Source organism: Pseudoduganella sp. GCM10020061 (genome assembly GCF_042683405.1).
Lineage (GTDB): Bacteria > Pseudomonadota > Gammaproteobacteria > Burkholderiales > Burkholderiaceae_D > Telluria.
Genome location: NZ_JBHUJS010000002.1, coordinates 565,859 through 622,783 on the forward strand (window position 1 = coordinate 565,859; position 56,925 = coordinate 622,783).

Below are 56,925 nucleotides of genomic sequence, written 5' to 3' on the forward strand. Positions count from 1 at the left end.
GTGCGCTCATCTGCTCGGACAGGCCCATCGCCTCCAGCGTCAGGTGCAGGTGCGCTTCCGGGTCGTTCGGGCCGGTGGCCGGCATGTGGACGCGGCGGAAGTGGATGTTGTCGCCCTGGCGCTTGGCCCAGCCGGCGATCAGCGGCTCGAGCGAGTTACATGCCGGGCAGTGGTACATGAAGAATTCGATCACTTCGACCTTCTTGCCGACGGTCTGCGCAGGCACCGGCTGCGCCAGTTCGACGTATTCGACGCCGACCTTCGGGGAGGTGGGCGAGGCGAAAGCGGTGGCGACGGCCATGCCGGCTGCGGCGACTACAAAACGAAGGGAACGCATTATTGAATCCTTTTCTGAACGGTTAAGCGAACGATCGCGAGATTACCATTTTTTCGGCGCCTGTCGGGCTCGGGCGGCCGATTTTTGCAATTGCTTACCTCTTTAACGGATGGTTTGCGCGGCGCGAGCGGGCCATCTCGATCGCCTGGCACAGCGCCTGGGCGCCATCGGCGATGCGCGGGCTGGCCCGCGTCAGCAGTTCGGCCTGGACTTCGAACAGGTTGCCCTGCCTTGCCGCCAGCAGGCCGGGATAGCGCTTCCACATCGCGACGCCGGTGTCGTCCGGCTCGAACTTCTGGCTGCCGACCACCGCTTCCGGGTTCGCCTTGAGCACCGCCTCCAGCCCCACTTCCGGCGCCAGCGTGGGAAGCGCCGCGAACACGTTGACGCCGCCGCACAGGCGGATCGCGTCGCTGACGATGTGGCCGCCCGACAGCGTGTACAGGGGGCGGTCCCATACCTGGTAGAACACGCGCACCGGCGGCCTGCTGCCGTAGCGCGCCCGGAGTCCGGCGATCCGCGCGCGGTAGCTGCGCGCGGCCGCGTCGGCCGCCGGCCGCGTTCCCATCAGCGTGCCGAGGCGCTCCATGCTGGTGGCGACGTCCTCCAGCGCGCGCGGTTCGCTGTAGAAGACCGGGATGCCGAGCCGGGACAGCTCTTCCAGCTGGCGCGCGGTGTTCCCGCTGCGCCAGGCGACCAGCAGGTCCGGCTTGAGCGCCAGTACGCGCTCGATGTCGATGCCGCTGTTCGAGCCGACCAGCGGCAGCTTCGCGGCAGCGGCCGGATGGTCGCTGAAGTTCATCGCGCCTGCCACGTGCGCGCCGCCGCCGGCGGCGAACAGCAGTTCCGTGATGTGGGGCGCCAGCGAGATCACCCGGCCGGCCGGGCGGGCCAGGGTAACGGTGCGCCCTTCGTCGTCCACGACGCTCACGCCGGCATGGACCAGCAGCGGTAACGCGGCGGCCAGCAGCGCCAGCGCGTGGTGAAAGAATCGCATCTCACTCCTCCATATTGATGAAGATGGTGCGGCCGCGATGCGCGATCGCCTCCACCGGATGGCCGAGGCAATCGGACAGCAGCGGCGCGCGCATCACCTCGCCGACGGGGCCGGCGCTCCAGCGTCCGTCGCCGTGCAGCAGCAGCGCATGGGTGGCCGCGCCATGGATCATGTTCAGGTCGTGCGACACCATGACGACGGTACGGCCGCGCTCGCGGCACAACCCGGCCATGAGCCGCATGACCGAGACCTGGTGCGCAAGATCGAGCGCGCTGGCCGGTTCGTCCAGCAGCATCAGCTGCGTGTCCTGCGCCAGAAGCGCGGCGATGGCGACACGCTGGCGCTCGCCGCCCGACAGGGTGCGCACGTCGCGCGCTTCCAGGTCCAGCACATCGAGCGCACGCAGCGCCTCGCGCGCCGCACGGTGGTCGGCGCTGTCTTCCCAGTAGCTGTCGGCCTGCCAGGGGTGGCGCGCCATGAGCACGGTTTCGATCACGCGGTAGGCGAACGGGTCGCTGCGCGATTGGGCCAGGTAGGCGCGCTCGCGCGCCAGTTCCGGCAGCGGCCAGTCGCCGACCGGGCGCCCACCGACCAGCACGGTCCCGCGATCGGGGACGCGCAGGCCGGCCAGCGCGCCCAGCAGCGTGCTCTTGCCGGCGCCGTTGCGGCCGATGATGGCCCAGCACTCGCCGCGGCCGGCCTGCCAGTCGAGCCCATCGACCAGCGCGCGCCCGCCGGCATACAGGGAAAGGTTGGCGGTGGCGATCATCGCTTGCGCATCCTCAGCTGGTGCAGCTGGAACAGGAATACCGGCACGCCGATCAGCGAGGTCAGGACCCCGACGGGCAGCTGCTGCGGCGCCAGCACCGTGCGCGCCAGCGTGTCGGCCAGCACCAGGAACGCGCCCCCGCCCAGCGCGGCGGCGGGCAGCAGGATGCGGTGGTCGGCGCCGAAGGCCTGGCGGCAGGCGTGCGGCACCACCAGGCCGACAAAGCCGATCGCGCCGGCGGTAGTGACGGCTGCTGCGGTCAGGATGCCGGCCAGCGCAAACAGCATGCGGCGCAGGCCGGCGACATTGACGCCGAGCGCAGCGGCGCCTTCGGCGTGCAAGGCCAGCACGTTCAGCGCCCGCGCGCGCGCGCGCAGCACGCCGAAGGCGATGCACAGTGCGACCCACGGCATCCAGCGCCAGCCCGTCCCGGACAGGTCGCCGACCATCCAGAACACCATGCCGCGCAGGCGCGACTCGGGCGCGATCGACAGCATCAGCGTGACCACGGCCATGCAGGCCGCCGACAGAATCACGCCGGTCAGCAGCAGCGTGGACGAGTCGCCCGACAGCTCGCGCTGCAGGTGGCCGTCGAGGTCGCGCCGCGCCAGCAGGTACAGCACCAGCGAGATCGCCAGGGCCCCGCCCAGCGCGGCCAGGTCCACCATCCAGAGCGCGCCGCCGACCAGCAGCGCGCCCAGCGCGCCCACCGCCGCGCCGCTGGAAATGCCAAGCACATACGGGTCCGCCAGCGGGTTGCGCAGCAGGGACTGCATCATCACGCCGGCCAGCGACAGCGCGGCGCCGACCGCGAAGGCGCTGGCGGCGCGCCCCAGGCGCAGGTCGAGCAGGCTCGCGGCCAGCCCGGCGGGTTCGCCCGTCACGACCGATTGCAGCGCGTCCACGAACTCGCCCGGCGCGATCGGCACGGAGCCGACCAGCGTCGAGCCAAGCAGCACGGCCAGCGCCAGCAGCGCCATCGCCAGGGCGATCCTGCGCTGGCGTGCCGCACTGCCGGTGTGCGCGCTGCGCTCCATCAGAAGTCCACCCTTGCCGACAGCTTCAGCTGGCGTCCGTCAGCCGGGTAGATGCCGGCGCGGCAGCCGAAGGCCTGGCTGAAGTACTTCCTGTCGCCCAGGTTGAGGGCGGCCAGCGCGAACTCCCAGCGGCCAATGCTGCGGGCATAGCGCGCATCGACCGTGGTGAACGACGGCATGCGCGTGCTGCAGCTGTTGGAGAAGTCGCTGCCATACCTCTGGCGGTCGGTCCACTGCACGCCGACATCGAAGCTCTGCGCATCGTCCGGCACCCAGGCAAGGCGCGCGGTCGCCGTGTTCTCGGGCACCAGCACCATGTCGCGGCCCGCGTTCGGGCCTTCCGTGAATTCCGCATCCACGTGCTGCGCGTTGGCGCTCACGGTCCAGCTGCGCGCAAAGCGCAGGCGTGCCGCCAGCTCCACGCCCTGGCGGCGGGTCGGGTCGAGGTTGGTGTTGGCGCCCCAGCCGATGGTGGGGTCGAAGAAGATCTCGTTGCGCAGGCGGTGGCGGAATGCGCGCACGGTCAGTTCGCGCGCCGGCACGCCAAAGGTGGCGCCGAGTTCCAGGTCGCGCGAGGTCTGCACGTCCAGCACGCCAGTCGAATCGCGGTAGCTGTTCTCGTCCGCGTTTGCCACGCGGTAGCTGCGCCCTGCCTTGGCATACACGGACAGCATGGGACTCAACGCGTGGCTGCCCTGCAGCTCCCACGCGCTGTGAGTCTGGCGGGTCGATTCGGCGCCGGGGTTGAACGCGAGCGGATCCACGTAGTCCTTGTCGAAGCGCTCGCGGCGCATGCCGGCCGAGACGCGGGTGCCGTCCCGGCGCAGCTCGTCGCGCAGGTACAGCGCGCGCGATACCTGGCGCGCATCGGCCTTCGAGAAGTCGGCCTGGGTCTGGCGCTGCCATTGCATCCAGTCGAAGCCGGCCACCAGCTCATTGCGCGCCGCGCCCCACTGCGAGACATGGCGCACGCGCGGGGAAAACTGGTCCTGGTCGGTGTCGTAGCGCATCTTCGATTCGAACGGTCCGCTGCCGAAGTCGCTGACGTAAACCGAGCGCACCGTCTTGCTGCGGTGCGAGAGTTCGGCCGCGAGGTCGAACGCGCCGAGGCGGTATTCCGCGAACGCGGTGGCGCGGTCGGAATCGAGCGAGCCGAAGTCGCGCGGGGTCGATGCCTGCCGCGGGTCGCTTGCGAACTCCTCGAGCTTCAGCGAGCCTGGCAGCTCCGAGTCCTGGCGCGCGCTGTCGATGCGCAGGCCGATGCGTCCGCTTTCGAAGGCCCACTGGGCGCCGCCCGAGAAGGCGTCCAACTCGAAGCGGTTGTGGCGGCGGTAGTTATCGGTGCGCAGGCCGGTGACCGCCGCGTCGAGCGCGAAGCCATCCCAGCTGGCCGCGCCCGACAGGCGCAGGTCGCGGTAGCCGAAGCTGCCCAGCTCCGCGCGCGCGCTGGCGCGGCGGCTGTCCTTGCCGGGTCGCCGGGTGACGATCTGGATCACGCCGCCGGTCGCGCCTTCGCCGTACAGCACGCTGGCGCCGCCGCGGATGATCTCGATGCGCTCGATGGTCTCGATGGGAATGTTGGCCAGGTTGGCGTTACCGAGTTCGGCGTCGGACATGCGCACGCCGTCCACCATCACGACCATGTTCTGGACGCTGTTGGCGCCGAAGCCGCGCAGGTCGAGCGCGAAGTCGGGCGAGCCGTCCAGGCTCTGGCGGCCGGTGACGGCGCCGAGCTTGCGGATCGCTTCGTTGGCGTCGGCGACGCCCGCGCGGCGGATCTCGTCGGCGCTGATGACGGTGGCGCCGGGCGGCGCAAAGCCCGGGTCGGCGGCAAAGCGCGCGCCGCTCACGGTCACGGTCTGGAGGATGGAATCGGCGCTGGCGAACGGGGTCGCGCCAAAGGCGATGGCGAGGGCGAGCACCGGGCGGCGCAAGGCAAAAGCTGGAGTCATTTGTTTAACAGGATCGAGTGTGCACCCAGCCTGCGTCCCCGCAGGCCGGATTCAACGGAAGGCGCGCATGGCGCTTCCACCTGTCCTGGCCGGTATCCGGGCTCCAAGCATCGCCGCTCCACCTTCCTGCGCGAACGCAGTGGCTGTCGGAGCGGCCTGCCGCCATCAGGGATGGCGGCGCTTGTTTACCGTTGCGGGGGCAGCACACGTTGGCCGCGGCGTTGGCGCGCGCGGCGTTGTGTTTCCCGTTTAACTGCCCGCGTGGTCACGCGGGCGGGCACCAGAACAGTGAGATTATAGCAAGCCTTGGGGACTGTCCCTCCGGGACCGTTCCCCTTCCTTACGAGCCGCGCTTGCCGCGCGCCGCTTCCTCGGCCTTGGCGGCGGCGATGGCAGCCGCGCGCTCGGCCTTCTCCTGCATCTCGGCGGCGTGGCGCGCGAGGCGCTCGGCGCGCGACTGCGGCGTCTCCAGGCTGATGCGTCCCAGCGCGCCGCTGCGGTAGTCGTGCAGCAGCACGTGCGCCGATTTCTCGAAATCCAGGTCGCCGCCCTTGACGCGGAAGCCCCGCTTCATGCCCACGCCCTCCACCACCGCCACGCCGTCCATGCCTTCGGTCTTGAGTCCGTAGCGCGCGGCCAGCAGGTTCGGATAGCGTTCCAGCAGCACTTCGGCCAGGAACACGGCGACTTCTTCCTCGATCAGCGCATTCGATCCGATCGCGTGGCTGGCGGCCAGCATCAGGCCATCGCTGTCCATGTCGATCTTGGGCCACATCAGGCCGGGGGTATCGATCAGCACCGTGTGCTGGTCCAGGTAGATGCGCTGCTGGGTCTTGGTGACGGCCGGCTCGTCGCCCACCTTGGCGACGCGGCGCTTGAGCAGCGCGTTCATCAGGGTCGACTTGCCGACGTTGGGAATCCCCATGATCATGATGCGCAGCGGCTTGGTCGGCACGCCGCGGTGCGGGGCCAGCTGCTTGCACAGCGTGACGATGCGCGCGACGTCGGACGGCTTCTTGGTCGTCATCGGGTAGGCGGTGACGTTGTCCTGCGCGTTGTAGTAGCTGGCCCACAGCGCGGTCGCCACCGGATCGGCCAGGTCGCTCTTGTTGAGGATCTTCAGGCACGGCCGCTGGCGGAACACGCGCATGCGCTCGACCAGTGGATTGCAGCTGGCTTCGGGCAGGCGGGCGTCGAGCACCTCGATCACCACGTCGGTGTCGGCCATCGACTCCTCCGCCTTCTTCTTGGCGGCGTTCATGTGGCCGGGGAACCATTGTATCGACATGCTGTGACTTTCTGGGAGAACTGGGGATGAGCCGCTATTTTAACTGGGCGACGGCCGGAAGGCGTGCGCCATGGCCGCGTCAGTCCAGCCCGGCCAGCGCCTTGACGTGCGCGACCACGCTGCGCCCGAGCGCGGACAGGGCGTAGCCGCCCTCCAGCGAGCTGACGATGCGGCCGTTGCCGTACAGCCGCGCGACTTCCATGACCTCGCGCGTCAGCCAGGCGTAGTCTGCCTCGACCAGCGCCAGCCCGCCCATGTCGTCCTCGCGGTGGGCGTCGAAACCGGCCGAGATGAAGACCATCTGCGGGCGGTGCGCATGCAGCGCGGGCAGCCAGTATTCGCGCACCAGCTGGCGGATCTCCTCGCCGTCGGCCGCCACCCTGACCGGCACGTTCACGAAATGCCGATCGATCGGTTCCGGCTCCGTGTACGGATAGAAGGGATGGCGGTAGAAGCTGGCCATCAGCACGCGCGGATCGGCCGCGAACGATTCCGCGGTGCCGTTCCCGTGATGGACGTCGAAATCGACGACCGCCACCCGCTCCAGCCCGTGCACCTCGAGCGCGCGGCGCGCCGCGATCGCGATGTTATTAAAGAAGCAGAAGCCCATCGGCGTGCCGGGGGTGGCATGGTGGCCGGGCGGGCGGACCAGGCAGAACGCGTTCGCGATCTCGCCCCGGATCACCGCATCGGTGGCCGCGACCGCGGCGCCTGCCGCGCGCAGCGCCGCGCGCCAGGTATGGCAGTTCATGATGGTGTCGGGGTCGATCGGATAGTACTCGCCCGGCTGGGTCGGCGTGTGGTCGCGCACCAGCGCAATCGCGCCCTGCGAATGGTTGCGGGCGATATCGGCCAGGTCCGCCAGCGGCGCCTCGCGCCGTTCGATCAGGCCGTCGAGGCGCGCCAGGATCAGCTGGTCCTCGATCGCCTGCAAGCGCTGCGGCGATTCCGGGTGCCAGTCCCCCATCTCATGCTTGCTGCAGTCAGGGTGGGAATAGATTGCTGTGTTCATCTCTGTGGTGCTTAACGGGGCTGGCGTTCTCGCATAGAATCGTAACACGACGCACTACGCCCGAATACCAAGCCAACGAGAATCCATGTTTACCAAACTTCATACTGTAGCGCGCCAGGTCAGCCAAATTGTCGTCGGCAAGGACACCCAGGTGCGGCAGGCCCTCACCTGCCTGCTCGCCGGCGGCCACTTGCTGGTCGAAGACGTGCCGGGCGTGGGCAAGACCACGCTGGCGCATGCGCTGGCGATCTCGCTCGGCATGAAGTTCAACCGGGTCCAGTTCACCAGCGACCTGCTGCCGGCCGACGTGGCCGGGATTTCGGTGTACGAGCGCGAACGCAACGGCTTCGTGTTCCATCCCGGCCCCATCTTCACGCAAGTGCTGCTGGCCGACGAGATCAACCGCGCCACGCCCAAGACGCAGTCGGGACTGCTCGAAGCGATGGAGGAGCGCCAGGTCACCACCGATGGCGTGACGCGCGCGCTGCCGGAGCCGTTCTTTGTGATCGCCACACAGAACCCGGCCAACCAGGTCGGCACCTTCCCGCTGCCGGAGTCCCAGCTGGACCGCTTCCTCATGTGCCTGTCGCTGGGCTATCCGGATGCGGCCGCCGAACGCGCGCTGCTATTGGGCGAGGACCGGCGCAGCATGCTGCAGTCGCTGCCGGCCGCGATGCTGCCCGAAGAACTGGTGAGCGCGCAGCGCGCCCTGCGCGAGATCCACACCTCCGCCGCGCTGGTCGACTATGTGCAGTCGCTGGCGCAGGCATCGCGCCAGAACGGCATGTTCGCGGAAGGCCTGTCGCCGCGCGCCTCGATCGCCCTGCTGCAGGCCGCGCGCGCCTGGGCCGCGCTGGAAGGGCGCAACCACGTAATCCCGGAAGACGTGCAGGCGGTGCTGGTGCCCGTGTGCGCGCACCGCCTGCGCCCGCTCAAGTCGGCGCATGGCGTGGCGCTGGCGAGCACCGACCTGGTGCTGCAGCTGCAGGCATCCGTGCCGGTCTAGCGCAGGATGCCATCCGCGCTCACATCGCTGGTGCGCCGCAAGGCCGACAGCTGGCTGTTCCAGCTGGACGCGCCCGACACCGGCGCGGTCACGCTGACCCGGCGCCGCGTCTTCATCGTCCCGGCCCGCGCCGGCATCGGTTTTCTCGCCCTGCTCGGGGTCCTGCTGATCGGCTCCATCAATTATTCGCTCGGCCTGGGCTATGCGCTCACCTTTACCATCGGCGCGTGTGCGGTGGTCGACATGGTCTTCACCAACCGCAACCTGGTCGGGCTGCGCCTGTCGCCCGGCCGCGCCGCGCCCGTGTTCGCGGGCGAGGAAGCGCGCTTTGAACTGAACCTGTCGAATCCGACCCCGCTCGACCGCTATGCCGTATGGCTGGACTGTACCGATACGCCTGTGCCGCGCCAGGTGGCCGACGTGCCCGCGCAGGGCAAGGCGAGCGTGGTGCTGGCCATGCGCACGTCCGAGCGCGGCTGGCTGCCAGCGCCACGCGTGCGCCTGTCGACCCGCTTCCCGCTGGGGCTGTTCCGCGCCTGGGCGTACTGGCGCGCCGACGCGCGTGTGCTGGTCTACCCGTTCCCCGAGACGGTGGCGCCTGCGCTGCCGATGGCAGGGCGCGACGGCAACGACGGCGGAGGCGGCGCGGGCCAGGAAGACTTTGCCGGCATCCGCAGCTACCAGCCCGGCGACCCGCTGCGCCGTCTGGCGTGGAGGCAGATCGCGCGCCTCGACCCCGAGCTGGGCGGGCAGCTGGTCACCAAGAATTTCGAGGGCGGATCGGTCGAGGAACTGGTGCTCGACTTCGACCAGCTGCCGCGCAGCATGGGCGTGGAGCAGCGCCTGTCGCGCATGACGCGCTGGGTGCTCGAAGCCGAGCTGCGCGCCCTGCCCTATGCCTTCCGCCTCGGCAGCATCGAGTTCGCCCCGGCCGTGGGCGAGGCGCACCGCGCGGCCTGCCTGCGCGCGCTGGCGCTGTACGGCCGCGATGGGGACCCGGCATGATTGCCGCGCTCCGGCGTACCGCCGCCCGCCTGACGCGCGACAAGGCCGACACGCTGCTGCTCGTGGCCGGCACCCTGCTGGTCCTGCTGCCGCACTTCGGCCACCTGCCGCTGTGGATTTCGGGCGTGTGCGTGGCCACGCTGCTGTGGCGCGCGCTGATCACCGTGCGCGGCACGCGCCAGCCGCCGGTGCTCCTGCTGCTGCCGATCGCGCTCGGCGCGATGGCCGGGATCTACGCCAGCTTCCACACCCTGCTCGGCCGCGATGCCGGCGTGGCGATGCTGGTGCTGCTGGTCGCATTCAAGATGCTGGAGATGCACGCGCGGCGCGACGTGTTCGTGGTGGTGTTCCTGTGCCTGTTCCTGGTGCTGGCGAACTTCTTCTATTCGCAGAGCATTCCGACGGCGCTCATGATGGTGGCCTCGGTCATCGTGCTGCTCACCGCGCTCATGTCGTTCCAGTTTGCCGGCACCCAGCCGCCTCTGAGGCGCCGCCTGCGCGCTGCCGCCACCATGTTCGCGCTGGCCGCGCCTGCGGCGGTCATCCTGTTCGTCGTGTTCCCCCGCATCCAGGGTCCGCTGTGGGGCATGCCCGGCGACGCCACCTCCGGCACCACCGGCCTGTCCGACGAGATGACACCGGGCGATATCGCCAGCCTGGCACAATCGGGCGAAGTGGCGTTCCGCGTGCGCTTCGCAAGCCGCGCGCCGCAGCGCCGGCAGCTGTACTGGCGCGCTTTCGTGCTCAGCGAATTCGACGGACGCACATGGTCGCGCCAGCGCCGTTTCGGCGTGGGAGCCGAAACGCCGGCCGCGCGCGTGCGCGGCAATCCGGTGGCCTACGAGCTGACGCTGGAACCGGGCAATGGCCGCCGCATCTTCGCGCTCGACCTGGCGCCGCGCCCGCCCCAGCTGCGCGGCAATCCGGTACGCATGACGCCCGATGCGGAACTGCTGTCGACCTACCCGGTGTACGACCGCGTGCGCTACACCGCCCTGTCCTACCCCAACTACACGCTCGGCGTGGCAGGCGGCCTGCTCGACTCTGCGCGCTGGCTGCGGCTGCCCCAGGGCGGCAACCCGCGCGCGCGCGGCTGGGCCGCGCAACTGGCGAAGCTGCCGGCGGAGCAGCGCGTGAACCGCGTGCTGCGCACCTTCCGCGAACAGCCGTTCAGCTACACGCTCGAGCCGCCGCTGCTGGGACGCGACACGATCGACGAATTCCTCTTCACCACCCGCGCCGGCTTTTGCGAACACTACGCCGGCTCCTTCGTATACCTGATGCGCGCGGCGGGCGTCCCCGCGCGCGTGGTCACCGGCTACCAGGGCGGCGAGCCCAATCCGGTGGACGACTACTTCACCGTGCGGCAGTCCGATGCGCACGCGTGGGCCGAAGTGTGGCTGGGCGGGCGCGGCTGGGTGCGCGTCGATCCCACCGCCGCGGTGGCGCCCGAGCGCGTGCAGCGCGGGATTGCCGCCGCGCTGCCGCAGCCAGCTCCGTTCGGCATTGAAGGACTCGGGCCGCTGCTCGACATCAACGACAACACGTCGCTGTTCTCGCAGCTGCGCTTCCGGCTCGCGGCCATCAACAACGGCTGGAACCAGTGGGTGCTCAACTACACGCCGGCGCGCCAGCGCGGCTTCATGGATAACCTGTCTACGATGTTTGGCAACCTGCATGCGCCGGCCGCGCTGGCAGCAGTGCTCATGCTGTTGTACGCAGCGCGCGAATTGCGCCGCAGGCGCGCGGCCGATCCGGGCGATGCGCTATACTTGATCCTGACCCGCCAGCTGGCGCGGCGCGGCTTTCCGCGCCAGCCGCACGAAGGTCCTTCCGCTTACGCCGCGCGCCTGCGCGACAGTGCGGGGGCCAAGGCTGGCAACATCGATGCGGTCGTCCGATTCCTCTCCCTGTACAGCGAGTACAAATATGGCCCGGACGGGCGCAACGCGGCTTCGGTCGCGGCCATGAAACGCATGTTGAACGAATCACGATGAAATTCAGGCAGCACGTCCTCCTCCCGCTATTCGCCTCCTCCCTGATGCTGCTGCCGTTTGCCGCTTCGACCGCGGCCGCCGCGTCCACCGCCTCGGCGCAAAAGGCTGCGCCGAAAAAGAAGGCGAAGAAAGCAGCCGTCCGCAAGCCGGTCAGGAAGAGCGCCGCCGCGCCGAAGATCGACTACCAGGGCAAGCAGGTCGACCTGGCGCAGTGGGAGAGCGTGTCCCTGTTCGCCGACGACATGGTGCGGCGCCACGGCTACGGGCGCGAAGAGATCGACGCCCTGATTGCGAAAGTGCGCTTCATCGAGTCCGCAGTCCAGCTGGTCAAGCCCATGCCCGCCGGTAAACCGAAAAACTGGCAGGTGTACCAGAGCCGCTTCGTCGAGCCGATCCGCATCAATGCGGGGGTGCGCTTCTGGAATGCGAATGCAGACCTGCTGGCGCGCGCCGAAAGCGAGTACGGGGTCCCGGCCGAGATCATCGTCGGCATCATCGGCGTGGAGACCATCTATGGCCGCGACACCGGCCGCTTCCGCGTCATGGACGTGCTGGCGACGCTGGCGTTCGCGTATCCGGAGACGCCGAACCGCGAAGCGCGCATGGCCTTCTTCCGCAGCGAGCTGGAAAACACGCTGCTGCTCGCCCGGAAATTCAATACCGATCCGTTCTCGCTGCAAGGCTCGTTCGCGGGCGCGATCGGCATGCCGCAGTTCATGCCTGGGAATATCCTGAAGCTCGGCGTGGACTTCGACCGCGACGGCGCGGTCGACGTGCGCGATTCCGCCGCCGACGCCATTGGCAGCGTGGCCAACTTCCTGGTCGAACATGGCTGGCGCCGCGACCAGCCGGGCGAGCTTGCCTATCCGGCAAGGGTCCGCGCGGAAGGCGGTTGGGAAAAGTTCATCAATGCGGGGCTGTCGGCATCGAACACGCAGGAAGAACTCGCGCAGGCCGGAATCACCACCCAGGCCCCGCTCCCTGCGGGCGAAAAGTTCGGCCTGGTCGACCTGCAGAACGGTTTCGAACCGACCGAATACTGGCTCGGGTCGAACAACTTCTTCGCCATCACGCAGTACAACCGAAGCTTCTTCTACGCCATGTCCGTGATTAACCTCGGGCGTGCGGTCAAACTGGCGCGCGGCGCCTAGCCTTGCCTCTCGCCGCGATGCCCGGCTTTCCGGGCCGTCGCGGCGAATTCCCCTTCCAAAGACGCATGGCGCAAGGCGGCTACGCGCTTGCGCACCTGTACGCCGGAATCGGCCGGAGTATGCAAAGATGGCATCTCTGCTAACATCGTTTGCTTATTGGCCATGGTGTCGGCGACGATTTTGTAAGGGTATGTAACGACGTTTCCCACAAGCCATCATTTTGCGGTGTGATACCCCTACAGTACGTGGTCATTTTGCTCTGGGAAATTGAACGCATACCCCCTGAAAAGTTTCCGAAAGGCATAACACGTTATACCCGCTGCAAGCATTAATGCAGTATTGTTATGCAAATGTTTTCTTAAAAAACAACGATTTATTCAGTGGTTTTGTGAGAGAATTGCATCGAGGCTATGTTGCGGCTAGACAACAATGTTTCACACGCTATCCATGCGGTGTTGCTTTCAGGTATCCGGCCGGAAAAAGCTTGTACAATTGAGTATATATTTTAAAAAGAAAATCACCCGGAAAACCCCATCGCCTGAAAGCCAGTACAAGAAGGTCCTGCATCAAAGCTGATGCTCCGTGTATTTGACTTAAGCAAGACAACTGACAAAGGAAATGACATGACGAACCAAGTCGGCATTGATATGAACAACGATTCGGAAGGCGATGACCTGTTGCAATACAATCCGAACCGTCTGCTGGACACGCTGATCGAGAACCTGCGCCTGAAAAACGACGCTGCCCTGTCGCGCGCGCTGGAAGTGGCTCCGCCCGTGATCTCGAAGATCCGCCACCACCGCCTGCCGGTCGGCGCATCGCTGCTGATCCGCATGCACGAAGTGTCGGACCTGTCGATCCGCGACCTGCGCTACCTGATGGGCGACCGCCGCAACAAGTTCCGCATCAGCGACAAGCAATTCAAGCCAAAGGACACTGGCGACCAGGCCAAGACCGAGCAGAAGTAATCAGCCCGGACAGCGCTCCCCTCGCGGGAGCGTTTTTCATGGCGGGACCGGATCGGATCCGGATGGCGCTCCCCTTGCGGGAGCGCTTTTGTTTGCAGCGGCGCCGGTCAGGCGGGGAACACGCCGGTGGACAGGTAGCGGTCGCCGCGGTCGCACACCACGAACACGATCGTCGCATTCTCCACCGTCTGCGACACGCGCAGCGCGATCTCGCAGGCGCCCGCGGCCGAAATGCCGCAGAAGATGCCTTCCTCGCGCGCCAGCTGGCGCGCCATGTTCTCGGCCGCCGCCTGGCTCACGCTTTCCACCTGGTCCACGCGCGAACGGTCGAAGATCTTCGGCAGGTACGCTTCCGGCCACTTGCGGATGCCCGGGATCTGCGAGCCCTCTTCCGGCTGCGCGCCGACGATGCGGACCTCCGGGTTCTGCTCCTTCAGGTACTTCGATACGCCCATGATGGTGCCGGTCGTGCCCATCGCGCTGACGAAGTGCGTGATGCGGCCTTCCGTATCGCGCCAGATCTCCGGGCCGGTGCCCTCGTAGTGCGCCATCGGATTGTCCGGGTTCGCGAACTGGTCGAGGATCTTGCCCTTGCCGTCGCGCTGCATCTGCTCGGCCATGTCGCGCGCGTACTCCATGCCGCCGGTCTTCGGGGTCAGGATGATCTGCGCGCCGTAGGCGGCCATGCTCTGGCGGCGCTCCACGGTCAGGTTATCGGGCATCAGCAGCACCATCTTGTAGCCGCGGACCGCCGCAGCCATCGCCAGCGCGATGCCGGTGTTGCCGGAGGTCGCCTCGATCAGCGTATCGCCGGGGCGGATCTCGCCGCGCTCCTCCGCGCGGCGCAGCATCGAGATCGCAGCGCGGTCCTTGACCGACCCGGCCGGATTGTCGCCTTCCATCTTGGCCAGGATGATGTTGTTGCGCGCGGCCGCGTCGGCGCCCGGAATGCGCATCAGGCGCACCAGCGGCGTATTCCCGATGGTGTCCTCGATGGTCTTGTAAGCCATGTGTTCGTGTGGGGGGTGTGCGAAAACGTTCATTCTAAACCCTTCCCGGCGTACGCGTGCGGGGCTCCCTGTTGGCGGAATCGGCCATGTTTGGGCCGATTCCGCCAATTTTCAGGCGGCGTGGCGGAATCGCCCTATTTATGGCGGATTCCGCCAGAAGCGGCTGCCGGTGGGGACCGCCCGGTTGATTTAGCGGAGCGGGACGGGATAGGTGGCGACGCTGACGTTGCCGTCCTTGTCGACGGCCTGCACGCCGAAGAAGTAGTTGTCCTTGGAGAGCTTGACGCGCGCTTCGGTCACATTGCCGACCCACTGGCTGCCTTCCCACTGGGCGGCGCTGGTTTCGCGCCAGACGATGCGGTAGCCGGCAAGGTCCGGCTCCTTGTTCGGCTCCCACAGCAGCACCGTATCGTTTTCCAGCTGGCGGGTGCGCACCTGCACGTTCTTCGGCGCGGCCGGCGCCAGCGCGAGCGAGGCCAGCGCCGCCGCATTCACGCGCGCCACCTTGGCGATGTAGTTGTAGTCGTTGTACTCGGGCAGGTCGCCGATCACCTTGCCGTTCTCGGTGCGCACGTTCTGGTGCTGGTGGTCGAAGTCCTCGTTCGGCTCGGAGAAGCGCAGCGCCGCGTAGCCCTTCTCCAGGAACGGCATGTGGTCGCCGCCGCGCAGGTAGCGGTCCGCGCGGTTCACGATCGTCACCTTGAAGCCGGGGTTGTAGCGCTCGCCCATCTCCTTGGTATGGCGCGCCAGCTGGCGCGGCAGCGAATCGTTCTCGCCGCCGGTCGCGACCAGGCCGCGGACCGGATCGGTCATCTCCTTCACCGCCGGGATGCCCTGTGCGAACAGGCGCACCTGCTTGTCGTCGACGCGGCCATCGTCCGCGCGCGAGCTGCCGATGATATCGTTGGTGAACATGCCGGCGATATCGAGCTTCTTCTCGTAGGCCTGGGTGGCCCAGTGGCGCGCGCCGATCAGGCCCTGCTCTTCCGCCGCCACCGCGATGAACACCAGCGTCGCATCGAACTGGTGCTTCGCCATCACGCAGGCCAGCTCCATGACCGCTGCCGTGCCGGACGCATCGTCGTTGGCGCCGGGCGCATCGCCTGCCGCATCCATCACATCGGTATTGCGCGAGTCATAGTGGCCGCTCACCACATAGATACGGTCCTTCGAGGCAGGCTGTGCGCCGGGCAGCGTCGCCACCACGTTCACGATTTCGGTCGGGCGCGAAATGCGCGCGGAGACAGGCGCCACGTGGCTGTCGAACGCCACCTGCAGGCGGTTGCCCGCGGCGGCGCCGCAGCGCTCCAGCTCCGCCTTGATCCAGCGGCGCGCCGCACCGATGCCGCGCGTCTCCGACTCCGTCTCCGACATCGTGTGGCGCGTGCCGAAGCTGGCCAGCTTGCGCACATAGCCTTCGATACGCTTGGCCGACACCTCGGCCAGCACCTTCTCGATCGCCGGCTGGCGCTTGGCCATATTGGGCGCGGCAGGCGTGGCAGGCGCAGCGACGGCGGCGCAGCTGGCGGCAGCCAGGGCAAGGGCAAGGGCAACGGAAACGTGGGACGGGCGAAGCGAACGGCGCATGTTGGGTTCCTCGTAGAAAGATCCACTTATCATCGCATGCCGCGCTGCGCGCGCCAAGGCGCGTCCCGCACGCCGGCGTAAAAAAACCGCGCACGGGGCGCGGTGTATGGACACGCCCTGCGTGCTCACTTCTTGGCGGGTTTCGACTCCGGCTGGCCCTTCATTTCCGCGGCTGGCGCACCGGCCATCGGCTTGCCGTTGACGACCAGCCCGGCCGACGACAGGCGCATCGCCGCCTTGTCGCCGATGCCCTTGACGCGCTGCTGCAGGTCCGCCCAATCCTTGAAGTCGCCGTTCTTGGTGCGCTCCTCCAGGATCGCCTTCGTCTTTGCCGGCCCCAGGCCCTTCACCCCATCGAGCGAGGCCGCATCCGCCTTGTTCACATCGACCTGCGCGAACGCCATCCCCATGCTTGCCATCACCAGCGCGACGCCCACCATCATTTTCCTGATCATAGATTTCTCCGTCACAAATGAAGTCGAAGAGCGGCGGCTGCCGCCCCAGCGCTACAACGCACGACGCGGCATCGCGTTGACCGCGCCTCCGCACCCGCCCCTGCAACGGTATCGTCCCCCGCTACCTTCCCCCTCGCAACGAGTTCCCGCCCCCGATTCCAGTATCAACGAGGCGCACGCATCGCCGCAAAAAGCCCCGAAGTAGCGTCTTCCTCTACCGGGGGTCAGTATCAACGAGGCGCACGCATCGCCGCAAAAAGCCCCGAAGTAGCGTCTTCCTCTACCGGGGGTCAGGCACCTTTTGAGTCCGCTTCCGACACAAAAAACAGGAAAATTCCGGCAGCAGTAGCACGCCCTGCCCCTCCATCCGAACGGATGCGCGCCGGTATTGCCAGCCGCTACCTGGGGGTCAGGCACCGTTTTAGGAAACGGCCGAACGGATTTGTCGGCAGTACTCCGACGCCGGTATCGGAACCGCGCGCGAATCGCTGAGCTGCGGAAATTCGTGGCCCGAAACGATACCGGGGTCAGGACAGCATGGGAGCCGTGCCTGACCCCGGTATCGGCGTTTGATACCTGCGGAGGAGCTTACGAGGGGAACAGCTCGTCGCGGGTGACGGTGGCGGTGCCGAGCTTGCCGACGACGATGCCGCCGGCGCGGTTGGCCATGACGAGCGCGTCGGCCATCGGCAGGCCGGCGCCAAGCATGGCAGCCATGGTGGCGATGACGGTGTCGCCCGCGCCGGATACGTCGAACACTTCGCGCGCGTCGGCGTGCATGTGCAGGACTTCGCCGGCGGTGTACAGGCTCATGCCCTCCTCCGAGCGGGTCAGCAGCAGCGCGTCCAGGCGCAGCTGCTCGCGCAGGGCCTGCGCTTTCTCGGTGAGCTGGTCTTCGGTCTTCCAGCTGCCGACGATGCGGCGCATCTCGGATTTGTTCGGGGTGATGATGGTGGCGCCGGCGTACGGAGTGAAGTCGTCGCCCTTGGGGTCGACCATGACGATCTTGCCGGCCGCGCGCGCGGCTTCGACCATGTGCGCGACGTTGACCAGCGCGCCCTTGTCGTAGTCGGACAGGACGATCACGTCGAAGGCGGGCAGCAGCGCGTTGAACTGCGCCAGTTTGTCGCGCAGCGTGGTGTCGCTCGGCGGCTCTTCGAAGTCGATGCGCACCATCTGCTGCTGGCGGCCGATGACGCGCAGCTTGACGATGGTGGAGATGGCGTCGTCGTGCTTCAGGTAGCTGTCGATGTGCGAGTCGGCCAGCAGGCTTTCGACTTCGTTGCCGGCTTCGTCCTTGCCGATCACGCCGAGCAGGCCGCAGTTCGCGCCCAGCGCGGCGGCGTTTCGCGCGACGTTGGCGGCGCCGCCCAGGCGCGCTTCGCGCTTTTCGATGCGCACCACCGGCACCGGCGCTTCCGGCGAGATGCGGCTGACGTCGCCGAACCAGTAGCGGTCGAGCATGACGTCGCCCACGACCAGGATGCGCACGGCGCTCAGGTCGGGGGCGGCGATGGATTTATGGGATTCGGGGGGCAGCAGGCGGCTTGGGATGGTGTTGGTCATCGGGTTGGCTCTTTGCGGGCTCGTATGGGTCCCCGCGTTCAGCGGGGATGACGCTATCTATTATTTTGCTCAGTATGGGTCCCTGCCTGCGCAGGGACGACGCTAACGCTTTTTATGACTCCGTTCGGTCCCCGCCTGCGCGGGGCCGACGGGGTCAGTTCATGACGTTGAGTTCTTCGGTGCGGCGCGGCGGGTAGGTCTCCCAGCGGCTGCAGCCCGGGCACTGCCAGTAGTACTGGCGCGCCTTGAAGCCGCAGTGGCTGCACTGGTAGCGCGACATCTTCTGGGTGTAGCCGTGCACGAGGTTTTTCACCGTCGAGAGCTCTTCCCAGATGTGCGCGGGCGCGTCCATCAAACGCGCTTCCAGCAGCTTGTCGAGGCCGAGCAGGGTCGGGTTGCGGCGCAGCTCTTCGCTGACCAGCGCGCGCGCCGCTTCGACGCCATCGAGCTCGATCACGGCCTTGAACACGACTTCGACCAGGTCGAACGAGGATGCCTCCGCGAGGTAGGAGCGCAGCAGGTTGACGCCTTCCTGCGGGCGGCCGACGGCGCGGTAGCCGTCCATCAGGCGCTGCGCGACCAGCGCGACGTGCGGCACCGATTGCTGTTCGACGCGGCGCCAGGTCACCAGCGCGCCTTCGATGTCGCCCTTGGCCAGCTGCGCGTCGCCGATCAGGATGGTGGCGCGCACGTTGTTGCGGTCGGCCTGCACGGCCTTGTCCAGCAGCGCCATCGCTTCGTCGGAATTCATCTTCACCAGCGCGTCCTGCGCCAGCTCGCAGTAGAACTGCGCGATCTCCTTCTGGCGCGCGCCGGCGCCGGATTCCTGCAGGCCCCGCGCGGATTCGATCGCGCGCTCCCACTCCTTCTCGCGCTGGAAGATCTCCAGCAGCGCGCGGCGCGCCTGGGCGCCGTACTGGGTGTCGAGCAGCTTGTTGAAGGTCTCTTCGGCGCGGTCCAGCAGGCCGGCCTTGAGGTAGTCCATGCCCAGTTCGTACTGCGCGTGCGCCTGCTGCTCCTGCGGCAGGTCCGGGCGCGACAGCAGGTTCTGGTGCACGCGGATGGCGCGCTCGATCTCGCCGCGGCGGCGGAACAGGTTACCCAGCGCGAAGTGCATGTCGGCCGTCTCCGGATCGTGCTTGACGATCTCGATGAAGGCGTCGATCGCCTTGTCCGGCTGGTCGTTGAGCAGGAAGTTCAGGCCCTTGAAGTAGCCGCGCGGAAGCGTGCGCGATTCGGAGATGAGGTGCTTGATGTCGACCCGCGCCGCGATCCAGCCGAGGCCGAAGAAGACGGGGATGCCAAGCAGCCACCAGAGTTCATAATCCATGTGTGTGCCGGGTTCTTATTGTTGGACGATGGCGCCGGCGCCATCCGGTTGCGGTTGCACTGCGCCCTTGCGCACGCTGCTTTGCAGTTCCTCGATGGTCCGGGTGTGGCTGCGGCGCTCGCGGCGGTGGCGGAACACGGTCGGGGTCACGGCCAGGATGCCGAGCGCAGCGCCGGAAATGAAGGCCACCAGCAGCATCAGCACCAGCGGGCCGCGCAGCTCATAGTTGAGGAAGAAGTTCAGGTCGACCTCGTGCGTGTTCTTGAGGGCGAAGCCGAAGAACAGGACGAAGAGGATGACGCCTAGGATGGTGGAGATGAATTTCATCGGTTCGGGGTCGCCGGGTGTGCCAAAGTGTGCAGTTTGGCATAAGTACGCATATTCATAAAGGGGACTGGCGGGGACGGTACTGCCGCCCTGGCCAATCACGGGGAAAGCCCGCTAAAAAAAACGGCGCCGAAAGGCGCCGTTCTCTGACCACTGACTTCAGTCTTCGATGATCGGTTGCCCGACCATCGCATCAACCCGCTCGCGCAGTTGCTTGCCCGGCTTGAAGTGGGGCACCCGCTTTTCGGGCACCATCACCTTGTCGCCGGACTTCGGATTGCGTCCGATCCGCGGCGGGCGGCTGTTGAGGGCAAAGCTGCCAAAACCACGGATCTCGATGCGTTGCCCGGATGCCAGGGCATTGGTCATCGCATCGAGGATGGTCTTGACCGCATATTCCGCATCCTTCGCCACCAGCTGAGAATAACGCTCAGCCAGGCGGTTGATCAGCTCGGACTTGGTCATCTGGTCGGTTCCGACAGATTACTGCTTGTTGTCGAACTTGGCTTTGAGCAGCGCGCCCAGGCTGGTGGTGCCCGATGCAGCGTTTGCGTCAGCAGCCGACATCTTCTGCATCGCTTCAGCGGTGTCAGCGTTGTCCTTGGCTTTGATCGACAGCTGGATCGAACGCGCTTTGCGGTCGATGTTGATGACCATTGCTTCGACAGCGTCGCCAACCTTGAAGTGCGTACCGGCATCTTCCACGCGGTCGCGGGAGATTTCGGAAGCGCGCAGGTAGCCTTCGACTTCGTCGGACAGCTGAACCACAACACCCTTCGGCTCGACCGACTTGACGGTGCCGTTGACCAGCGAACCCTTGTCGTTCATTGCAGCGAAGTTGTTGAACGGGTCGCCTTCGAGCTGCTTGACGCCCAGCGAGACACGCTCACGCTCAACGTCGATTGCCAGCACGACTGCTTCCAGCTCGTCGCCCTTCTTGAACTTGCGCACGGCTTCTTCGCCGGACTCGGTCCAGGACAGGTCGGACAGGTGCACCAGGCCATCGATGTTGCCTGGCAGGCCGATGAACACGCCGAAGTCGGTGATCGACTTGATTGCGCCCTTGACCTTGTCGCCCTTCTTGTGGGTCATGCCGAACTCGTCCCATGGATTCGCCTTGCACTGCTTCATGCCCAGCGAAATACGGCGACGCTCTTCGTCGATCTCCAGGACCATGACTTCCACTTCGTCGCCCAGCTGGACAACCTTGTTTGGAGCCACGTTCTTGTTGGTCCAGTCCATTTCCGACACGTGAACCAGACCTTCGATGCCCTGTTCCACTTCCACGAACGCGCCGTAGTCGGTCAGGTTGGTGACCTTGCCGAACAGACGGGTGCCCTGTGGGTAGCGACGGGACAGACCGGTCCATGGGTCGTCGCCCAGCTGCTTCACGCCCAGCGAAACGCGGTTCTTTTCCTGATCGTACTTCAGGACCTTGGCGGTGATTTCCTGGCCAACGGTCAGGACTTCGGATGGGTGACGCACACGACGCCATGCCAGGTCGGTGATGTGCAGCAGGCCGTCGATGCCGCCCAGGTCCACGAACGCGCCGTAGTCGGTGATGTTCTTCACGACGCCGGTCACAACCGTGCCTTCTTTCAGCGTTTCCATCAGCTTCTGGCGCTCTTCGCCCATCGATGCTTCGATGACGGCGCGGCGGGACAGAACGACGTTGTTACGCTTGCGGTCCAGCTTGATAACCTTGAATTCGAGGGTCTTGCCTTCGAACGGGGTGGTGTCCTTGACTGGACGGGTGTCAACCAGCGAACCCGGCAGGAACGCGCGGATGCCGTTGGTCAGGACGGTCAGGCCGCCTTTGACTTTGCCATTGACGGTACCGGTGACGATCTCGCCCGATTCCATTGCTTTTTCCAGTGCCAGCCACGATGCCAGGCGCTTAGCCTTGTCGCGCGACAGGATGGTATCGCCGAAACCGTTTTCCAGCGATTCGATGGCCACGGAGACGAAGTCGCCTACCTGGACTTCGAGTTCACCTTGGTCATTCTTGAATTCTTCAACAGGGATGAAAGCTTCGGATTTCAGGCCGGCGTTGACGATCACGAAGTTGTGGTCGAGACGAACGACTTCAGCCGAGATCACTTCGCCCGAACGCATGTCCTGACGCTGCAGGGACTCTTCGAACATCGCGGCAAAGGATTCCATACCGGAAGCTTGGTTGGTTACAGTAGACATAATCATTTAAAGGTTAGCCAGCAAGGCCCGCACAACGCGGCTTCAACTGGGAGAGGTTAAACACACCCCGCACTGCCCTTTGCGAAGGCGGTACGGGCACCAAAAAACGTCAGGCCTTGCGGCCTGGCGCGTTAAGACTTGTGACGCACTTGCGCCCACAGCTTCAGCACTTCGTCGACCGCCTCGAGGGCGACCATGTTCGATGAATCGATGATGTGGGCATCTGCCGCCGGCGCCAGCGGGGCGACCGCGCGGTTCATGTCGCGCTCGTCCCGGGCCTGCAAATCGGCAAGCAGGTCGTTCATATTAGCAGAAAACCCTTTGCCAATCAATTGCTTATAGCGGCGTTCGGCTCTTGCCTGAGTGCTAGCGGTCAGGAAAATCTTGAGCTGGGCATTGGGGAAGATCACGGTGCCCATGTCGCGCCCGTCCGCCACCAGTCCGGGCGCCTTGCGAAAGCCCAGCTGCAGGGCGAACAGGGCCTGGCGCACGGTCGGCAGCGCGGCGATCTTCGATGCCATGTTGCCAACTTCTTCGGCGCGGATGGCGTGGGCGACGTTTTCGTGGCCGAGCAGGATCTCGCCGCCGGTGAATGTCACCTGCAGGTGTTCGGCCAGCTTGGCGATGCCATGCTCGTCCTCGAGCGGCACCGCGCGGCGCAGCGCCTGCAGCGCGGTCAGGCGGTACAGCGAGCCGGAATCGAGCATGTGGAAGCCCAGGCGCTCGGCTACCAGGTGGGCGACGGTGCCCTTGCCGGAAGCGGTCGGGCCATCGATCGTGATGACCGGGATATGGGAATTTGGCATTGTTATTCTTTCAATTCATGAGCCGGGGACTGTCCCCGCACGGGGACTGTTCCCTGATCTTTAGCTGGCCCAGTGGTACTGCATGCTGAAGATCCGGGGACGGTCCCCTGCGGGGACAGTCCCCCTTGGCGCTATACCGCAATGCTAGCAAATGCAGCGAAGTAGTCAGGGAAAGTTTTTGCGACACAGCCCGGATCGTTGATGCGCTGCGGCGCGCCCTGGCGCAGTGCGCCGTCCAGCGTCGCCAGCGAGAAGCACATCGCCATCCTGTGGTCGTCATAGGTGTCGATGGTGGCGGGCAGGATGCGCTGCGGCGGCGTCACGCGCAGGTAGTCCGCGCCCTCTTCCACCGTGGCGCCCAGCTTGCGCAGCTCGGTCGCCATTGCGGCGATGCGGTCGGTTTCCTTGACCCGCCAGCTGGCGATATTGCGCAGTGTGGTGGTGCCGTCCGCGTACAGCGCGGCCACCGCGATCGTCATCGCCGCATCGGGTATGTGGTTGAAGTCCATGTCGATGGCCTTGAGCGGCCCGTTCGAACGCGCTTCGATCCAGTCGTCGCCGCGGGTGATGGTGGCGCCCATCGCTTCCAGCGCTTCGGCAAAGCGCACGTCGCCCTGGATCGATTCGCTTCCCACGCCCTGGACCCGCACCGGGCCGCCCGCAATGGCGCCGGCGGCCAGGAAGTAGGACGCGCTCGATGCGTCGCCTTCGACGTGGATCGTGCCCGGCGACGCGTAGTGCGCGCCCTGGCGCACGGTGAAGCTCTGCCAGCCTTCCTGCGCGACCGACACGCCGAAGCGGCGCATCAGGTTCAGGGTGATCTCGATGTACGGCTTGGAGATCAGCTCTCCCACCACTTCGATGCGCACGTCGCGTTCGCCCGCCATCAGCGGAGCGGCCATCAGCAGCGCAGTGAGGAACTGGCTCGACACGTTGCCGCGCACCTGGATCGGCGCATCGGCGAACTGGCCGCGCCCGATGTGCAGCGGCGGATAGCCGGGCTGGCCCGTATATTCGATATTGGCGCCGATGGCATTCAGCGCATCGACCAGGTCGCCGATCGGCCGCTCGTGCATGCGCGGCACGCCGCGCAGCGTGAAGTCGCCGCCGATCACCGCCAGCGCCGCAGTCAGCGGGCGGATCGCGGTGCCTGCGTTCCCCATGAACAGGTCGGCGGATCCATTCGGCAGCACGCCGCCGGCGCCGTGCACCAGGTGCGTGCGTTCGTCCACGCGCTCCCAGCCGATGCCGAGGGCGCGCAGCGCTTCCAGCATCACGTGGGTGTCGTCCGATTCGAGCAGGTCCAGGATGCGCGTGCTGCCTTGCGAGAGCGCGGCCAGCAGCAGTGTGCGGTTGGAGATCGACTTGGAGCCTGGCAGTCGCACGTCTCCCTGTACCCGGTGGACTGGCGCGAGGTCGAGGTGGTGCGGGCGGTCGGTCATGGTGTTCTCGGTGTCGGGGACGGTGTCCTGGCGGGGACGGTCCCCGGCTTCGATAGTCGTAATCCAGCGCTCGCGCGCGCGCTGTGCGTTGCTGTAGATGCCCTCAAGACCGCGCGCATCCTGCGCCGCAAGCATCTGCCGCATGGCGGTCAATTGTGCCAGATACGCATCCAGCTCGCCGAGCAGCGCCTCGCGGTTCGCAAGCGAGATGTCGCGCCACATCTCCGGCGACGATCCGGCAATGCGGGTGAAGTCGCGAAAGCCGCTGGCCGCGTACTGGAACAGCAGCCCGGCGTGCGGCTTGTTGGCGATGTCGTCCACCAGCGCATACGCCAGCAGGTGCGGCAGATGGCTCACCGCAGCGAACACCTTGTCGTGCTCTTCGGGACTGAGCATATGCAGGACCGCGCCGCAGCTGCGCCACGCATGGGACACGCGGTCGATGCTGGCCTTTGCATTCCCGGGCAGCGGCGTGAGCACCACCTTCTTGCCGTCGTACAGGTCCGCCACAGCCGCATCGGGCCCGTTGCTTTCGCGTCCCGCGATCGGATGGCCGGGCACGAACTGGCCGATCCGCTCGCCCAGCACCGCCCGCGCGGCGGCAACCACGTCGGACTTGGTACTGCCGGCGTCGGTGACGACCGTATTCGCCTCCAGGTACGGCAGCAGCGACGCCAGGATGCTGGCTGTCTGCGCCACAGGCGCCGCAATCAGCACCAGGTCCGCGTCGCGCATGGCGTCCTGCATCGAGGACGCCACTTCATCGACAATGCCAAGTTCGAGCGCGCGCGCCGTCGCTTCAGGATGGCGTCCCACGCCGACGATCCGCTGGGCCGCATTCGCGGCCTTGAGCGCCAGCGCGAACGAGCCGCCGATCAGCCCAACGCCAACGATGACGACCTTGCGCAGCACCTCAGCCCAGCGCCTTCCTGAGCGCCTCGATGAAGCGCTCGTTTTCGTGCGGCAGTCCGATCGACACGCGCAGCCACTGCGGCAGCCCATAGTTCCCCACCGGACGCACGATCACGCCCTGTTTGAGCAGCGCCAGGTTGACGCGCGCGCCCGCCTGGTCATCGTCGCCGACCTTCACCAGCACGAAGTTGCCGTATGACGGCACGTACTGCAGGCCCAGTTCCTCGAACGCCTGCACGAAGCGCCGGTAGCCTTCGGCGTTATTCTTTGCGCTCTTCTCCAGGAATTCCCTGTCGTCGAGCGCGGCGATGGCGGCAGCCTGCGCCAGCGAGTTGACGTTGAACGGCTGGCGCACGCGGTTCATCAGGTCGGTCGGCACCGGCTGCGCGATCGCGAAGCCGACGCGCAGTCCCGCCAGGCCGTACGCCTTGGACAGCGTGCGCGAGACGATCAGGTTCGGATACTTGCGTACCCACGCGGTGGATTCGTACTGGTTTTCGGCGGAGAGGAACTCGTTGTACGCCTCGTCCAGCACCACGATCACATGCGGCGGCACCTTTTCCAGGAAGGCCTCGATCTTGTCGGCCGACAGGAAGGTGCCGGTCGGGTTGTTCGGATTGGCGATGAACACCAGGCGCGTATCGGCTTCGATCGCCTCGGCCATCGCATCGAGGTCATGACCGTAGTCGACCGCCGGCGTCACGATCGCGCGCGCGCCGATGCCCTGCGTGGCCAGCGCGTACACGGCAAACGAATACTGCGAGTAGACGATCGACTCGCCCTTCTGCACGAACGCCTTGGCCGCGATCTCGAGGATGTCGTTGCTGCCGTTGCCCAGCGTGATCCAGTCGGACGGCACGTCGTAGCGCTTGGACAGCACCTGCTTCAGTTCGAACGCATTGGCGTCCGGATAGCGGCCCAGGTCTGCGGCAGCTTTGGCCATGGCACGCTGGCTCGATTCCGGCATGCCGAACGGGTTCTCGTTGGATGCAAGCTTGACGATGTTCGCCTCGTCGAGGCCGAACTCGCGCGCCACTTCGGCAATCGGCTTGCCGGCCTGGTAGGGTGCGAGGGCGCGGACGTAATCTGGACCGTACTGGTGGGACATTTGAAAGTTTCCTGTAGTGTGAATCAGAGACTGACGGGATAGGAGCCGAGCACCTTGAAGAACGGCGCTTCCGCTTGCAGTTCCCCGAGCGCGGCGGCCACTGCGGCATCCTGCCGGTGGCCTTCGAGATCGACATAGAAATAGTATTCCCACGTGCCCATGCGCGCCGGGCGCGACTCGAAGCGCGTCATCGACACGCCGTGCTTCGCCAGCGGCGCGAGCAGGTGGTACATGGCGCCGGCCTTGTTCGGCGCTGCCAGCACCAGCGAGGTCTGGTCGTGGCCGGACGGACTGGTGTGCAGGCGCCCGATCACGGCAAAGCGCGTGCGATTGTGCGGGTCGTCCTGGATGTGCGCCTGGACCACGCCGAGGCGGTACTGCTCGCCCGCCATCTCGCTGGCGATGGCCGCGACAGTGGCGTCATTGCTGGCCAGGATCGCCGCTTCCGCGTTCGACGCGACCGCGCGCCGCTCGATGCCCGGGAAGTGCAGGTTGAGCCAGGCCTGGCACTGCGCCAGCGCCTGCGAATGCGCGCAGATGACGGTCACGCCGTCCATGCTGCCGGTTTTGGTCATCAGGCTGTGGTGCACGGGGATCGAGACTTCGCCGCTGATCACGGTGGTGGTCGCGAGCATCAGGTCGAGCGTGCGGTTGATGGCGCCTTCGGACGAATTCTCGACCGGGACCACGCCGAAATCGGCGGTGCCCGCTTCGGTGGCGCGGAACACTTCGTCGATGGACACGCAAGGCAGCGTTTCGATGGCGCTGCCGAACTGCTGGTAGACCGCCTGCTCGCTGAACGTGCCGGACGGGCCGAGATAGGCTACCGTGACGCGCTTTTCCAGCGCGCGGCAGGCGGACATGATCTCGCGGAAGATGGTCTGGACTTCATGCGCGCCAAGCGGGCCGGGATTGCGGTCGGCGACGGCGCGCAGCACCTGGGCCTCGCGCTCGGGACGGAATACCGGGGCGTTGGTCTCGGCCTTCACATGGCCGACTTCCTGGGCGAGCCGGGCGCGGCGGCCGAGCAGGTCGAGGATCTGCGCGTCGATGGCGTCGATCTGCTCGCGGAGTGGCGTAAGTTTGTCGGTCATTGTTCGCGTAGTCAGCAATGGGGCCCTAGCAAGGGGCCGCTACCGGCCAGGGCTGGCGCCCTTAGCGGCCGGCGAATTCGTTCAGGTAGTCGACCAGCGCGCGGACGCCCTCGACCGGCATCGCGTTGTACAGCGATGCCCGCATGCCGCCGACGGACTTGTGGCCCTTCAGCTGCAACAGCCCGCGCGCCTTCGCGCCGGCCAGGAATTGTTCGTTCAGCGACTCGTCGCGCAGGAAGAACGGCACGTTCATGCGCGAGCGGCAGCTCCGCTCGACCCGGTTCTGGTAGAAGCCGTCTGCGTCCAGCGCCTCGTACAGCAGCGTCGCCTTCTCTATATTACGCTTCTCGAGCGCGGCCACCCCGCCCTGCTTCTTCAGCCACTGGAAGGTCAGGCCCGCGATGTAGATCGAGTAGGTGGGCGGCGTGTTGAACATGGAGTTCGCGTCCGACACCAGCTTCCAGTCGAAGATCGACGGGCAAATGGGCAGCGCGTGGCCGATCAGGTCTTCGCGCACCAGCACGATGGTCAGGCCGGCCGGGCCGATGTTTTTTTGCGCGCCCGCGTAAATGACGCCGTATTTCGACACGTCGACCCGGCGCGACAGGATGTGCGAGGACATATCCGCCACGATGGGCGTATCGCCCTGCACCGTCGGCACAAAATTGAATTCGACGCCGTCGATGGTCTCGTTGGTGCAGATGTGCAGGTACGCGGCGTCCGGGGTGAGCTGCCAGCTTTCCTGCGGCGGGATATGCGTGAACGCTCCGCCTGACGGCGCCGCGGCGACATTGACGTTGGCGTAGCGGCGCGCTTCGGCGATCGACTTGCCGGACCAGGAACCGCTGTGCACGAAGTCGATGGTGGCGGGCTGCGGCTTGCGGCCCACCAGGTTCATCGGGACGATGGCGTTTTCGCCCAGGCCACCGCCCTGCAGGAACAGCACGCGGTAATTGGGCGGGACATCGAGCAGCTCACGCAAGTCGCGTTCGGCCTGCTCGATGATGGACATGAACTCGGGCCCGCGGTGACTCATCTCCATGACCGACATGCCGCTGCCATGCCAGTCCAGCATCTCGGCGGCAGCCTGTTCCAGCACTTCCTTTGGCAGGACTGCCGGCCCTGCCGAGAAATTGAAGACGTGAGTCACTGTGGGACGCGCTCCTTATTTGGCCGGCGTGGCGCCACCCTGCATGATGTGCATGACACGCTGCTGCAATGCCTGCACGCGCGGCGCCACCACCTGCTGGCCGATCTGCATCGATTCGGCCGTCAGCTGCGGCAGCACCTGCATGGTCTTTGCGCCCAGCGGCGTCTTGTAGAAGCGCGCCAGCTCGACGATTTCGGCGGTCGTGAAATAGCGTGCGTAGAGCGCAGGCATCCGGTCCATGATCTCGTCGATCAGCTTGGGATCCTCGAGCGACTGGCGCACCGTCGCCACCAGCTCGGGCATCTTTTGCTGGATCAGCGCCATGACTTCCTTGCGCTGCGCATCGGACAGGTTCTGGCGGTCGAGCTCCTGCTCGACGGATTGCTGCATCAACTGTGGCAGCTGCGCGGTCAGTTCCGTCATCAGCGCCTTCATCGTGTCGCGGTACTTCATGCCTTCGAGCATGTCCTTGACCGCCGCGGCGGTGCGCTGGTCCACGGCCGACGGCGCCGCAGCGGGCGCATTCGCCATCGCCAGTGGGCTGGCAAAGGCCAGCGCGGTGAGTACTGCTGCTGCAAGCTTCTTCATGTTTTATCTCGATGTGCGTCCGTCACCCGGCCTGGGGCCGGATGACAGGAACAGGTTTACTCGTCCGCGGGCGGATTGCCGACGGAGGGAGCGCGCGACTCAGGCTCTTCGACCTGCAGGGAGGCCGGCAGTTCCGTCACGTCTTCCACGTCCGACTCGACCACGCGCTGCAGGCCGGACAGCTTGGTGCCGTCTTCCACCGCGATCAGGGTCACGCCCTGGGTCGCGCGGCCCATCTCGCGGATCTCGGAAACGCGGGTGCGGATCAGCACGCCGCCGGTCGTGATCAGCATGATCTCGTCGCTTGGCGTGACCAGGGTTGCCGCCACCACCTTGCCGTTACGCTCGGAGGTCTGGATCGCGATCATGCCCTTGGTGCCGCGGCCGTGGCGGGTGTACTCGGTGATCGGAGTACGCTTGCCGAAGCCGTTCTCGGTTGCGGTGAGCACCGACTGCTGCTCGTTTTCCGCCACCAGCAGCGCGATCACGTTCTGGCCTTCTTCCAGGTTCATGCCGCGCACGCCGCGCGCGGTACGGCCCATCGGACGCACGTCGTTCTCGTCGAAGCGCACGGCCTTGCCGGCGTCCGAGAACAGCATCACGTCATGCGCGCCATCGGTCAGCGCAGCGCCGATCAGGAAGTCGCCCTCGTCCAGGTCGACCGCGATGATGCCGGCCTTGCGCGGGTTGGAGAAGTCGCGCAGCGGCGTCTTCTTCACGGTACCCAGGCTGGTCGCCATGAACACGTAGTGATCTTCCGGGAAGCTGCGGTTTTCGCCCGACAGCGGCAGCACCACGGTGATCTTCTCGTTGTCCTGCAGCGGGAACATGTTGACGATCGGCTTGCCGCGCGAGTTGCGCGAGCCCTGCGGCACTTCCCATACCTTCAGCCAGTACATGCGGCCGCGGTTCGAGAAGCACAGGATGTAGTCGTGCGTGTTGGCGATGAACAGCTGGTCGATCCAGTCTTCCTCTTTGGTCGCCATGGCCTGCTTGCCGCGTCCGCCGCGCTTTTGCGCGCGGTACTCGGAGATCGGCTGCGACTTCATGTAGCCGGTGTGGGACAGCGTGACCACCATGTCCTGCGGCGTGATCAGGTCCTCGGTGCCCAGGTCGGTCGCGTTCTGCTCGATGGTCGAGCGGCGCTCGTCCTTGATGCCGTATTCGGTGATCGCGGCATTCAGTTCGTCGTTGATGATCGCGGTCACGCGGGCCGGCTTGGACAGGATGTCCAGCAGGTCGGCGATCAGCGCCATCACGTCCTTGTACTCGCTGACGATCTTGTCCTGTTCCAGGCCGGTCAGGCGCTGCAGGCGCATCTGCAGGATTTCCTGCGCCTGGTCGTCGGACAGCTTGTACAGGCCGTCGGCCTGCATGCCGTAATGCTTCGGCAGGCTCTCCGGACGGAACGCATCGATGCCGCCGATGGTGTCGCCCTCGCCCGTGCGGGCCAGCATTTCGCGCACCAGCGACGAATCCCAGGCGCGGTTCATCAGCTCGGTCTTGGCGACCGGCGGCGTCGGCGCCGCCTTGATGATCGCGATGAACTCGTCGATGTTGGCCAGCGCCACCGCCAGGCCTTCCAGCACGTGGCCGCGTTCGCGCGCCTTGCGCAGGTCGAACACGGTGCGGCGGGTGACCACTTCGCGGCGGTGCGACAGGAACTCGACCAGCATCTGCTTCAGGTTCAGCAGCTTCGGCTGGCCGTTGACCAGCGCGACCATGTTCATGCCGAAGGTGTCCTGCAACTGGGTTTGCTTGTACAGGTTGTTCAGCACCACCTCAGGCACTTCGCCGCGCTTGAGCTCGATCACCACGCGCATGCCCGACTTGTCGGACTCGTCGCGGATGTCGGAAATGCCTTCCAGCTTCTTGTCGCGCACGTTCTCGGCGATACGCTCGAGCAGCGACTTCTTGTTGACCTGGTACGGCAGCTCGTCCACGATGATCGCGGTGCGGCCGCCTTCCTTGCCGAATTCCTCGAAGTGGGTCTTGGCGCGCATCACCACGCGGCCGCGGCCGGTGCGGTAGCCGTCGCGTACGCCGGATACGCCATAGATCGTGCCGCCGGTCGGGAAGTCCGGCGCCGGGATCAGTTCGATCAGCTCGTCGATGGTGCAGTCCGGGTTGGCCAGCACGTGCAGCGCGCCGTTGATCACTTCCGTGATGTTGTGCGGCGGGATGTTGGTCGCCATGCCGACCGCGATACCGGCCGAGCCGTTGATCAGCAGGTTCGGGATGCGGGTCGGCAGGACGGTCGGTTCCTTTTCCTTGCCGTCGTAGTTCGGCTGGAAGTCGACGGTGTCCTTGTCGATATCGGCCAGCAGCTCGTTCGCGATCTTGTCCAGGCGGCACTCGGTGTAACGCATTGCCGCCGCGTTGTCGCCGTCGATCGAGCCGAAGTTGCCCTGCCCGTCCACCAGCGTGTAGCGCAGGGAGAAGTCCTGCGCCATGCGCACCAGCGTGTCGTAGATCGACGCGTCGCCGTGCGGGTGGAACTTACCCATGACGTCACCGACAACACGCGCGCACTTCACGTACGGGCGGTTGTAGACGTTGTTCATCTCATGCATGCCGAACAGGACGCGGCGGTGCACCGGCTTCAAGCCATCGCGCACATCCGGCAGCGCACGGCCCACGATCACGCTCATTGCGTAATCGAGGTAGCTCTTGCGCATCTCTTCTTCGAGGGAAATCGGGATTGTTTCTTTTGCGAATTGATCCATTGGCAGGGCGTGCTCTCAGGCTGTAGTTATACGTGCGGGACAACCGTTCGATTCTAGCATGTCGCAGGGTGCCGCTGCGTAAAACCTTGCCCGCCGACAGAGAGCAGGATCAACAAAAACTGATCGATTCGATAACGCAAATGCATGCCATTTAACTATGTTGCACAAAAACAACGTAGCCTATATGATTCAGTTTCGATTGATCTGGCGCTCTACATGTCGATGATGCCAATGTGGCAAAATGACGAAAAGCTAATTGTACGTTTCACAAGACGCGTGCATGCCGATAGGCAGCCGGAGCTGTGACATTCACCGAAAAGGAACCCATAACATGAACAAGATCTTCGCGCTCGTATTCGCCGCTGCAGCGGCGATGGCGGGCAGCGCAGCGGCGCAAACGCCGACCGCGCCGCCATTCGCGCCCCTGACCACCGATGTCATGGCCAGCACGCCGCACAGCGCCTACGTGCAGGATGCACGCGGCGTCATCGTCCGCAATCCGTTCGGCCTGTGCTGGCGCACCGGCTACTGGACCCCGGCCGATGCGGTGCCAGGCTGCGACCTGCCGATCTGCGTCGAGCCTGAAAAGCTGGTCGACGGCAAGTGCGTGGCGCCTCCGCCACCTCCTCCGCCGCCACCACCGGCTCCGGAGCCAACGCCTGAGCCGGCCCCGGCCGCGCCAGTGCCGACTTCGGAAAAAGTCAGCTACAGCGCCGATGCGTTCTTCGACTTCGACAAGGCCGTGCTCAAGCCGGAAGGCAAGCAGGCTCTGGACGAACTGGCTGCCAACATCCAGGGCGTGAACGTCGAGGTGATCATCGCCGAAGGCCACACCGATTCGATCGGCACCGACCAGTACAACGAAAAGCTGGCCATCCGCCGCGCTGAATCGGTCAAGAAGTACCTGGTCTCGAAAGGCATCGCCGCTGACCGCGTCTATGTCGAAGGCAAGGGCGAGAAGCAGCCTGTGGCCGACAACAAGACCCGCGCCGGCCGCGCCAAGAACCGCCGCGTTGAAATCGAAGTGGTCGGCACGCGCGAAGTGACCAAATAAATAACGCTCCGGCGTCAGGTTAAGAAAACCCCGCTCCGGCGGGGTTTTTTCTTATCTGCGCGCCTTGCTCAACAAGTTTTCCGCTATCATCGCTCCCATGAACGCAGACCCGCACGAAATCGAGAAATTCAGCGAACTGGCCCATCACTGGTGGGACCCCACGTCCGAGTTTCGCCCGCTGCACGACATCAATCCCTTGCGCCTTGAATGGATCAACGCGCGCGCGCCCCTGCACGGCAAGGATGTCATCGACATCGGCTGCGGCGGCGGCATCCTGTCCGAATCGATGGCCAAAAAAGGCGCCCGCGTCACCGGCATCGACCTGTCCAAAAAAGCGCTCAAGGTCGCCGACCTGCACTCGCTGGAATCGGGCATCGAGATGCGCTACAAGCACATCTCGGCCGAGGACATGGCCGCACTGGAGCCGGGCAAGTTCGATGTCGTGACCTGCATGGAAATGCTGGAACACGTGCCAGACCCCGCGTCGATCGTGCGCGCCGCGTCGATGCTGGTCAAGCCGGGTGGCCACGTGTTCTTCTCGACCCTGAACCGCAACCCTAAAGCGTGGCTGTTTGCCGTCATCGGCGCCGAATACATGCTGCGCATGCTGCCCAAGGGCACGCACGACTACGCCAAGTTCATCACGCCGGCCGAACTGTCGCAGTTCATCCGCAACGCCGGGCTGCAGGTCGAAGGCTTCAAGGGCCTGGGCTACAACCCGCTCACGCGCATGTACTCGCTCAACGACGACACCGACGTGAACTACATGGTCGCCTGCACGCGTCCACTCTGATACCTACTGCTCCTGTTTTTGCCATGATCCGTCCACCATTCCCGGCGCCGCGCGCCATCCTGTTCGACCTGGACGGCACCTTGGCCGATACCGCACCGGACCTGGCTGCTGCCGTCAACCTGTTGCGCACCACGCGCGGGCTGGAACCGACGCCGTACGCCATCCTGCGCCCGACCGCATCGGCCGGCGCGCGCGGCATGATCGGCGCGGCCTTCGGCCTGACGCCGGCCGACGAAGGCTACGAGGCACTGCGCCTGGAGTGGTTCGACAACTACCAGAATGCGATGGCAGTCCACAGCACGCTGTTCGATGGCATTCCAGAGCTGCTGAAAGGGATTGTCGATGGCGGCATGGCATGGGGCATCGTCACCAACAAGCCGTCCCGCTTTACCGACCCGCTGGTGGGGATGATTGGCCTGGATCACGCAGGTTGCGTCATCTCGGGCGACACCATGCCGCAACCGAAGCCGCATCCGGGACCGTTGCTGGAAGGCGCGCGCCGCCTTGGGATCGCGCCGGAGCTGTGCTGGTACGTCGGTGACGACCAGCGCGACGTTGAAGCCGGCCGCGCGGCGGGCATGCTGACCGTTGCCTGCACCTGGGGCTACTGCGGCGCCGTCGATCCCGCCACCTGGGGCGCCGACGTCCTGCTCGACACCCCATCGGCCCTGCTCGACCTCCTGCTCTCCACCGCCGGCGCCCTCGCCGCCTGAGCTTCTATCCATAGAGGCACCCGCCGTCATCCCAGCGAGAGCTGGGATCCATACTGAGCATGCAAGGACGTCGTCCATTGCCGTGCTAACACATGCTTACGTTTGAAACAGGCTTGTGCCTACCTGTTTCAGCGGTTCATCGTTAATCTACCCATGCAGCACAAACACTCATGGAGAGAAAAATGGAAACGATCAAAACCGCTAGCCGCATTCACCCACTGATGGCCACCGCAGCCGTATCGGTCATCCTGGTCAGCCTTGTGGGCACCGCCGCGATTACCGGCATGATCCCGTCGTCGAACGCGATCCCGGCGCCGAGCGCCGTGCCGCCGTCCGCGATGGTTGCTGCCGCCGCGCCAGGAATGCAGCCAATGGCCGCGCTGCCGGCCCAGGCCCAATTCCAGCCAGCGCTTGCGCAGGCACAGTTCCAGCCGGTCGCAGCGCCACCCGCTGCGATCCAGTACCAGCCTCCTGGCGCGACCGCACCGGTGACTTACGTTCCGGCCGTCGCAAAGGCTGAGCCGGCGCCGAAGGCGCAGCCGAAGCCGAGGACCCGCACGGTAGAAAAGGTGGTGTACCGCGACCGCTACGTGCAGGCGCCGCAGCGCACCTATGCGCCTGCCCCGGCTCCCGCTCCGGTCGCCAAACAGCCTAACTATATGGCAATGGGCCTCGGCGCCGTAGTTGGCGGCCTGGCCGGCAACCAGATCGGCGACGGCAACGGCCGCAAGGCTGCGACGGTCGCCGGCGTGATCGGCGGCGCGATGCTGGGCAATCACATCGCCAACCGCCAGCAACAGCAGTAATCTGGCGATTGGAGTACAATGTAAGTTCTGCTTGGGGGCGACCTGGTTTCGACGTGGGTTGCAAAGCAGCGCAGGGCATACCGAGGCCTGGTTACCTCGTAAATACACCCAGAAATCAATAACTGCAAACGATAACTCGTACGCACAAGCAGCCTAACGGCCGCTAGCCCTTCACCACCTCGTCCCTGGGGTGGGCTGGCAACAGCATGAAGGGTCATTTACAGGGAATCGCACTTGGCCGGGTCACTTGGTCAAGTGTTAAATCTAAGGTGACTCGTCTTGCCAAAGCGTGCACGTCCGCGTTGTCAAGATTAAATTAAATGGCAGTGCTAAGTATGTAGAACTGTCTGTAGAGTGCTTGCGGACGCGGGTTCAATTCCCGCCGCCTCCACCAATATTCATCGATGTTAAAAGCGCCGTCCATGTGACGGCGTTTTCATTTTCCGCCATCGTTCTTAGTGGCGTTCTTCCGGCCGTACCCCCAGGTTCTGGTTCGCAGGCACTGCAATGTCGATCATCCTCGGTTTCGGCAAGTTCAGGGATGCCATCAGCGTTGCAAAGTCCTCCTTGCTGCGGTGGGCAAGACGGGAGTTGTGCTCCTTCTCCCATCCAATGGTCGACACGGATTGCCCTTTATAGTCATGCCCCGGCCACACCCGCGTCGTATCGGGCAGCTTGAACAGCTTGCCGACCACGCTGTCATACAGCGCCGCCGAGCTGCCGCTCTGGAAATCGGTCCTTCCGCAGCCATCGATCAGCAGGGTATCGCCCGTGAACACATTGCCGCGCCACAGATAGCTGACGCTGCCCGCAGTGTGGCCCGGCGTGTGGATCACCTTGATCTGTTCGTCCTTCCCAAAGCGAATGATGTCGCCGTCGTTCAGTTGCACCTCGGCCGGAGCGATGCCGCAGCCCGCAGGCACGGCCGCTTTCGCGCCAGTTACTTCGCGCAACTTGCCGGCCGCTGTCACATGGTCGGCGTGGGCATGGGTTTCGAGCACGTAGGCAAGTTCGAGTCCCAGCCGCTTCAGATGCGCGAGGTCGCGCTCCCAGTGATGGTCAACGGCATCGATAATGACCGCCGACTTGTCGTCCTCACCGACGAGGATGTAGGTGAAAGTCGAGGATTCGGTATCAAACAACTGGATAGGATTGATGTTCATCGTTCTCTCCTGTGAGCGAGTCGTTTCTCAGGCGGCGGACGCATGACGCGCCGTCATGCGCTCCATCATCTCGAAAATCGCCATGCCGGTGACCATCGCTGCGACAAAGATCAGCGGCTTGGCGCCACCGGACACCAGCGATGCCAATGCAGGGCCAGGACAATAGCCGGCCAGCCCCCAGCCAGCGCCGAAGGCCAGGCCGCCCAGCACAAGTCGCCGGTCGATCTGCGTCGCGGTCGGAAGGCGCATGACGTCGCCGAGAAGCGATTTGTCGCGCTTCGACGCAAACTGGAACGCGATGACGCCTACAAGTATTGCACCAGCCATGACAAAGCCAAGGGATGGATTCCATTGCCCGGCCAGGTCGAGGAAGCCGATTACCTTGGCGGGATCCGTCATGCCGGAGATGATCAGGCCGATGCCAAATACCAGGCCGGCGACGAGCGCGAGGAAGATGTGCATGATGTGCTCCTTAACCAATGAGATGGCGGACGATAAACACGGTAACGAAACCGGCCCCCATGAATGCAGCCGTCGCCACCAGCGAGCGCGGGGACAGCCTGGACAGCCCGCAGACGCCGTGGCCGCTGGTGCAACCCGACCCATACCGCGTGCCGATACCGACTAGTAAGCCTGCCACGATCAGCGTACCCACCCCGGCGTCAACCTGCACCGCGGGAAGCGGTGCAAAGAACACGTACACCAATGGCGACGCCACCAGGCCGAGAAGGAAGGCGACGCGCCACGCAGAGTCACCTTTTGGCCGCTGGAGAAGCCCTCCGAGAATGCCGCTGATACCGGCGATCCTGCCGTTGAACAAAACGAACATGGCTGCTGCCAGCCCGATGATGGCCCCACCAGCCAGTGAGGCCCATGGCGTAAAGCCCGCCCAGTCGATCGTCATGATGTAGCTCCTTCGGGTTGAACACAATAAAGCTGGTACAGCACCTGCATTACAGCCATCGCCTCGTTACTCGCGATGCTGTAGTAAATCTGCTTGCCTTCCCGCCGGGTGGTCACCAGCGCTTCGTCCCGCAGAACGCCGAGCTGCTGCGACAAGGTTGGCTGTTGGATCCCTACGGTGGTTTCCAAGTCACTGACGCACATCGGCCCCTGCGTAAGCTGGCACAACAGCAAGAGACGGTCGGGATTTGCGAGCGCTTTCAGCAGGCCACCGGCTTGCGAAGCAGCGGCACGCATGGCAGCGAGATCAATGTTGGCGGATTCAATCATCGGTGAGGTGAACGAAATTAGAACGTACTCACATTATACCAGAAAATATAATATGCACTTGCATATCGTTCGATAGGACTTGGCTGCACCCCGGCCTCGATGTTGCGTTCATTTGTCGCCGCAGGGAACTAGTACATTCGTACTCCCAGAATCATCCCTACGTCTCATGCCTACCAAGCGTCGTCAAACTAAAGTAACCCAACATCAATTCCGTGCGAACGGAAACAGTTACGTTGAAGGGAACAATCATGACGACAAGCGGCGCACAGATCCTGACGGGCACGACGAGCAACGACATCCTGATCGGCGGCTCCGGAAGTGACACACTCAACGGAGGCGCAGGTAGCGATACCCTCAACGGCGGCTCCGGCAACGACACCTTGATCTACGACGTCGCGACAGGTACGGCGCAAACGAAGGACATCTACACTGGCGGATCAGGCATCGATACGCTGATGCTGCGCTTTACGCTGGAACAATGGCTCAATGCGAGCAATCAAACCCAGATCGCCAACTACCTGGCCCATCTGGCTGCGGTCCGCAATAGCAACACCGGAGAAGTCTCGAACAGCACCAAGAGCGACTTTGTGTTCACGTTTGGCACATCGACGCTGACGATCCAGATGAACGAACTGCTGCGCGTCTTTGTTGATGGCGTAGAGCTCGATCCTGCAGACCAGCTGGTGACGGCCACCAACGACATCGCGGCGGGGACCGAAGAAGGCGCGGCCACCACGATCAACGTGCTGGCCAACGACATGGTGCCCGACCTGGTGAAATCGGTCGCCCTCGCTTCCGGACCGGCACACGGCGTCGCGACGCTGATGAAGCCGAATGCGAACGTGCCCTCCTCCTGGTACTTCAGCTACGTTCCCGATGCCAGCCACCATCAATACCTGTCAAGCGGCCAGAGCGCCACCGATACTTTTACATATACCGTGTGGGATGCGGATGGGGACAGCAGCACCGCAACCGTGACGATCACGATCACCGGTTCGAATGACGGCGTGACCATCACCAGCGCCACCCAGACCGGGGCAGTCGTGGAGGACACCACCGGCACCGCCAGCGGCACGATTACCTTCAACGATATCGATCTCGCAGATAGCCACACCGTATCGTTCAGCTCAACGAGAAGCACAAATCTTGGCAGCTTTTCCCTCGCTGCGGTGAACGAGGCAGCTGGTGCAGCCAACGGCTCGGTGGTTTGGACTTACACGCTGGACAGCGACGCGGCCCAATACTTGGGAGCCGACGAGTCGGTGACAGAAGTTTTCACCGTCCAGGTCGATGACGGCAACGGATCGATCACCACCCAGGACGTGACGATCACGATCACCGGCACAAATGATGTGGTAACGGTCACCTCGAGCGCGCAGTCAGGCGCAGTCACTGAAGACACCACAGCTGAAGCCAACGGCACCATCACATTCGATGACGCGGACCTGACCGACTTGCATTCGGTCAGCTTCGTCGCGGCAGCGACAAACACGACTGCCCTCGGCACGTTCGCACTGGGCGACGTGACTGAAGCTGCCAACACGGTCGGCGGCTCGGTAGGCTGGACCTACACCATCGACGACGCGGCAGCCCAGTACCTGGGCGTGGACGAATTCGCCACTGAAACCTATACGGTGGAAGTCGATGACGGCAACGGATCGACCACCACTCAGGACGTTACGATCACGATCACCGGCACCAATGACGACGTCCTCATCACCTCGGACGTGCAAGCCGGCGGTGTCACCGAAGACACTACCGCCGAAGCCAACGGCACCATTACTTTTGATGATGCCGATCTAACCGACTCGCATTCGGTCAGGTTCGTCGCGGCTGCGGCAAATACGACAGCCCTCGGCACGTTCGCACTGGGCGACGTAACCGAAGCTGCCAACACAGTTGGCGGCTCGGTCGGCTGGACCTACACCATCGACGACGCGGCAGCCCAATACCTGGGCGTTGACGAGTTCGTCACTGAAACCTATACGGTGGAAGTTGATGACGGCAACGGATCGACCACCACCCAAGACGTGACGATCACGATCACCGGCACCAATGACGACGTCCTCATCACCTCGGACGTGCAAGCCGGCGATGTCACCGAAGACACTATCGCGGAAGCCAACGGCACCATTACATTCGACGATGCCGATCTGACCGACTTGCATTCGGTCAGCTTCGTCGCGGCAGCGGCAAATACGACTGCCCTCGGCACGTTCGCACTTGGTGACGTGACTGAAGCTGCCAACACGGTCGGCGGCACAGTCGGCTGGACCTACACGAACGACGACGCGGCAGCCCAGTACCTGGGCGTGGACGAATTCGTCACTGAAACCTATACGGTGGAAGTCGATGACGGCAACGGATCCACCACCACCCAGGACGTGACGATCACGATCACCGGCACCAATGATGTGGTAACGGTCACCTCGGGTGCGCAGTCAGGCGCAGTCACCGAAGACACGGCACCGGCCGCAGCTACCGGGACCATTACATTCGATGACGCGGACCTGACCGACTCGCATTCCGTCAGCTTCGTCGCGGCTGCGGCAAATACGACAGCCCTCGGCACGTTCGCACTTGGCGACGTGACTGAAGCTACCAACACGGTTGGCGGCACGGTCGGCTGGACCTACACGATCGACGACGCGGCAGCCCAGTACCTGGGCGTGGACGAATTCGTCACCGAAACCTATACGGTGGAAGTTGATGACGGCAACGGATCCACCACCACCCAGGACGTGACGATCACGATCACCGGCACCAATGACGACGTCCTCATCACCTCGGACGTGCAAGCCGGCGGTGTCACCGAAGACACTATCGCGGAAGCCAACGGCACCATTACATTCGACGATGCCGACCTGACCGACTTGCATTCAGTCAGCTTCATCGCGGCAGCGACAAACACGACAGCCCTCGGCACGTTCGCACTGGGCGACGTGACTGAAGCTGCCAACACGGTTGGCGGCTCGGTCGGCTGGACCTACACCATCGACGACGCGGCAGCCCAATACCTGGGCGTGGACGAATTCGTCACTGAAACCTATACGGTGGAAGTTGATGACGGCAACGGATCCACCATCACCCAGGACGTGACGATCACGATCACTGGAACCAATGACGACGTCCTCATCACCTCGGACGTGCAAGCCGGCGGCGTCACCGAAGACACCACCGCTGAAGCCAACGGCACAATTACATTCGACGATGCCGACCTGACCGACTCGCATTCGGTCAGCTTCGTCGCGGCAGCGGCGAACACGACAGCCCTCGGCACGTTCGCACTGGGCGACGTGACTGAAGCTGCCAACACCGTTGGCGGCTCGGTCGGCTGGACCTACACGATCGACGACGCGGCAGCCCAGTACCTGGGCGTGGACGAATTCGTCACTGAAACCTATACGGTGGAAGTCGATGACGGCAACGGATCCACCACCACCCAGGACGTGACGATCACGATCACCGGCACCAATGACGACGTCCTCATCACCTCGGACGTGCAAGCCGGCGGCGTCACCGAAGACACTACCGCGGAAGCCAACGGCACCATTACATTCGATGACGCGGACCTGACCGACTCGCATTCCGTCAGCTTCGTCGCGGCTGCGGCAAATACGACAGCCCTCGGCACGTTCGCACTTGGCGACGTGACTGAAGCTACCAACACGGTTGGCGGCACGGTCGGCTGGACCTACACGATCGACGACGCGGCAGCCCAGTACCTGGGCGTGGACGAATTCGTCACTGAAACCTATACGGTGGAAGTCGATGACGGCAACGGATCCACCACCACCCAGGACGTGACGATCACGATCACCGGCACCAATGACGACGTCCTCATCACCTCGGACGTGCAAGCCGGCGGTGTCACCGAAGACACTATCGCGGAAGCCAACGGCACCATTACATTCGACGATGCCGACCTGACCGACTCGCATTCAGTCAGCTTCGTCGCGGCAGCGGCGAACACGACAGCCCTCGGCACGTTCGCACTGGGCGACGTGACTGAAGCTGCCAACACCGTTGGCGGCTCGGTCGGCTGGACCTACACGATCGACGACGCGGCAGCCCAGTACCTGGGCGTGGACGAATTCGTCACTGAAACCTATACGGTGGAAGTCGATGACGGCAACGGATCCACCACCACCCAGGACGTGACGATCACGATCACCGGCACCAATGACGACGTCCTCATCACCTCGGACGTGCAAGCCGGCGGCGTCACCGAAGACACTATCGCGGAAGCCAATGGCACCATTACATTCGACGATGCCGACCTGACCGACTCGCATTCGGTCAGCTTCATCGCGGCTGCGGCAAATACGACAGCCCTCGGCACGTTCGCACTGGGCGACGTGACCGAAGCTGCCAACACGGTTGGCGGCTCGGTCGGCTGGACCTACACGATCGACGACGCGGCAGCCCAATACCTGGGCGTGGACGAATTCGTCACTGAAACCTATACGGTGGAAGTCGATGACGGCAACGGATCGACCACCACCCAGGACGTGACGATCACGATCACCGGCACCAATGACGACGTCCTCATCACCTCGGACGTGCAAGCCGGCAGCGTCACCGAAGACACTATCGCGGAAGCCAACGGCACCATTACATTCGACGACGCCGACCTGACCGACTCGCATTCGGTCAGCTTCGTCGCGGCAGCGACGAACACGACTGCCATCGGCACGTTCGCACTGGGCGATGTGACCGAAGCTGCCAACACGGTTGGCGGCTCGGTCGGCTGGACCTACACCATCGACGACGCGGCAGCCCAATACCTGGGCGTTGACGAGTTCGTCACTGAAACCTATACGGTGGAAGTCGATGATGGCAACGGATCGACCACCACCCAGGACGTGACGATCACGATCACTGGAACCAATGACGACGTCCTCATCACCTCCGCAGCTCAGGCTGGCGAGGTCACTGAAGACACTACCGCGGAAGCCAACGGCACCATTACATTCGACGACGCCGACCTTACCGACTCGCATTCGGTCAGCTTCGTCGCGGCAGCGGCGAACACGACAGCCCTCGGCACGTTCGCACTGGGCGACGTGACTGAAGCTGCCAACACCGTTGGCGGCTCGGTCGGCTGGACCTACACGATCGACGACGCGGCAGCCCAGTACCTGGGCGTGGACGAATTCGTCACTGAAACCTATACGGTGGAAGTCGATGACGGCAACGGATCGACCACCACCCAGGACGTGACGATCACGATCACTGGAACCAATGACGACGTCATCATCTCCGGCGAAGCGCAGGCTGGCGCTGTGGCCGAAGACGGCAACGCTTCGGCCTCCGGGACGATTGATTTCACGGATGCCGACCTGACCGATACGCACACCGCAACGTTTACGGCCAACACCTCCACGCCGTATGGCACCTTCGATCTCGGCGATCCTGCCGACACCGACACCAGCGCAGCCGGAACGCTCGGCTGGACTTATGACATTGACGCCGAAAAGGCCCAGGGACTGGCAGCCGGTCAGGTCATCACCGAGATCTACACCGTTACGATCGGTGACGGCCATGGATCAACTTCGACCAAGGACGTGACAATCACCATCACTGGCGCAAACGACGACGTCGTCATCTCGGGCGAAGTGCAGGCTGGCGCTGTGGTCGAAGGCGGCACCGCTTCGGCCTCCGGGACCATCAATTTCACCGATGCCGACCTGACCGATACGCACACCGCATCGTTCACGGCGAACACCTCCACGCCGTACGGCACCTTCGATCTTGGCGATCCTGCCGACACGGACACCAGCGCAGCCGGAACGCTCGGCTGGACGTATGACATCGACGCCGAAAAGGCACAGGGACTGGCAGCCGGTCAGGTCATCACTGAGATCTACACCGTTACGATCAGTGACGGCCATGGATCGACTTCGACCAAGGACGTGACCATCACCATCACGGGCGTTAACGACGAAGTCGTCATCTCGAGCGAAGTGCAGGCCGGTGCCGTGGTCGAAGACGGCGTCCAGACGGCCGAAGGCACGATCAACTTCAGCGATGCGGACCTGACCGATACGCATACCGCCACCATCACTGCGTCGCCAGCGAATGCACTGGGAACGCTGACGCTCGCAAATCCAGCCGACAGCGCGAACAGTGCCGACGGAACGCTGGACTGGACGTATGAGCTCAATAACACGGCAGCCCAGGCGATCGCCGCCGGAGTCACCGTCACCCAGACCTACACTGTCTCCATCACGGATGGCACCTCAACCGCCACCAAGGACATCACGATCTCGATCACCGGCACCAACGATGCGGTCGTGATCACCTCGACTGCCCAAAGCGGCGCGGTCGCTGAGGACGGCACGGCATCGGCATACGGCACAGTTGAATTCAGCGATCTGGACCTGAGCGACACTCACACGCGTTCATTTACCTCATCCAGCTCGGCTCCTCTGGGGACCTTCGCTCTCGGAGCAGTTGTAGAGAGTGCGTCAACGGAGGCCGGAAGCATCAGCTGGACCTATTCGATCGACAACACCGCCGCGCAAAAACTGGCAGCCGGACAGACGGTGACGGAAACCTATACGGTCGCGGTAGACGACGGACACGGTTCAACACAAACCACCGATGTCGTCGTGACAATCAGCGGCGCGAACGACGTGGTCAGCATGACCTCCGGACCACAATCCGGGACTGCGGCCGAGGACGGCGTGGCACCGGTGGGCGGCACCCTCACCTTTACCGATGCTGACTTGACCGACACACATACCGCTTCATTCACCTCGTCGAACAGCACGGCGCTCGGCGTATTCGCGCTCGATCCGGTCAGTGAATCGGCCACGACAGCTAACGGATCCATTGCTTGGCATTACACCCTGACCAACTCCGCGGCTCAGTATCTCGCTGCGGGACAAAGTGTCGTGGAGAGCTTTACCGTTGCCGTGAAAGATGCGACTGGGTCCACAGCATCACAGGTCGTCACGGTGACGGTTACAGGCACCAACGATGCGCCTACTGTGACCTCGGCAACGAATACTGGCGCAGTAACCGAGGACGGCACGCTGTCGGCAACCGGCACGATCAATTTCACTGACGTCGACCTTACGGATAGCCACACTGCGACTGTTGTGGCACTGTCGAACGCAACATCGCTAGGCACTCTTTCGCTGGGAACGGTGTCGGAATCGCCTGGTGCCGCGTCGGGAACTGTAGGCTGGACCTACAACCTCAACAACTCGGCAGCGCAGTATCTGGCGGCTGGCCAAACCGTGACCGAGAACTATCGGGTCACAATCGACGATGGTAATGGCGGAACGGTGACTCAGGACGTCGCGATCACCATTACGGGAGCTCCAGACACGCCGCTCGGCCTCGCGATCGTCGTCAACAATCTTTCACCAGGCAATAACCTCCCAGGCTCTCCGATTGCGCACTTCGTCGGCAGCGGTGGCAACGGAAGCGGCTACACCTACTCGATGCCTGCGACCAACGGCCTCAGCTTGAGCGGTGCCGACCTGATTGGCACGCTCCAGACAGGGCAGGTGTACACCTTGAACGTGACCTTATCCGATGGATCATCATCGTATCAGGAGCAATTCAACATCATCACTGGCAACAACGATCCTCAAACGCTCAGCGGAGGTGCCGTCGATGATGTGATCTATGCGATGAATAGCGCATCCGGAACCGATATCGTTATCGCCGGCGCCGGTAACGACTGGTTGTTCGGACAGAACGGAAACGATGAGTTGCGTGGGGGAGCGGGCAACGACCAGCTTAGCGGCGGCGCGGCAGCGGATTTGTTCCTGTTCGATAGTGCACTTGATGCCTTGACCAACGTCGATACGATTATCGACTTTGGCGACAGTGGCTCAGATAACGACTACATCGGTTTGATGACCAGCATTTTTGCCGTGTCTTCGGGTGCGGGCGGAACGCTGGCTGCGAGCAATTTTGCCGCTAACGCCGGCGGTATCGCAAGCACGTCGTCGCATCGGATCCTATACGACACCAACACCGGAAACCTGTTTTACGATGCCGACGGAAACGGCGCAGGGGAAAAGATCCTGTTCGCGACGCTGGTCGGCAAGCCTTCAACGCTGGATGCAGGCGACTTTCTCGTCAATCCGCCGCCAAATTGGTAATTTGCCGAAGCGCGCTCCAAGGATAACGGCAACGTTCCCTGCAATGCCTTCATGGCGATTCGGGGAACGCAACGTTCTGTTCTTTTTCCTCGGAGTTACGTACACAGGCTTGGGGCGGAACTCATGTAAATTGGGCAGGCTACTGCGCGATACGCGCGCGGCTTTGCGTTATTAAGTGAAAGGAATTCCAAATGATGCTAAACCGAGTACTCACCGTGGCCGCCCTGGCCGTGGGCGGCATGGTGCTGTCCAAGCAACTCAAGAAAAACCGCGCCTCGGGCGCTGGTTCGTCGGTCATCGAGGCGATCGACGTCAAGGTGCCAGTCAGCACGGCCTACAACCAGTGGACCCAGTTCGAGGAGTTCCCTCGCTTCATGGACAACGTGCATGAAGTGCGCCAGCGCGACGACAAGCACCTGCATTGGCGCGCCGACGTGGCGGGCAAGGAAAAGGAATGGGATGTCGAGATCACGGAACAGATTCCCGACCAGCGTATCGCCTGGCGCAGCATGAGCGGGCCGTACAACGCTGGCGTGGCGACCTTCCACCGCGTCTCCGACGACACCTGCCGCGTAACGCTGCAGATGGACTACGAGCCCGAAACCCTGGCCGAGAAGGCTGGCGATCTGGTGGGTGCGATGCGCATGCAGGTGCGCAGCGACCTCAAGCGCTTCAAGGAGATGCTCGAATCGCGCGGCCACGAAACCGGCGCGTGGCGCGGGACGATCACGCACTGAAGCCCCGCCCCACATCGAAAGCCGCTGCCCAGGCAGCGGTTTTTTTTGGCTGCGGAACCGTCCCCCTGCGCCGGATCGGTCCGCCTACCGGACGGGACATTTGTACTGTAACAAATACTCTTTTCAGCTCATGTGTTGCTGGCGCGCCGGGGATACAGTATCCATACGGGACAAGCCGGCCACACGACCGGCGGCGTCCCACCGGGGAGAGAGGGACAGGCATGCATCCAGGGGACCGCCGCCAGGACTGGGCAACAGCGGAGAAGATCGAAATGGCGCTCAAGACCCGCCGTGCGTTTGACGAGCACACCGCGCAGCGCTTCGTCGAGCTGTCGGGGATTCCCGATGCGCTGGCGCGCAATGTGCTCGCGCGGCCACCCGGCCAGACGCGCAGTGAGCTGATCATGAGTCCCTCGCCGGACGACGCGCGGCGCAAACGGCCCAGGGCGCCCGGCGAAGCGGGGTTCGGGAAGGACTTGCAGCGAAGCGAGGGACAGTTTGGGCCGGAGGGAGGCCGGCGTCGCCAGAACGCTACGTCAGCCTGATGCCGTCATTCAGCGCGGGGTTCCCGGTGAAGTCGCCGCATCGAAGCTCAGTGGGTCCCAGCCTCCGCTGGGACCACGGCTCAGGACGAGGGGCCGGTGTCGGCGGCCTGGGGGTCGACGGCGAGCGCTTCGAGGATCGCCTTGTTGAAGGCCGGGATGTCGTCCGGCTTGCGGCTCGTGATCAGGCGGCCGTCGATCACGACTTCTTCGTCGCTCCATTCGGCGCCCGCGTTGACCAGGTCGCAGCGCAGGGTCGGCCAGCTGGTCAAATGCCTGGAGCGCGCAACGCCCGCATCGATCAGCGGCCATGGCCCGTGGCAGATCGCGGCAATGAGCTTTTGCTCGTCAGCGAACGCCTTGATGAAGGCAATCGACTCGGCCGACTGGCGCAGCTGGTCGGGATTGGCAACGCCGCCCGGCAGTAGCAAGGCATCGTAATCGCCTTCATTCGCCTGCTTGACGTTGAGGTCAACCTTGAACTTGTCGCCGTGGTCCAGATGGTTGAAGCCCTGGATCTCCTGGCCGGCGTCCTTGGGCGAAATGAGTGTCACGCTGGCGCCGTGCTGTTCGAGGAATTCGCGCGGCCTGGTGTACTCCACCTGCTCGACGCCATCCGTCATCAGGACCGCAATGCGCCGGCCGGACAGCCGCTGGCTCTGGTTGTTCGGTTCCATTCGAGTCTCCCTGTGTGGTTCACTGTTGACCACGATTGTAGGGAGCATTGCACGGCTGTGGCGTTCCTTACTCCAGGCCAAGTGCACGCAGGCGCGCGCGCAGGCGGCGCACTTCCAGCAGCAAATCGTCGACCAGTCCGGCCAGTTCTTCGCCCGCCTCGAACCTGCGCTCGATCTCGATGATGCTGCGCGCGCGCCGCAGCGCAGAGCTGCCGAAGCGCCACTGCGTGATGTGCACCTCGGCCTGCTCACCCAGTACGCCGGCTTCCACATGGCGCACCACCCATTCCGGTTCCACAGCGCAGGCGTGCGCAAACTCGTCCAGCCCGAGCATGATCTCGTCGAGCGGCACGCCCTGGACTGCTTTGCCTTGTTCCATCTTCCGCTGTCCCCCCTACTTCCTCGGGTTGAAGGTTGCCAGTCCGCGCGCCATTGCTTCGTACAGTTCGCGCGCCTTGGGCATGTTCGACGGTGGCAGCACGACTTCGAGCACCAGGTACAGGTTGCCCGGAACGCCGCCCGGCAGGCCGCGCCCTTTCAGGCGCAGCTTGCGTCCGGTCTGCGAATTGGCCGGCACATTCACGCTCACGCTGCCCGACGGCGTTTCGACCTCGATGTCGCCACCCAGCGCCGCTTCCCACGGCGCGACCGGCACCGTCTGGTAGACGTCCTTGCCCTCGACGTGGAAGCGCTTGTCCTCGCTGAAGCGGATCTCCAGGTACAGGTCGCCCGGGCCGCCGCTGCCCGGCTGGCCCTGACCCGCCAGCCTCAGCTGCTGCCCGGGAGTCACGCCGGGCGGGATCGCCACCGTGAGCTTGCGGTCCTCCATCGTGATGCGCCCGTTCTCGTGCTTCGGCACGCGCAGGCTGATCGTGTGGCTGGCGCCGGTATAGGCTTCGCGGATGCCGATCGAGATCGATGCATGCAGGTCCTCGCCCCGCATCTGGAAGCCGCGTCCGCCGCCGCGTGCGCCGCGCCCGCGGCCGATGTTGGCGAACAGGTCCGCGAAAAGGTCTTCTCCCCCGCCATCCTGGCCGAAATCGAAGTCGTAGCCCCAGTTGGGCGGCGGACGGAAACCTTCGCCCTGGCGCGGCGCCTGGCCCAGCTCGTCGTAGGCGGCGCGCTTTTCGGGGTCGCCCAGGACGTCGTAGGCTTCGTTCAGTTCCTTGGTCCTGGCATCGGCATCTTTTTCCTTGCTGACGTCGGGATGGTACTTCCGGACCAGCTTGCGGTAGGCCTTCTTGATGTCCTCGGGAGAGGCGTTCTTTTCGACGCCAAGCGTCGAGTAGTAATCCTTATATTCCACGAGCGTCACCCAAGTGTTGGTTTTTTCAATCCTACTCCATTTTTTTGTGCACACAGCACAAGAGAGTGCTAGATTCCGATATGTAATCAGTTACCTTTTTCACAAGGGGATTGCGCAATGGACAAATGGATAAAACGCGGGGCAATAGTAGTCGGTGTGGTGGTACTCGCCGGGGCGGCTGCCGCGGTGACGGGCAAGGTGCTGGGTGAGCGCAAGATGGAGCGCACGCTGGACGTGGCGGTCAAGCCCGTTCCGCTGTACACGGATGCGGCGCATATCGAACAGGGCCGTTACCTGTTCAGTACGCGCGGCTGTGCCGAATGCCATGGCGACAATGCCGCCGGCAAGCTGGTGCTGCAGGACGGCGGCATGCTGGTGGTAGCGCCCAACCTGACCGGGGGCGCCAACAGCGCCACCTCATCCTATTCCGTGGTGGACTGGGTGCGCACGCTGCGCCACGGCGTCAAGCCGAGCGGCAAGCCGGTGGTCATCATGCCGAGTGAAGACTACAACCGGCTCACGGACGAAGATGTGGGCTCGCTGATCAGCTACGTGCGCCAGCTTCCGCCAGTCGACGGCCAGCGCGGAAGGATCGAACTGCCGCTGCCGGTCAAGGCGCTGTACGGATTCGGCGCGATCGAGGATGCGGCCGAGAAGATCGACCACAGCCTGCCGCCTTCGCAGCCCGTGCCGGTCGCGGTGTCGGTGCAGCATGGGGCGTACGTGGCGAATGCCTGCATCGGCTGCCACGGCGCGGGCCTGAGCGGCGGCGCCATCCCCGGCGGTCCGCCGGACTGGCCGGCCGCGGCAAACCTCACGCCCGGCAAGGGCAGTGCGATGAAGCGCTATGAAAATGCAGACGCGTTCGTGGCCATGCTGCGCACCCGCAAGCGCCCGGATGGCACGGCCATCAGCCCGGTGATGCCGTTCGAATCGCTGGCGCGGATGACGGACACCGACATGCGCGCCCTGCACGCCTACCTGCAAACCGTCCCGGCGCGCGAGTTCGGCAACCGCTGACCGCAAAAAAAAGGGGACCGTCCCGCAACGGGACCGTCCCCTATTTTTCCTGACGGGCGATAGCGCTTGGCCGCCCCGGCGCTACGAACCGTCAGCGCAGGCGGCGCACGGACGTGATGGCGCGGTCCAGATCGCCCAGCCTGTCGTAGCGCCCCGGTCCCAGCACGAGGCACTGGCCGCCCATACCTTCGTGCTCGCAGAACTGCCATTCGCCTTCGCTGATCACGATCGAGCTGGCGCGGTCATTGAACCCGAACTCCGACATCGAATGCACATCGCGGTTCAGCGCGATTGCCGAGCCGCTGAAGCCTGCCCCCGTGAACAGTTCCACCGCCGGGCGTCCTGAGCCCGCACCGGGCCCGCCGTACGCAGGCTCGTCGCCATAGCGGTCATTGCGGTCGAAACGGTCCACGCGGCGTGCCGACGACACCCGGCCCGCGAGTCCGCGTCCAAGGTCATTGTGGACGCCCGGCCCGTAGGTCCGGCAGACGCCGCGGAAATTCGCGTCGCTGCACAGCTCCCAGGTGCCGCGCAACACGCGGATCCCGTAGGTACGGTCGTTGAAGCCGATGTAGGTAAAGTCCGGCGTGTCGCGGCCCACGCTTTCGCCGCGTCCGCGCAGGTCGGTCGTGGCGTACAGCTGCAGCACCGAGTCGCGGTCGCGCCGCCCGCCACGCGGCCCGTCGTCGCGGTCACGGCCGACCCGGCGCACCGAGGAAATGCGGTCGTTCATGCCGTCCATGCGGCGGTACTGGCCCGGCTCGAACACGCGGCAGCCGCCACGGAAGCCGGCGTCCATGCACACTTCCCACGCACCCGAGCGGACGATGATTGACGAGGTGCGGTCATTGAAGTTGAAGCGATTCAGGTCCGGCGTGGCTTCCCGCAGGGTCAGCTCGCGTCCGTTGAAATTATCGTGCTCATACAACGTGATTTCAGCCGCTGCCGCCTGGACGGCGGGTAGGCACAGCGCGGCAACCAGTACAGCCTTGAGCGAGCGTGGGAACATGATCGGTCCTTTCTTGTCTAGTACGTTCATTCTGCCAGTTTGCCGACACTGGTGAGCTAATGACTTGTGAAACGTGTAACAAAGTCCTACGGCCAATCCTCAGTTCCACTTCCCCCCTGCCCCGCCCGCGCTGAAGCGTCCCGCCCCCAGCAGCATCACGGCAAGGGCCGCGGCGATAAACATGGCCTGCAATTCGATCGCCCAGCCGCCGGTGTCGTTGAGCCGGGACAGGTCGCGCATGTGCACCAGCGCCACCGCGACCAGCATATTGCCCAGCACGACAAAGGCGGCGGCGCGCGCCCACAGGCCGATGATCAACAGGACCGGGGCGAGTACCTCGCCGACGTAGACCAGATAGGCGATCGCCGTCGGCAGCCCGCGCGACGCCAGCATGCCTTCGATGAAGCCGACGCCATTTTTCAGCTTGGCGATGCCGTGCAGGAGGATCAGCCCACCCAGCGTCACGCGCAGGATCAGTTTGCCCAGGTCGGCCTGGCTGCCGCCGGATACACGTACGGTTTTATTCTTGTTCATCGCTGCTCCTCCAAGGTTGTATCGAAAGCCCAAGCATATACCGGCCCTGCGCGGGCGGGCTCACGCTTCCGCGCCGCCGAACGCGTACACGTCCATCGCCAACACGCCGTACTCGTGGCTGGCGTGCAGCTGCCGCGCCCGGGCCCCTGCGCCAGCGCCCAGCGCCACGAACAAGGGCAGCAGGTGCTCCTCGGTCGGATGGTTGCGGACCGCATGCGGCGCCTCCGCGCGGTACTGGCGCAGCGCCTCCAGGTCGCCGCCCTCGAGCGCGCGCTTCATCCAGTCGCCGAACGCGCGCACCCAGTCGGGCGGCGCGGAGTCGATCGGCTGGCCGCGGAATTCATACAGGTTGTGGGTGAGCGAACCTGAACCGACCACCAGCACGCCCTGGTCGCGCAGCGGCGCCAGCGCGCGGCCCATGCGCTCATGATCGGCCGGAGTCGCGCCGCGCACCACGGACAGCTGCGCTACAGGGATGTCCGCAGAGGGATACATCAGCGTCAGCGGCACCCAGGCGCCATGGTCGAGACCTCGCGTCGCGCTGCGCCCGGCGCTGAAGCCGGCCTGCTCCAGCAGCGCTGCCGCGGCTTGCGCCATGTCCGGCGCGCCCGGCGCCGGGTAACGCATCTCGTACAGCGCCGGCGGGAAGCCGCCGAAATCGTGGATGGTCGCGGGCCGTTCCGCCAAGCTCACGGACGGCTGCCCATTGGTTTCCCAGTGGGCGGAGGCCACCAGGATCGCGGAGGGGCGCGGCAGGCGCGCGCCCAGCTCCGCGAGGAAATGGCGGGCGGGGCTGTCGCTGATCGCGAGCGTAGGCGCACCGTGCGAGATGAACAGGGAAGGCATGCTGGCCATGGTCGCTCCTATCTGAATACCATCACTGTACCGCTTATCGGCCGCCCTCGCTGTGGAGCCGGATTGGCCACTGGAAACGCTTCCGGCAGGTGTCCGGATCATGCGCCAATCCACGCTGCTTTGATACAAAATGCAATACGTTCCGGCGCGGCTGCAGGAACAGCCGAACGGCAACCCGGAGGACAGATGGACTCGTGTGACCGCCGAAAGGATTTCGCGACGGCCGAGAAGATCGACATGGCGCTCAAGACCAAGCGCGCGTTCGATACGCACACCGCGATGCGTTTCCTCACCATCGCAGGTGTGCCGACCCATCTCGCGCGCAACGTGCTGGAACGCCCGTTCGGCTGCACCCGCGCCGACAGCGTGCTGACCGGCCCGCAGGAACGCCGCAAGCGCCGCTAGAGCCGGTCCGGCGATCGCCCGCACGAGCAATTGCATACTCCCCCCCAGTATCTGCGACACGCCGCCCGTGGCAGGTGATACCGGGGGGGTATGCCCCGCAAGATGACGCGGCGGCACATACCCCTCCCCCCACGGTAGAATTGCCGCTTTTGCATGCACGCGCCATGAATCATCCCCCCTACTCCATCGCCCGCGAAGTCCGCGAACTCTGGCACCTCGCCTGGCCGATCCTGATCGGACAGATCGCCACCGTCGGGCTTGGGGTACTGGACGTCGCGATGACCGGCCACGTGAGCGCCACCGAGCTGGCCTCCGTGTCGCTGGGCGCGTCGGTGTGGATGATCGTGGTGGTCACCGTCGTGGGCGCCATGATTTCGATGAACACGCTGGTCGCGCACGAGATGGGCGCGCAGAACCTCGGGCGCGTGCCGCACCTGGTACGCCAGGGCATGTGGAAAGGCCTGGGCATCGGCCTGGCCGCCGTGCTCGGCATGTGGCTCGGCACCCTCGTGTTCGACCACCTGCAGGTATCGCAGGAAGTGCATGACCGCGCCACCGCGTTCGTCCTGATCACCAGCCTGGGCATGCCGGCATTGGGCATGTACCGCGCGCTGTACGGCTACAGCGCCAGCATCAACCAGACCAAGCCGCTGATGGTGATCGCGCTGGGCGGGCTGGCCTTCAACGCCGCATTGAACTGGGTGCTCGTTTTCGGCAACCTGGGCGCACCGCGCCTGGGTGCGATCGGCTGCGCCATCTCGACCGCCCTCGGCATGTGGCTGATGACGCTGGCGATGATCGCCTGGATCCGCATCGGCCGCGCCTACCGCCTGACCTACCCTTTCACGCACTGGGAGTGGCCGTCGTGGGTGGAGATCGCGCCCATGCTGCGCCTTGGCCTGCCGATCGGGATCACCTATTTCGCAGAGGTGAGCGCCTTCGGCATCGTCGGCCTGCTGATCGCGCGCTTTGGCGAAGTGGCGCTGTCGGCGCACCAGATCGCGCTGAACTTTTCCTCGCTCGTGTTCATGGTGCCCATGACCTTCGGGATCGCCATGATCACCCGCGTCGGCCAGGCGCTGGGCGAAGGCGATCCGGTGCGCGCGCGCTTCGTGTCGTGGCTGGGCGTGGGGATGTCGATCGGCTTCGCGCTGGTGTCGGCGCTGTTCATCGCGGTATTCCGCTGGGAGATCGCGCGCGCCTACACCATCGACGCGGGCGTTCAGGCCCTGTGCGTGGAACTGCTGTTGTTCGCCGCCGTGTTCCAGCTGTCGGATGCGACACAGGTGGCCGCCTCCTCGGCGATCCGCGGCTACAAGGTCACGCGCGAGCCGATGATGATCCAGCTGCTGGCGTTCTGGGTGGTGGCGCTGCCGCTCGGGGTCTGGCTGGGGCTCGCGCCGGAATGGATGCCGTTCGCACCGGCCGAAGCGATGGGCGTGCACGGTTTCTGGATCGCGCTGACGGTGGGCCTGACCATCGCGGCGGTGCTGCTGACCTGGGTGCTGGCGCGCCTTGCCCACCGGCGTGCAGCGGCGGTGGCTGCCGGTGCGGGGCTGTCGCCTGGCGTGGGCTGACCTGGGGCGCCCCCGGGTATTTACTGCGCAGTAAGGCCGACTCTGGTATTGTCTCGCGGTTGTTCGGATTAACCCTTGCCGCGAGAATCTTCCATGCGTTTTATCCTTCCCCTCATCGCCGCCCTGGCGTTTGCAGCGCCCGCCTCCGCGGAGCGCCTGACGCTTGACCGCATCCACGGCGACCCAGCGCTTGCCGGTCCCGGCGTGCGCATGCTTAAAGTGTCGCCCGATGGCGCCCGCGTCACGTTCCTGCGCGGCCGCGCCGACAACCAGTACCAGCTGGATTTGTGGGAATACAACCTGAAGGACAAGAGCACCCGCCGCCTGGTCGATTCCAAGGTGCTGGTGCCAAAGGAAACCCTGTCGGACGAGGAAAAGGCGATCCGCGAGCGTAACCGCACCGCCAGCCTGTCGGGCATCCTGTCGTACAGCTGGTCGCCGGACGGCCGCCAGATGCTGGTGCCGATCGCGGGCGACCTGTTCCTGGTCGACGTGGCCAGGCCGGACGCCGCGCGCAAGGTGGCATCGGGCGCCGTGATCGACCCGAAGATTTCGCCCAAGGGCCGTTACGTCTCGTTCGTGCGCAAGCAGAACCTGTACGTGATCGACCTGAAGACCGGCGCCGAGCGCCAGCTCACCACCGACGGCGCGGGCACCATCCACAACGGCGAGGCCGAGTTCATCGCGCAGGAAGAGATGGACCAGGACACCGGCTACTACTGGGCGCCGGACGATTCGGCCATCGCCTACAAGCGCTACGACGAGGCGCCGGTGCCGGTCGTGCGCCGCTTCGAGATCTTCGCCGACCGCACCGACGTGATCGAGCAGCGCTACCCTTCCGCCGGCGACCCGAACGTGCTGGTGGACCTGATGATCGTATCGCCGGAAACCGGCCAGACGCGCAAGATCGACCTGGGCCCGAACCGCGACATCTACCTGGTGCGCGCCGACTGGAGCGCGGACAGCAAGAAGCTGGCCTACCAGGTGCAGTCGCGCGACCAGAAGAAGCTGGACCTGGTGCTGGTCGACGTGGCCACGCTGGCGCAGAAAACCCTGCTGACCGAAACCTCGAAGACCTGGGTCGAGATCCACAACGACCTGCGCTTCCTGAAGTCCCGCCCGGGCTTCATCTGGGCCTCCGAGCGCAGCGGCTACAAGCACCTGTACCTGTACGACATGGACGGCAAGCTGCAGCACCCGATCTCCAGCGGCGCCTGGTACGTGGACGACGTGCTGGCAGTCGACGAGAAGGCCGGCCGCGTGTACGTGGCGTCGAACCGCGACGCGGTCACCGACAAGCAGACCTACGCGCTGTCGCTGGACGGCCGCAATGCCGACAAGCCGGTGCGCCTGACCCGCGCCGACGGCTGGCACGAGTCTTCGTTCTCGCGCAACGGCCAGGTGTTCGTGGACACCTATTCGCATCCGGACACCCCGCCGCAGACGTCGATCCACAAGGCCGACGGCACGCTGGTGCAGTGGGTCGAGCGTAACGAGCTCAATGCGTCCCACCCTTACTTCAAGTACAAGGCAGACCACCTGCCGACCGAATACGGCACCATCAAGGCGAAGGACGGCCAGACCCTGCACTATGCGATGATCAAGCCGGCCAACTTCGACCCGGCCAAGCGCTATCCGGTGTTTGTGCGCATGTACGGCGGCCCGCATTCGCAGTTCGTCCAGCGCAAGTGGGGCAACAACTTCGACCAGTACATGGCGCAGCAGGGCTACGTGGCGTTCCGCATCGATAACCGCGGTTCGGCACGCCGCGAGCGCGTGTTCCAGGACGCGATCTACGGCCAGCTCGGCAAGCACGAGGTGGAAGACCAGCTGGCCGGCATCGACTGGCTGGGGCAGCAAAGCTTCGTCGATGCCAAGCGCGTGGGCGTGTTCGGCTGGAGCTACGGCGGCTTCATGACCCTGCGCATGGCAGCGGCGGCCTCGGACAAGATTGCCGCGGCGGTTTCGGTTGCACCGGTGACCGACTGGGCGCTGTACGACACCCACTACACCGAGCAGTTCGTTGGCGGCACCCCGAAGGACGTGCCGCAGGCGTACGCGCAAAGCGGCGTGTTCGCCCACCTGGACGGCCTGAAGTCGCCGCTGCTGCTGGTACATGGCATGGCGGACGACAACGTCCTGTTCACCAATACCACCAAGCTGATCGACGAGCTGGTGAACCGCGGCGTGCAGTTCGACCTGATGACCTATCCGGGCGCCAAGCACGGCATTTCCGCGCGCGCCGGCCAGCGGCATGTGTACGGCCTGATCGATGCGTTCTTCCGCAAGCACCTGATCGACGCAAAGTAAGCCGTCGTCCCGGCAAAGGCCGGGCACGATGACGAATTCAAACGGGACCTGCGTGGTCCCGTTTTTTCATGGCTGATGACATAATGCGCACATCCCGAACATCGTGCGCCGCCAATGAAATCCTTCCGCCTGATGCAACGCCACCCTTCCGCTGTCCTGATGCTGGTCCAGCTGCTCGGCATGCTGGTCTATCCCTTCCTCGAAGACACCGCTGGCGGAAAGACGGCGTTCAACGTCATCGGGATCATCGTGCTG

General features: G+C 64.8%; 49 protein-coding genes, 1 other RNA gene, 1 pseudogene and 1 riboswitch (2 of these 52 only partly in view). Of the genes and pseudogenes, 18 read left to right on the forward strand and 33 right to left on the reverse strand.

Annotated elements, in window-relative coordinates; translation table 11 throughout:
- From ACFSQR_RS06360 to ACFSQR_RS06390, 7 genes are all read right to left on the reverse strand, one after another.
- Positions 1-337, reverse strand: the 5' portion of a protein-coding gene (locus tag ACFSQR_RS06360; protein WP_377728798.1) for a thiol:disulfide interchange protein DsbA/DsbL. 314 nt of this gene lie to the left of the window's left edge; only the first 337 of its 651 coding nucleotides appear in the window; it begins with the start codon at positions 335-337; its stop codon lies off the left edge, out of view.
- A 94-nt stretch (positions 338-431) separates the two neighbouring features.
- Complete coding sequence (locus ACFSQR_RS06365; protein ID WP_377728799.1) at positions 432-1,334, reverse strand: cobalamin-binding protein; 903 nt, start codon at positions 1,332-1,334, stop codon at positions 432-434.
- Position 1,335: 1 nt separating this feature from the next.
- Positions 1,336-2,103: an ABC transporter ATP-binding protein gene (locus ACFSQR_RS06370; protein ID WP_377728800.1), complete on the reverse strand. Its 768-nt coding sequence runs from the start codon at positions 2,101-2,103 to the stop codon at positions 1,336-1,338.
- On the reverse strand, positions 2,100-3,140 hold the full coding sequence (locus ACFSQR_RS06375) for a FecCD family ABC transporter permease (protein ID WP_377728801.1): 1,041 nt from the start codon (positions 3,138-3,140) through the stop codon (positions 2,100-2,102). The genes ACFSQR_RS06370 and ACFSQR_RS06375 overlap by 4 nt, the downstream gene beginning before the upstream one ends.
- Entirely contained in the window at positions 3,140-5,092 is a 1,953-nt protein-coding gene (locus ACFSQR_RS06380; RefSeq protein WP_377728802.1) for a TonB-dependent receptor domain-containing protein, read from the reverse strand. The genes ACFSQR_RS06375 and ACFSQR_RS06380 overlap by 1 nt, the downstream gene beginning before the upstream one ends.
- A 69-nt stretch (positions 5,093-5,161) precedes the next feature.
- Positions 5,162-5,392, reverse strand: a riboswitch (cobalamin riboswitch).
- Positions 5,393-5,432: 40 nt separating this feature from the next.
- On the reverse strand, positions 5,433-6,380 hold the full coding sequence (gene ylqF / locus ACFSQR_RS06385; RefSeq protein ID WP_377728803.1) for a ribosome biogenesis GTPase YlqF: 948 nt from the start codon (positions 6,378-6,380) through the stop codon (positions 5,433-5,435).
- Positions 6,381-6,459: 79 nt separating this feature from the next.
- A complete protein-coding gene (locus ACFSQR_RS06390) occupies positions 6,460-7,392 on the reverse strand; it encodes a histone deacetylase family protein (RefSeq protein ID WP_377728805.1) in 933 nt (310 codons plus the stop codon).
- An 85-nt stretch (positions 7,393-7,477) separates the two neighbouring features.
- Between ACFSQR_RS06390 and ACFSQR_RS06395 the strand changes: the two genes are divergently transcribed.
- The 5 genes from ACFSQR_RS06395 (at position 7,478) to ACFSQR_RS06415 (ending at position 13,519) form a co-directional block, all read left to right on the forward strand.
- Positions 7,478-8,398 (forward strand): AAA family ATPase, encoded by a 921-nt coding sequence (locus ACFSQR_RS06395; protein WP_377728806.1) that lies wholly within the window; start codon positions 7,478-7,480, stop codon positions 8,396-8,398.
- A 6-nt stretch (positions 8,399-8,404) separates the two neighbouring features.
- Positions 8,405-9,403: a DUF58 domain-containing protein gene (locus ACFSQR_RS06400; RefSeq protein ID WP_377728807.1), complete on the forward strand. Its 999-nt coding sequence runs from the start codon at positions 8,405-8,407 to the stop codon at positions 9,401-9,403.
- Entirely contained in the window at positions 9,400-11,400 is a 2,001-nt protein-coding gene (locus ACFSQR_RS06405) for a DUF3488 and DUF4129 domain-containing transglutaminase family protein (protein ID WP_377728808.1), read from the forward strand. The genes ACFSQR_RS06400 and ACFSQR_RS06405 overlap by 4 nt, the downstream gene beginning before the upstream one ends.
- A complete protein-coding gene (gene mltB, locus ACFSQR_RS06410; RefSeq protein WP_377728809.1) occupies positions 11,397-12,551 on the forward strand; it encodes a lytic murein transglycosylase B in 1,155 nt (384 codons plus the stop codon). Before ACFSQR_RS06405 ends, mltB begins: the two co-directional genes overlap by 4 nt.
- A 623-nt stretch (positions 12,552-13,174) precedes the next feature.
- A complete protein-coding gene (locus ACFSQR_RS06415) occupies positions 13,175-13,519 on the forward strand; it encodes a hypothetical protein (RefSeq protein WP_377728810.1) in 345 nt (114 codons plus the stop codon).
- A 107-nt stretch (positions 13,520-13,626) separates the two neighbouring features.
- Here ACFSQR_RS06415 and cysM read toward each other — a convergent pair whose 3' ends face one another.
- The 16 genes and pseudogenes from cysM to gyrA all read right to left on the reverse strand — a co-directional run bounded on the left by cysM (position 13,627) and on the right by gyrA (position 31,813).
- Positions 13,627-14,529 (reverse strand): cysteine synthase CysM, encoded by a 903-nt coding sequence (gene cysM, locus ACFSQR_RS06420; RefSeq protein ID WP_377728811.1) that lies wholly within the window; start codon positions 14,527-14,529, stop codon positions 13,627-13,629.
- Positions 14,530-14,718: 189 nt separating this feature from the next.
- The gene (locus tag ACFSQR_RS06425; protein WP_377728812.1) at positions 14,719-16,116 is read right to left on the reverse strand and encodes a M20/M25/M40 family metallo-hydrolase; all 1,398 of its coding nucleotides are present in this window, start codon (positions 16,114-16,116) and stop codon (positions 14,719-14,721) included.
- Positions 16,117-16,241: 125 nt separating this feature from the next.
- Positions 16,242-16,571, reverse strand: coding sequence for a ComEA family DNA-binding protein (locus tag ACFSQR_RS06430; RefSeq protein ID WP_377728813.1), 330 nt, complete (start codon positions 16,569-16,571; stop codon positions 16,242-16,244).
- Between the two features lie 588 nt (positions 16,572-17,159).
- Positions 17,160-18,137, reverse strand: a complete 978-nt coding sequence (gene rfaE1 / locus ACFSQR_RS06435; protein WP_377728814.1) for a D-glycero-beta-D-manno-heptose-7-phosphate kinase — start codon at positions 18,135-18,137, stop codon at positions 17,160-17,162.
- A gap of 154 nt (positions 18,138-18,291) precedes the next feature.
- Positions 18,292-19,467 (reverse strand): lipopolysaccharide assembly protein LapB, encoded by a 1,176-nt coding sequence (gene lapB, locus ACFSQR_RS06440; protein ID WP_377728815.1) that lies wholly within the window; start codon positions 19,465-19,467, stop codon positions 18,292-18,294.
- A gap of 15 nt (positions 19,468-19,482) precedes the next feature.
- Positions 19,483-19,794 (reverse strand): lipopolysaccharide assembly LapA domain-containing protein, encoded by a 312-nt coding sequence (locus ACFSQR_RS06445; RefSeq protein WP_377728816.1) that lies wholly within the window; start codon positions 19,792-19,794, stop codon positions 19,483-19,485.
- Between the two features lie 159 nt (positions 19,795-19,953).
- Positions 19,954-20,259, reverse strand: coding sequence for an integration host factor subunit beta (locus ACFSQR_RS06450; RefSeq protein WP_161036683.1), 306 nt, complete (start codon positions 20,257-20,259; stop codon positions 19,954-19,956).
- A gap of 18 nt (positions 20,260-20,277) precedes the next feature.
- Entirely contained in the window at positions 20,278-21,987 is a 1,710-nt protein-coding gene (rpsA, locus tag ACFSQR_RS06455) for a 30S ribosomal protein S1 (protein ID WP_377728817.1), read from the reverse strand.
- Positions 21,988-22,118: 131 nt separating this feature from the next.
- Complete coding sequence (cmk, locus tag ACFSQR_RS06460) at positions 22,119-22,793, reverse strand: (d)CMP kinase (protein WP_377728818.1); 675 nt, start codon at positions 22,791-22,793, stop codon at positions 22,119-22,121.
- A 131-nt stretch (positions 22,794-22,924) separates the two neighbouring features.
- The gene (gene aroA, locus ACFSQR_RS06465) at positions 22,925-24,235 is read right to left on the reverse strand and encodes a 3-phosphoshikimate 1-carboxyvinyltransferase (protein ID WP_377729030.1); all 1,311 of its coding nucleotides are present in this window, start codon (positions 24,233-24,235) and stop codon (positions 22,925-22,927) included.
- Positions 24,236-24,352: 117 nt separating this feature from the next.
- Positions 24,353-25,237: pseudogene (locus ACFSQR_RS06470) on the reverse strand (prephenate dehydrogenase); the annotation flags it as partial.
- Entirely contained in the window at positions 25,149-26,255 is a 1,107-nt protein-coding gene (gene hisC, locus ACFSQR_RS06475; RefSeq protein ID WP_377728819.1) for a histidinol-phosphate transaminase, read from the reverse strand. The gene hisC and the pseudogene ACFSQR_RS06470, both read right to left, overlap by 89 nt.
- 23 nt (positions 26,256-26,278) lie before the next feature.
- On the reverse strand, positions 26,279-27,349 hold the full coding sequence (gene pheA, locus ACFSQR_RS06480) for a prephenate dehydratase (protein ID WP_377728820.1): 1,071 nt from the start codon (positions 27,347-27,349) through the stop codon (positions 26,279-26,281).
- A 61-nt stretch (positions 27,350-27,410) separates the two neighbouring features.
- Complete coding sequence (gene serC / locus ACFSQR_RS06485) at positions 27,411-28,499, reverse strand: 3-phosphoserine/phosphohydroxythreonine transaminase (protein ID WP_377728821.1); 1,089 nt, start codon at positions 28,497-28,499, stop codon at positions 27,411-27,413.
- Between the two features lie 15 nt (positions 28,500-28,514).
- The gene (locus ACFSQR_RS06490) at positions 28,515-29,087 is read right to left on the reverse strand and encodes a DUF2059 domain-containing protein (RefSeq protein WP_377728822.1); all 573 of its coding nucleotides are present in this window, start codon (positions 29,085-29,087) and stop codon (positions 28,515-28,517) included.
- Positions 29,088-29,143: 56 nt separating this feature from the next.
- A complete protein-coding gene (gene gyrA, locus ACFSQR_RS06495; RefSeq protein WP_377728823.1) occupies positions 29,144-31,813 on the reverse strand; it encodes a DNA gyrase subunit A in 2,670 nt (889 codons plus the stop codon).
- Between the two features lie 331 nt (positions 31,814-32,144).
- Between gyrA and ompA the strand changes: the two genes are divergently transcribed.
- The 5 genes from ompA to ssrA all read left to right on the forward strand — a co-directional run bounded on the left by ompA (position 32,145) and on the right by ssrA (position 35,573).
- Entirely contained in the window at positions 32,145-32,867 is a 723-nt protein-coding gene (ompA, locus tag ACFSQR_RS06500; RefSeq protein WP_377728824.1) for an outer membrane protein OmpA, read from the forward strand.
- 97 nt (positions 32,868-32,964) lie between these two features.
- Entirely contained in the window at positions 32,965-33,660 is a 696-nt protein-coding gene (gene ubiG, locus ACFSQR_RS06505) for a bifunctional 2-polyprenyl-6-hydroxyphenol methylase/3-demethylubiquinol 3-O-methyltransferase UbiG (protein ID WP_377728825.1), read from the forward strand.
- Between the two features lie 23 nt (positions 33,661-33,683).
- Positions 33,684-34,373 carry an HAD family hydrolase gene (locus tag ACFSQR_RS06510; RefSeq protein ID WP_377728826.1) on the forward strand — a complete coding sequence of 230 codons (690 nt, stop codon included), beginning with the start codon at positions 33,684-33,686 and terminating at the stop codon, positions 34,371-34,373.
- 182 nt (positions 34,374-34,555) lie between these two features.
- Positions 34,556-35,179 carry a glycine zipper 2TM domain-containing protein gene (locus ACFSQR_RS06515; protein ID WP_377728827.1) on the forward strand — a complete coding sequence of 208 codons (624 nt, stop codon included), beginning with the start codon at positions 34,556-34,558 and terminating at the stop codon, positions 35,177-35,179.
- A gap of 33 nt (positions 35,180-35,212) precedes the next feature.
- Positions 35,213-35,573, forward strand: a transfer-messenger RNA (tmRNA) gene (gene ssrA, locus ACFSQR_RS06520).
- Positions 35,574-35,634: 61 nt separating this feature from the next.
- Here ssrA and ACFSQR_RS06525 read toward each other — a convergent pair.
- From ACFSQR_RS06525 to ACFSQR_RS06540, 4 genes are read right to left on the reverse strand one after another with little or no spacing between them, the layout of a single operon-like run.
- Complete coding sequence (locus ACFSQR_RS06525) at positions 35,635-36,342, reverse strand: MBL fold metallo-hydrolase (protein WP_377728828.1); 708 nt, start codon at positions 36,340-36,342, stop codon at positions 35,635-35,637.
- Positions 36,343-36,369: 27 nt separating this feature from the next.
- Entirely contained in the window at positions 36,370-36,804 is a 435-nt protein-coding gene (locus tag ACFSQR_RS06530) for a DUF6691 family protein (protein WP_377728829.1), read from the reverse strand.
- Positions 36,805-36,814: 10 nt separating this feature from the next.
- The gene (locus tag ACFSQR_RS06535; protein WP_377728830.1) at positions 36,815-37,246 is read right to left on the reverse strand and encodes a YeeE/YedE family protein; all 432 of its coding nucleotides are present in this window, start codon (positions 37,244-37,246) and stop codon (positions 36,815-36,817) included.
- Entirely contained in the window at positions 37,243-37,575 is a 333-nt protein-coding gene (locus ACFSQR_RS06540; RefSeq protein ID WP_377728832.1) for an ArsR/SmtB family transcription factor, read from the reverse strand. The genes ACFSQR_RS06535 and ACFSQR_RS06540 overlap by 4 nt, the downstream gene beginning before the upstream one ends.
- A 248-nt stretch (positions 37,576-37,823) precedes the next feature.
- Here ACFSQR_RS06540 and ACFSQR_RS06545 point away from each other — a divergent pair, with 248 nt between their 5' ends.
- From ACFSQR_RS06545 to ACFSQR_RS06555, 3 genes are all read left to right on the forward strand, one after another.
- Positions 37,824-45,698 (forward strand): VCBS domain-containing protein, encoded by a 7,875-nt coding sequence (locus ACFSQR_RS06545; protein ID WP_377728833.1) that lies wholly within the window; start codon positions 37,824-37,826, stop codon positions 45,696-45,698.
- 191 nt (positions 45,699-45,889) lie between these two features.
- On the forward strand, positions 45,890-46,435 hold the full coding sequence (locus ACFSQR_RS06550; RefSeq protein ID WP_377728834.1) for an SRPBCC family protein: 546 nt from the start codon (positions 45,890-45,892) through the stop codon (positions 46,433-46,435).
- 272 nt (positions 46,436-46,707) lie between these two features.
- The gene (locus ACFSQR_RS06555; RefSeq protein WP_377728835.1) at positions 46,708-46,980 is read left to right on the forward strand and encodes a hypothetical protein; all 273 of its coding nucleotides are present in this window, start codon (positions 46,708-46,710) and stop codon (positions 46,978-46,980) included.
- Between the two features lie 80 nt (positions 46,981-47,060).
- Here the strand turns inward: ACFSQR_RS06555 and ACFSQR_RS06560 are convergent, their stop codons facing one another.
- The 3 genes from ACFSQR_RS06560 to ACFSQR_RS06570 form a co-directional block, all read right to left on the reverse strand.
- Complete coding sequence (locus tag ACFSQR_RS06560; protein ID WP_377728836.1) at positions 47,061-47,654, reverse strand: type 1 glutamine amidotransferase domain-containing protein; 594 nt, start codon at positions 47,652-47,654, stop codon at positions 47,061-47,063.
- Positions 47,655-47,721: 67 nt separating this feature from the next.
- On the reverse strand, positions 47,722-48,033 hold the full coding sequence (locus tag ACFSQR_RS06565) for a MerR family transcriptional regulator (protein ID WP_377728837.1): 312 nt from the start codon (positions 48,031-48,033) through the stop codon (positions 47,722-47,724).
- A gap of 15 nt (positions 48,034-48,048) precedes the next feature.
- Complete coding sequence (locus tag ACFSQR_RS06570; protein WP_377728838.1) at positions 48,049-48,960, reverse strand: DnaJ C-terminal domain-containing protein; 912 nt, start codon at positions 48,958-48,960, stop codon at positions 48,049-48,051.
- Positions 48,961-49,077: 117 nt separating this feature from the next.
- On the opposite strand from ACFSQR_RS06570, the gene ACFSQR_RS06575 reads away from it, so the two are divergent.
- Entirely contained in the window at positions 49,078-49,980 is a 903-nt protein-coding gene (locus ACFSQR_RS06575; RefSeq protein ID WP_377728839.1) for a c-type cytochrome, read from the forward strand.
- A 91-nt stretch (positions 49,981-50,071) separates the two neighbouring features.
- Here ACFSQR_RS06575 and ACFSQR_RS06580 read toward each other — a convergent pair whose 3' ends face one another.
- From ACFSQR_RS06580 to ACFSQR_RS06590, 3 genes are all read right to left on the reverse strand, one after another.
- A complete protein-coding gene (locus ACFSQR_RS06580; protein ID WP_377728840.1) occupies positions 50,072-50,989 on the reverse strand; it encodes a beta/gamma crystallin-related protein in 918 nt (305 codons plus the stop codon).
- 99 nt (positions 50,990-51,088) lie between these two features.
- A complete protein-coding gene (locus tag ACFSQR_RS06585; protein WP_377728841.1) occupies positions 51,089-51,523 on the reverse strand; it encodes a DoxX family protein in 435 nt (144 codons plus the stop codon).
- 60 nt (positions 51,524-51,583) lie between these two features.
- Positions 51,584-52,378 (reverse strand): dioxygenase, encoded by a 795-nt coding sequence (locus ACFSQR_RS06590; RefSeq protein WP_377728842.1) that lies wholly within the window; start codon positions 52,376-52,378, stop codon positions 51,584-51,586.
- A gap of 186 nt (positions 52,379-52,564) precedes the next feature.
- On the opposite strand from ACFSQR_RS06590, the gene ACFSQR_RS06595 reads away from it, so the two are divergent.
- The 4 genes from ACFSQR_RS06595 to ACFSQR_RS06610 form a co-directional block, all read left to right on the forward strand.
- A complete protein-coding gene (locus tag ACFSQR_RS06595; RefSeq protein ID WP_377728843.1) occupies positions 52,565-52,783 on the forward strand; it encodes a hypothetical protein in 219 nt (72 codons plus the stop codon).
- A 164-nt stretch (positions 52,784-52,947) separates the two neighbouring features.
- A complete protein-coding gene (locus ACFSQR_RS06600) occupies positions 52,948-54,360 on the forward strand; it encodes an MATE family efflux transporter (RefSeq protein WP_377728844.1) in 1,413 nt (470 codons plus the stop codon).
- Positions 54,361-54,453: 93 nt separating this feature from the next.
- Positions 54,454-56,670, forward strand: coding sequence for an alpha/beta fold hydrolase (locus tag ACFSQR_RS06605; RefSeq protein WP_377728845.1), 2,217 nt, complete (start codon positions 54,454-54,456; stop codon positions 56,668-56,670).
- A 114-nt stretch (positions 56,671-56,784) separates the two neighbouring features.
- A protein-coding gene (locus ACFSQR_RS06610; RefSeq protein ID WP_377728846.1) for an ion channel crosses the window boundary here: on the forward strand, positions 56,785-56,925 show its 5' end (the start). Its footprint extends 522 nt past the window's final position; 141 of the gene's 663 nt are visible here — the first part of the coding sequence; the start codon lies at positions 56,785-56,787; its stop codon lies off the right edge, out of view.

What these genes read in the sequence shown, in the direction of transcription:
- ACFSQR_RS06365 (WP_377728799.1), bottom strand. Translation starts at nt 1,334, where the DNA reads ATGCGATTCTTTCACCACGCGCTGGCGCTGCTGGCCGCCGCGTTACCG.
- ACFSQR_RS06370 (WP_377728800.1), bottom strand. Translation starts at nt 2,103, where the DNA reads ATGATCGCCACCGCCAACCTTTCCCTGTATGCCGGCGGGCGCGCGCTG.
- ACFSQR_RS06375 (WP_377728801.1), bottom strand. Translation starts at nt 3,140, where the DNA reads ATGGAGCGCAGCGCGCACACCGGCAGTGCGGCACGCCAGCGCAGGATC.
- ACFSQR_RS06380 (WP_377728802.1), bottom strand. Translation starts at nt 5,092, where the DNA reads ATGACTCCAGCTTTTGCCTTGCGCCGCCCGGTGCTCGCCCTCGCCATC.
- ylqF (WP_377728803.1), bottom strand. Translation starts at nt 6,380, where the DNA reads ATGTCGATACAATGGTTCCCCGGCCACATGAACGCCGCCAAGAAGAAG.
- ACFSQR_RS06390 (WP_377728805.1), bottom strand. Translation starts at nt 7,392, where the DNA reads ATGAACACAGCAATCTATTCCCACCCTGACTGCAGCAAGCATGAGATG.
- ACFSQR_RS06395 (WP_377728806.1), top strand. Translation starts at nt 7,478, where the DNA reads ATGTTTACCAAACTTCATACTGTAGCGCGCCAGGTCAGCCAAATTGTC.
- ACFSQR_RS06400 (WP_377728807.1), top strand. Translation starts at nt 8,405, where the DNA reads ATGCCATCCGCGCTCACATCGCTGGTGCGCCGCAAGGCCGACAGCTGG.
- ACFSQR_RS06405 (WP_377728808.1), top strand. Translation starts at nt 9,400, where the DNA reads ATGATTGCCGCGCTCCGGCGTACCGCCGCCCGCCTGACGCGCGACAAG.
- mltB (WP_377728809.1), top strand. Translation starts at nt 11,397, where the DNA reads ATGAAATTCAGGCAGCACGTCCTCCTCCCGCTATTCGCCTCCTCCCTG.
- ACFSQR_RS06415 (WP_377728810.1), top strand. Translation starts at nt 13,175, where the DNA reads ATGACGAACCAAGTCGGCATTGATATGAACAACGATTCGGAAGGCGAT.
- cysM (WP_377728811.1), bottom strand. Translation starts at nt 14,529, where the DNA reads ATGGCTTACAAGACCATCGAGGACACCATCGGGAATACGCCGCTGGTG.
- ACFSQR_RS06425 (WP_377728812.1), bottom strand. Translation starts at nt 16,116, where the DNA reads ATGCGCCGTTCGCTTCGCCCGTCCCACGTTTCCGTTGCCCTTGCCCTT.
- ACFSQR_RS06430 (WP_377728813.1), bottom strand. Translation starts at nt 16,571, where the DNA reads ATGATCAGGAAAATGATGGTGGGCGTCGCGCTGGTGATGGCAAGCATG.
- rfaE1 (WP_377728814.1), bottom strand. Translation starts at nt 18,137, where the DNA reads ATGACCAACACCATCCCAAGCCGCCTGCTGCCCCCCGAATCCCATAAA.
- lapB (WP_377728815.1), bottom strand. Translation starts at nt 19,467, where the DNA reads ATGGATTATGAACTCTGGTGGCTGCTTGGCATCCCCGTCTTCTTCGGC.
- ACFSQR_RS06445 (WP_377728816.1), bottom strand. Translation starts at nt 19,794, where the DNA reads ATGAAATTCATCTCCACCATCCTAGGCGTCATCCTCTTCGTCCTGTTC.
- ACFSQR_RS06450 (WP_161036683.1), bottom strand. Translation starts at nt 20,259, where the DNA reads ATGACCAAGTCCGAGCTGATCAACCGCCTGGCTGAGCGTTATTCTCAG.
- rpsA (WP_377728817.1), bottom strand. Translation starts at nt 21,987, where the DNA reads ATGTCTACTGTAACCAACCAAGCTTCCGGTATGGAATCCTTTGCCGCG.
- cmk (WP_377728818.1), bottom strand. Translation starts at nt 22,793, where the DNA reads ATGCCAAATTCCCATATCCCGGTCATCACGATCGATGGCCCGACCGCT.
- aroA (WP_377729030.1), bottom strand. Translation starts at nt 24,235, where the DNA reads ATGACCGACCGCCCGCACCACCTCGACCTCGCGCCAGTCCACCGGGTA.
- hisC (WP_377728819.1), bottom strand. Translation starts at nt 26,255, where the DNA reads ATGTCCCACCAGTACGGTCCAGATTACGTCCGCGCCCTCGCACCCTAC.
- pheA (WP_377728820.1), bottom strand. Translation starts at nt 27,349, where the DNA reads ATGACCGACAAACTTACGCCACTCCGCGAGCAGATCGACGCCATCGAC.
- ACFSQR_RS06490 (WP_377728822.1), bottom strand. Translation starts at nt 29,087, where the DNA reads ATGAAGAAGCTTGCAGCAGCAGTACTCACCGCGCTGGCCTTTGCCAGC.
- gyrA (WP_377728823.1), bottom strand. Translation starts at nt 31,813, where the DNA reads ATGGATCAATTCGCAAAAGAAACAATCCCGATTTCCCTCGAAGAAGAG.
- ompA (WP_377728824.1), top strand. Translation starts at nt 32,145, where the DNA reads ATGAACAAGATCTTCGCGCTCGTATTCGCCGCTGCAGCGGCGATGGCG.
- ubiG (WP_377728825.1), top strand. Translation starts at nt 32,965, where the DNA reads ATGAACGCAGACCCGCACGAAATCGAGAAATTCAGCGAACTGGCCCAT.
- ACFSQR_RS06510 (WP_377728826.1), top strand. Translation starts at nt 33,684, where the DNA reads ATGATCCGTCCACCATTCCCGGCGCCGCGCGCCATCCTGTTCGACCTG.
- ACFSQR_RS06515 (WP_377728827.1), top strand. Translation starts at nt 34,556, where the DNA reads ATGGAAACGATCAAAACCGCTAGCCGCATTCACCCACTGATGGCCACC.
- ACFSQR_RS06525 (WP_377728828.1), bottom strand. Translation starts at nt 36,342, where the DNA reads ATGAACATCAATCCTATCCAGTTGTTTGATACCGAATCCTCGACTTTC.
- ACFSQR_RS06530 (WP_377728829.1), bottom strand. Translation starts at nt 36,804, where the DNA reads ATGCACATCTTCCTCGCGCTCGTCGCCGGCCTGGTATTTGGCATCGGC.
- ACFSQR_RS06535 (WP_377728830.1), bottom strand. Translation starts at nt 37,246, where the DNA reads ATGACGATCGACTGGGCGGGCTTTACGCCATGGGCCTCACTGGCTGGT.
- ACFSQR_RS06540 (WP_377728832.1), bottom strand. Translation starts at nt 37,575, where the DNA reads ATGATTGAATCCGCCAACATTGATCTCGCTGCCATGCGTGCCGCTGCT.
- ACFSQR_RS06545 (WP_377728833.1), top strand. Translation starts at nt 37,824, where the DNA reads ATGACGACAAGCGGCGCACAGATCCTGACGGGCACGACGAGCAACGAC.
- ACFSQR_RS06550 (WP_377728834.1), top strand. Translation starts at nt 45,890, where the DNA reads ATGATGCTAAACCGAGTACTCACCGTGGCCGCCCTGGCCGTGGGCGGC.
- ACFSQR_RS06555 (WP_377728835.1), top strand. Translation starts at nt 46,708, where the DNA reads ATGGCGCTCAAGACCCGCCGTGCGTTTGACGAGCACACCGCGCAGCGC.
- ACFSQR_RS06560 (WP_377728836.1), bottom strand. Translation starts at nt 47,654, where the DNA reads ATGGAACCGAACAACCAGAGCCAGCGGCTGTCCGGCCGGCGCATTGCG.
- ACFSQR_RS06565 (WP_377728837.1), bottom strand. Translation starts at nt 48,033, where the DNA reads ATGGAACAAGGCAAAGCAGTCCAGGGCGTGCCGCTCGACGAGATCATG.
- ACFSQR_RS06575 (WP_377728839.1), top strand. Translation starts at nt 49,078, where the DNA reads ATGGACAAATGGATAAAACGCGGGGCAATAGTAGTCGGTGTGGTGGTA.
- ACFSQR_RS06580 (WP_377728840.1), bottom strand. Translation starts at nt 50,989, where the DNA reads ATGTTCCCACGCTCGCTCAAGGCTGTACTGGTTGCCGCGCTGTGCCTA.
- ACFSQR_RS06585 (WP_377728841.1), bottom strand. Translation starts at nt 51,523, where the DNA reads ATGAACAAGAATAAAACCGTACGTGTATCCGGCGGCAGCCAGGCCGAC.
- ACFSQR_RS06590 (WP_377728842.1), bottom strand. Translation starts at nt 52,378, where the DNA reads ATGGCCAGCATGCCTTCCCTGTTCATCTCGCACGGTGCGCCTACGCTC.
- ACFSQR_RS06595 (WP_377728843.1), top strand. Translation starts at nt 52,565, where the DNA reads ATGGACTCGTGTGACCGCCGAAAGGATTTCGCGACGGCCGAGAAGATC.
- ACFSQR_RS06600 (WP_377728844.1), top strand. Translation starts at nt 52,948, where the DNA reads ATGAATCATCCCCCCTACTCCATCGCCCGCGAAGTCCGCGAACTCTGG.
- ACFSQR_RS06605 (WP_377728845.1), top strand. Translation starts at nt 54,454, where the DNA reads ATGCGTTTTATCCTTCCCCTCATCGCCGCCCTGGCGTTTGCAGCGCCC.